Origin of the sequence: Gilliamella sp. Gris3-2 (assembly GCF_001690345.1) — a bacterium.
Taxonomy (GTDB): Bacteria; Pseudomonadota; Gammaproteobacteria; order Enterobacterales; family Orbaceae; genus Gilliamella; species Gilliamella bombi.
This window is the reverse complement of sequence record NZ_LZHB01000024.1, coordinates 1-57,671: the sequence shown is the minus strand read 5'-3', so window position 1 is coordinate 57,671 and position 57,671 is coordinate 1. Positions and strand designations below refer to the sequence as shown.

Annotated in this window: 54 protein-coding genes and 1 riboswitch (1 of these 55 running past the window's edge); of the genes, 17 read left to right on the top strand and 37 right to left on the bottom strand. The window is 35.4% G+C overall.

What is annotated here, in order from left to right:
* From plsX to pgk, 20 genes are all read right to left on the bottom strand, one after another.
* Nucleotides 1-325 carry the 5' portion of a phosphate acyltransferase PlsX gene (gene plsX / locus A9G32_RS04460; RefSeq protein WP_065589629.1) on the bottom strand. The gene continues 722 nt to the left of window position 1, outside the view, so only the first 325 of its 1,047 coding nucleotides appear in the window; the start codon lies at nt 323-325; its stop codon lies beyond the left edge, outside the window.
* Between the two features lie 33 nt (nt 326-358).
* Nucleotides 359-526 (bottom strand): 50S ribosomal protein L32, encoded by a 168-nt coding sequence (gene rpmF, locus A9G32_RS04455; protein ID WP_025316508.1) that lies wholly within the window; start codon nt 524-526, stop codon nt 359-361.
* Between the two features lie 4 nt (nt 527-530).
* Entirely contained in the window at nt 531-1,040 is a 510-nt protein-coding gene (yceD, locus tag A9G32_RS04450; protein ID WP_065561382.1) for a 23S rRNA accumulation protein YceD, read from the bottom strand.
* A gap of 242 nt (nt 1,041-1,282) precedes the next feature.
* Entirely contained in the window at nt 1,283-3,202 is a 1,920-nt protein-coding gene (locus A9G32_RS04445) for a BglG family transcription antiterminator (RefSeq protein ID WP_065589630.1), read from the bottom strand.
* Between the two features lie 3 nt (nt 3,203-3,205).
* The gene (gene dagF / locus A9G32_RS04440) at nt 3,206-3,946 is read right to left on the bottom strand and encodes a 2-dehydro-3-deoxy-phosphogluconate aldolase (protein ID WP_065589631.1); all 741 of its coding nucleotides are present in this window, start codon (nt 3,944-3,946) and stop codon (nt 3,206-3,208) included.
* Nucleotides 3,946-5,085 (bottom strand): DgaE family pyridoxal phosphate-dependent ammonia lyase, encoded by a 1,140-nt coding sequence (locus tag A9G32_RS04435; protein WP_065589632.1) that lies wholly within the window; start codon nt 5,083-5,085, stop codon nt 3,946-3,948. The genes dagF and A9G32_RS04435 overlap by 1 nt, the downstream gene beginning before the upstream one ends.
* Nucleotides 5,063-6,217 (bottom strand): amidohydrolase/deacetylase family metallohydrolase, encoded by a 1,155-nt coding sequence (locus tag A9G32_RS04430; RefSeq protein WP_065589633.1) that lies wholly within the window; start codon nt 6,215-6,217, stop codon nt 5,063-5,065. The genes A9G32_RS04435 and A9G32_RS04430 overlap by 23 nt, the downstream gene beginning before the upstream one ends.
* 58 nt (nt 6,218-6,275) lie before the next feature.
* Nucleotides 6,276-6,914: a DUF4310 family protein gene (locus A9G32_RS04425; protein ID WP_065589668.1), complete on the bottom strand. Its 639-nt coding sequence runs from the start codon at nt 6,912-6,914 to the stop codon at nt 6,276-6,278.
* A 29-nt stretch (nt 6,915-6,943) separates the two neighbouring features.
* A complete protein-coding gene (locus tag A9G32_RS04420) occupies nt 6,944-7,696 on the bottom strand; it encodes a DUF4311 domain-containing protein (protein WP_034910435.1) in 753 nt (250 codons plus the stop codon).
* Nucleotides 7,697-7,716: 20 nt separating this feature from the next.
* Nucleotides 7,717-8,013 (bottom strand): DUF4312 family protein, encoded by a 297-nt coding sequence (locus tag A9G32_RS04415; RefSeq protein ID WP_065575124.1) that lies wholly within the window; start codon nt 8,011-8,013, stop codon nt 7,717-7,719.
* A 13-nt stretch (nt 8,014-8,026) separates the two neighbouring features.
* Nucleotides 8,027-8,395, bottom strand: coding sequence for an SFCGS family glycine-rich protein (locus A9G32_RS04410; protein WP_034910428.1), 369 nt, complete (start codon nt 8,393-8,395; stop codon nt 8,027-8,029).
* Nucleotides 8,396-8,441: 46 nt separating this feature from the next.
* Nucleotides 8,442-8,771, bottom strand: a complete 330-nt coding sequence (locus tag A9G32_RS04405) for a hypothetical protein (RefSeq protein WP_051634154.1) — start codon at nt 8,769-8,771, stop codon at nt 8,442-8,444.
* A gap of 656 nt (nt 8,772-9,427) precedes the next feature.
* Nucleotides 9,428-13,645 (bottom strand): DNA-directed RNA polymerase subunit beta', encoded by a 4,218-nt coding sequence (rpoC, locus tag A9G32_RS04400; RefSeq protein ID WP_065575122.1) that lies wholly within the window; start codon nt 13,643-13,645, stop codon nt 9,428-9,430.
* Nucleotides 13,646-13,735: 90 nt separating this feature from the next.
* On the bottom strand, nt 13,736-17,764 hold the full coding sequence (gene rpoB / locus A9G32_RS04395) for a DNA-directed RNA polymerase subunit beta (protein WP_065589634.1): 4,029 nt from the start codon (nt 17,762-17,764) through the stop codon (nt 13,736-13,738).
* Between the two features lie 245 nt (nt 17,765-18,009).
* Nucleotides 18,010-18,378 carry a 50S ribosomal protein L7/L12 gene (rplL, locus tag A9G32_RS04390; RefSeq protein WP_034884317.1) on the bottom strand — a complete coding sequence of 123 codons (369 nt, stop codon included), beginning with the start codon at nt 18,376-18,378 and terminating at the stop codon, nt 18,010-18,012.
* A gap of 58 nt (nt 18,379-18,436) precedes the next feature.
* A complete protein-coding gene (rplJ, locus tag A9G32_RS04385) occupies nt 18,437-18,934 on the bottom strand; it encodes a 50S ribosomal protein L10 (RefSeq protein ID WP_065589635.1) in 498 nt (165 codons plus the stop codon).
* 231 nt (nt 18,935-19,165) lie between these two features.
* Complete coding sequence (gene rplA, locus A9G32_RS04380; protein ID WP_065589636.1) at nt 19,166-19,867, bottom strand: 50S ribosomal protein L1; 702 nt, start codon at nt 19,865-19,867, stop codon at nt 19,166-19,168.
* A gap of 3 nt (nt 19,868-19,870) precedes the next feature.
* Nucleotides 19,871-20,299, bottom strand: a complete 429-nt coding sequence (rplK, locus tag A9G32_RS04375) for a 50S ribosomal protein L11 (RefSeq protein ID WP_034884321.1) — start codon at nt 20,297-20,299, stop codon at nt 19,871-19,873.
* 187 nt (nt 20,300-20,486) lie between these two features.
* Complete coding sequence (gene fbaA / locus A9G32_RS04370) at nt 20,487-21,566, bottom strand: class II fructose-bisphosphate aldolase (protein ID WP_065589637.1); 1,080 nt, start codon at nt 21,564-21,566, stop codon at nt 20,487-20,489.
* Between the two features lie 73 nt (nt 21,567-21,639).
* Nucleotides 21,640-22,803 (bottom strand): phosphoglycerate kinase, encoded by a 1,164-nt coding sequence (gene pgk, locus A9G32_RS04365; RefSeq protein ID WP_065589638.1) that lies wholly within the window; start codon nt 22,801-22,803, stop codon nt 21,640-21,642.
* Nucleotides 22,804-23,027: 224 nt separating this feature from the next.
* Here pgk and rpsT point away from each other — a divergent pair, with 224 nt between their 5' ends.
* The 4 genes from rpsT (at nt 23,028) to dtd (ending at nt 25,331) form a co-directional block, all read left to right on the top strand.
* Nucleotides 23,028-23,291: a 30S ribosomal protein S20 gene (gene rpsT, locus A9G32_RS04360; RefSeq protein WP_025316521.1), complete on the top strand. Its 264-nt coding sequence runs from the start codon at nt 23,028-23,030 to the stop codon at nt 23,289-23,291.
* Nucleotides 23,292-23,408: 117 nt separating this feature from the next.
* The gene (locus tag A9G32_RS04355; protein WP_065589639.1) at nt 23,409-24,032 is read left to right on the top strand and encodes an SPOR domain-containing protein; all 624 of its coding nucleotides are present in this window, start codon (nt 23,409-23,411) and stop codon (nt 24,030-24,032) included.
* A 23-nt stretch (nt 24,033-24,055) separates the two neighbouring features.
* On the top strand, nt 24,056-24,889 hold the full coding sequence (locus tag A9G32_RS04350; protein WP_218055834.1) for a virulence factor BrkB family protein: 834 nt from the start codon (nt 24,056-24,058) through the stop codon (nt 24,887-24,889).
* Between the two features lie 7 nt (nt 24,890-24,896).
* A complete protein-coding gene (dtd, locus tag A9G32_RS04345; protein ID WP_065589641.1) occupies nt 24,897-25,331 on the top strand; it encodes a D-aminoacyl-tRNA deacylase in 435 nt (144 codons plus the stop codon).
* Between the two features lie 155 nt (nt 25,332-25,486).
* Here dtd and metA read toward each other — a convergent pair whose 3' ends face one another.
* The 6 genes from metA to rne form a co-directional block, all read right to left on the bottom strand.
* Nucleotides 25,487-26,419 (bottom strand): homoserine O-acetyltransferase MetA, encoded by a 933-nt coding sequence (gene metA / locus A9G32_RS04340; protein ID WP_065589642.1) that lies wholly within the window; start codon nt 26,417-26,419, stop codon nt 25,487-25,489.
* Between the two features lie 211 nt (nt 26,420-26,630).
* Nucleotides 26,631-27,443 carry a peptide ABC transporter ATP-binding protein gene (locus tag A9G32_RS04335; protein WP_065589643.1) on the bottom strand — a complete coding sequence of 271 codons (813 nt, stop codon included), beginning with the start codon at nt 27,441-27,443 and terminating at the stop codon, nt 26,631-26,633.
* A 22-nt stretch (nt 27,444-27,465) separates the two neighbouring features.
* The gene (locus A9G32_RS04330; protein ID WP_065589644.1) at nt 27,466-28,455 is read right to left on the bottom strand and encodes a peptide ABC transporter ATP-binding protein; all 990 of its coding nucleotides are present in this window, start codon (nt 28,453-28,455) and stop codon (nt 27,466-27,468) included.
* A gap of 2 nt (nt 28,456-28,457) precedes the next feature.
* On the bottom strand, nt 28,458-29,318 hold the full coding sequence (locus A9G32_RS04325) for an ABC transporter permease subunit (protein ID WP_065589645.1): 861 nt from the start codon (nt 29,316-29,318) through the stop codon (nt 28,458-28,460).
* A complete protein-coding gene (locus A9G32_RS04320) occupies nt 29,311-30,051 on the bottom strand; it encodes an ABC transporter permease subunit (protein ID WP_176701316.1) in 741 nt (246 codons plus the stop codon). The genes A9G32_RS04325 and A9G32_RS04320 overlap by 8 nt, the downstream gene beginning before the upstream one ends.
* A gap of 266 nt (nt 30,052-30,317) precedes the next feature.
* Nucleotides 30,318-33,008 carry a ribonuclease E gene (gene rne / locus A9G32_RS04315; protein WP_065589647.1) on the bottom strand — a complete coding sequence of 897 codons (2,691 nt, stop codon included), beginning with the start codon at nt 33,006-33,008 and terminating at the stop codon, nt 30,318-30,320.
* Nucleotides 33,009-33,750: 742 nt separating this feature from the next.
* Here rne and syd point away from each other — a divergent pair.
* The 7 genes from syd (at nt 33,751) to A9G32_RS04280 (ending at nt 39,962) form a co-directional block, all read left to right on the top strand.
* Nucleotides 33,751-34,284: a SecY-interacting protein gene (gene syd / locus A9G32_RS04310; RefSeq protein WP_065589648.1), complete on the top strand. Its 534-nt coding sequence runs from the start codon at nt 33,751-33,753 to the stop codon at nt 34,282-34,284.
* Nucleotides 34,285-34,402: 118 nt separating this feature from the next.
* Nucleotides 34,403-35,578, top strand: a complete 1,176-nt coding sequence (locus tag A9G32_RS04305; RefSeq protein WP_065589649.1) for an amino acid aminotransferase — start codon at nt 34,403-34,405, stop codon at nt 35,576-35,578.
* Nucleotides 35,579-35,868: 290 nt separating this feature from the next.
* Nucleotides 35,869-37,230 carry an adenylosuccinate lyase gene (gene purB / locus A9G32_RS04300; protein ID WP_065589650.1) on the top strand — a complete coding sequence of 454 codons (1,362 nt, stop codon included), beginning with the start codon at nt 35,869-35,871 and terminating at the stop codon, nt 37,228-37,230.
* Nucleotides 37,227-37,751 carry a GNAT family N-acetyltransferase gene (locus tag A9G32_RS04295; RefSeq protein WP_081296750.1) on the top strand — a complete coding sequence of 175 codons (525 nt, stop codon included), beginning with the start codon at nt 37,227-37,229 and terminating at the stop codon, nt 37,749-37,751. Before purB ends, A9G32_RS04295 begins: the two co-directional genes overlap by 4 nt.
* Entirely contained in the window at nt 37,748-38,530 is a 783-nt protein-coding gene (locus tag A9G32_RS04290; protein WP_065589651.1) for an amino acid ABC transporter substrate-binding protein, read from the top strand. Before A9G32_RS04295 ends, A9G32_RS04290 begins: the two co-directional genes overlap by 4 nt.
* Nucleotides 38,527-39,198, top strand: coding sequence for an amino acid ABC transporter permease (locus tag A9G32_RS04285; RefSeq protein WP_034910372.1), 672 nt, complete (start codon nt 38,527-38,529; stop codon nt 39,196-39,198). The genes A9G32_RS04290 and A9G32_RS04285 overlap by 4 nt, the downstream gene beginning before the upstream one ends.
* Before the next feature lie 11 nt (nt 39,199-39,209).
* Nucleotides 39,210-39,962, top strand: a complete 753-nt coding sequence (locus tag A9G32_RS04280; RefSeq protein ID WP_065568694.1) for an amino acid ABC transporter ATP-binding protein — start codon at nt 39,210-39,212, stop codon at nt 39,960-39,962.
* Nucleotides 39,963-39,999: 37 nt separating this feature from the next.
* On the opposite strand, the gene A9G32_RS04275 is transcribed toward A9G32_RS04280, so the two are convergent.
* Nucleotides 40,000-41,358: an MmgE/PrpD family protein gene (locus A9G32_RS04275; RefSeq protein ID WP_065589652.1), complete on the bottom strand. Its 1,359-nt coding sequence runs from the start codon at nt 41,356-41,358 to the stop codon at nt 40,000-40,002.
* 234 nt (nt 41,359-41,592) lie between these two features.
* On the opposite strand from A9G32_RS04275, the gene folK reads away from it, so the two are divergent.
* The 3 genes from folK (at nt 41,593) to gluQRS (ending at nt 43,593) form a co-directional block, all read left to right on the top strand.
* Nucleotides 41,593-42,078 (top strand): 2-amino-4-hydroxy-6-hydroxymethyldihydropteridine diphosphokinase, encoded by a 486-nt coding sequence (gene folK, locus A9G32_RS04270; RefSeq protein ID WP_065589653.1) that lies wholly within the window; start codon nt 41,593-41,595, stop codon nt 42,076-42,078.
* 135 nt (nt 42,079-42,213) lie between these two features.
* Nucleotides 42,214-42,669, top strand: coding sequence for an RNA polymerase-binding protein DksA (dksA, locus tag A9G32_RS04265; protein ID WP_034910366.1), 456 nt, complete (start codon nt 42,214-42,216; stop codon nt 42,667-42,669).
* A 33-nt stretch (nt 42,670-42,702) separates the two neighbouring features.
* A complete protein-coding gene (gluQRS, locus tag A9G32_RS04260; protein ID WP_065589654.1) occupies nt 42,703-43,593 on the top strand; it encodes a tRNA glutamyl-Q(34) synthetase GluQRS in 891 nt (296 codons plus the stop codon).
* On the opposite strand, the gene moaA is transcribed toward gluQRS, so the two are convergent.
* From moaA to nirB, 5 genes are all read right to left on the bottom strand, one after another.
* On the bottom strand, nt 43,573-44,547 hold the full coding sequence (gene moaA, locus A9G32_RS04255; RefSeq protein WP_065589655.1) for a GTP 3',8-cyclase MoaA: 975 nt from the start codon (nt 44,545-44,547) through the stop codon (nt 43,573-43,575). The genes gluQRS and moaA overlap by 21 nt on opposite strands.
* Nucleotides 44,544-44,665: riboswitch (molybdenum cofactor riboswitch) on the bottom strand. Its footprint overlaps the gene before it by 4 nt.
* 400 nt (nt 44,666-45,065) lie before the next feature.
* Nucleotides 45,066-46,439 carry a siroheme synthase CysG gene (gene cysG / locus A9G32_RS04250; protein WP_065589656.1) on the bottom strand — a complete coding sequence of 458 codons (1,374 nt, stop codon included), beginning with the start codon at nt 46,437-46,439 and terminating at the stop codon, nt 45,066-45,068.
* A 228-nt stretch (nt 46,440-46,667) separates the two neighbouring features.
* Complete coding sequence (gene nirC / locus A9G32_RS04245; RefSeq protein ID WP_065589657.1) at nt 46,668-47,435, bottom strand: nitrite transporter NirC; 768 nt, start codon at nt 47,433-47,435, stop codon at nt 46,668-46,670.
* 27 nt (nt 47,436-47,462) lie between these two features.
* Nucleotides 47,463-47,795, bottom strand: coding sequence for a nitrite reductase small subunit NirD (gene nirD / locus A9G32_RS04240; RefSeq protein WP_065589658.1), 333 nt, complete (start codon nt 47,793-47,795; stop codon nt 47,463-47,465).
* Between the two features lies 1 nt (nt 47,796).
* The gene (nirB, locus tag A9G32_RS04235; RefSeq protein ID WP_065589659.1) at nt 47,797-50,319 is read right to left on the bottom strand and encodes a nitrite reductase large subunit NirB; all 2,523 of its coding nucleotides are present in this window, start codon (nt 50,317-50,319) and stop codon (nt 47,797-47,799) included.
* A 206-nt stretch (nt 50,320-50,525) separates the two neighbouring features.
* Here nirB and A9G32_RS04230 point away from each other — a divergent pair, with 206 nt between their 5' ends.
* The 3 genes from A9G32_RS04230 (at nt 50,526) to A9G32_RS04220 (ending at nt 53,364) form a co-directional block, all read left to right on the top strand.
* On the top strand, nt 50,526-51,023 hold the full coding sequence (locus A9G32_RS04230) for a MarR family winged helix-turn-helix transcriptional regulator (protein WP_065589660.1): 498 nt from the start codon (nt 50,526-50,528) through the stop codon (nt 51,021-51,023).
* A gap of 74 nt (nt 51,024-51,097) precedes the next feature.
* Entirely contained in the window at nt 51,098-52,210 is a 1,113-nt protein-coding gene (locus A9G32_RS04225) for an HlyD family secretion protein (protein WP_081296749.1), read from the top strand.
* Complete coding sequence (locus A9G32_RS04220) at nt 52,207-53,364, top strand: ABC transporter permease (protein ID WP_218055832.1); 1,158 nt, start codon at nt 52,207-52,209, stop codon at nt 53,362-53,364. The genes A9G32_RS04225 and A9G32_RS04220 overlap by 4 nt, the downstream gene beginning before the upstream one ends.
* A gap of 272 nt (nt 53,365-53,636) precedes the next feature.
* Here A9G32_RS04220 and A9G32_RS04215 read toward each other — a convergent pair whose 3' ends face one another.
* The 5 genes from A9G32_RS04215 to A9G32_RS12975 form a co-directional block, all read right to left on the bottom strand.
* A complete protein-coding gene (locus tag A9G32_RS04215; protein ID WP_065589661.1) occupies nt 53,637-55,025 on the bottom strand; it encodes a hypothetical protein in 1,389 nt (462 codons plus the stop codon).
* Entirely contained in the window at nt 55,022-55,285 is a 264-nt protein-coding gene (locus A9G32_RS04210; protein WP_065589662.1) for a PAAR domain-containing protein, read from the bottom strand. The genes A9G32_RS04215 and A9G32_RS04210 overlap by 4 nt, the downstream gene beginning before the upstream one ends.
* Nucleotides 55,286-55,317: 32 nt before the next feature.
* Nucleotides 55,318-56,187 (bottom strand): T6SS immunity protein Tli3 family protein, encoded by an 870-nt coding sequence (locus A9G32_RS04205; protein ID WP_065609359.1) that lies wholly within the window; start codon nt 56,185-56,187, stop codon nt 55,318-55,320.
* Between the two features lie 11 nt (nt 56,188-56,198).
* On the bottom strand, nt 56,199-56,945 hold the full coding sequence (locus A9G32_RS04200) for a T6SS immunity protein Tli3 family protein (protein WP_141672876.1): 747 nt from the start codon (nt 56,943-56,945) through the stop codon (nt 56,199-56,201).
* A partial coding sequence (locus A9G32_RS12975) for a T6SS immunity protein Tli3 family protein (RefSeq protein ID WP_065640644.1) occupies nt 56,945-57,671 on the bottom strand: 727 nt, incomplete at its 5' end. The genes A9G32_RS04200 and A9G32_RS12975, both read right to left, overlap by 1 nt.

The window sequence follows — 57,671 nt, the reverse complement described above, 5'->3', positions numbered from 1 at the left end:
CACATGCTTGGGCCTTATTATCTTTAACTAGTTCAAGCGCAATTCTCATAGAAGATCCTTGACTATGACGAATTGCATAAGAAGGTTTCATATCATTAGCTATTACTGATGTCGATTCTATCAACATTAATCGACCTTCTTGTTGGTATTGAGTAATTAACTTTGCTTTTTCTTTAGGCAAAAAAAGATTGATTTCTGTTAGACACCCTACCAGAAAAATTGAAAGAGTTGGATAATTATTTAGTGCTTGTATTGCAGCAGGAACAACAATACGAGGACCGAAGTCCCCGCTCATAGCATCTAACGCAATGGTTAGATTATCCAAAATGTCACCTGAGGATTTCTAATTACTAAATAATTATTTAGAAATCACTTTACGACCACGATAATAACCATCAGCGGTTACGTGATGACGCAAATGTGTTTTACCTGATTCATCAACTGAGATATTAGCAACAGTTAATGCATCATGAGAACGACGCATACCACGTTTTGCACGAGTTTTACGATTCTGTTGAACAGCCATGGATTTACCCCTTATTCTTTAAACTAACTAAAATTGCAAATGGATTTGTTTTTTCATTCTCAGTAGGAATTTCACCAAATACCATATCTGCCTCTGACACTTCGCAGTGTTTACTATCATGTACCGGCGCAATTGGTAACGAGAGAATAATTTCGTCCTCAAGTAACGCTAATATATCTACTTCACCAAACTCGTTCATCAAAACGGGTTCATAATGTTCCGGTAGCGTCTCTGCTTGAGCATCGCTCTTAACAGGACTAAATTTATTCGTCACATGAACTTCAGTGACAAAAGGTTTAAAACAACGTTGACAAGTTTGTTCTAACGTTAATTTTGCATCAATATTAATAATGCAGAGTTTTTGTTCATCATAATAAAAAGACAAACTACACTCAATATCACTTTTTGGGCTATCAACCCTATTTACCGCTTGAAGTGGATAATATCCAATATAATCAAGTCGTTTTTGTGCCGATTTAATCGGGTCAATAGTAAATGGTAATTTATTTTGCATAAGATATGCATACTACCTTAAAAAAATTTTTTTAGTGTAGTTAAAAACTACACAATGCCATAAGGCGCGCATATTACCTTTAAATCAAGGTTTCGTCAATGGGATCACACAATATAATTTGTTTTAGTTGTTGATTATTACTTTAATATTCATTTTGTTAATGATTATTTTTTTCTTGTAAAGTTTTTTCAGAAAACACCCATATTTCAGTATAAAAGTTGTCATTTTGGTCTTTTCATTTATTATGATAATCGACACAAACTATCTTTCATAATCGCTCGAAAATCATCAAAAGTTCTGCTATCTAATAAACGTTTGGTAGACTTTTCTTTGACAAAGTTTACAAACAAATTATATATTCGCATAGCATCTTCATATTCATCTTTGCTAATTGCTAATAAAAAAATAACATGCGCAACTTCATTTTTATCCCAAACAATACCTTGCGGCGCTAAAATAGTCGTAACTACAGTTTTTTTTGCCAACAATCCAACTGAATGAGGAATAGCAATATTTTCACCTAATAATGTAGAGACTATTTCTTCCCGCTCAACAAGTGATGGATAAAAATCACCACCAACATATCCTGATTGTTCAAGCCTTACACAAATACTTTTAAAAATTTCTTTTTGTGTCATTGGCTTATCAATAATAATAAAGAACTTTTCATCAAAAAAACGTTCAATAATATAAGGCATTTTTCGATCAACCATTGCCAATCGCCCTAATTGTTCAAGCTGATAAGCTGTCGGAAATGGTGCTATTTTGACAATTTGTTTGTCTTTTTCGGTTAAGCGAACAGTTGATACAACAAAATCCTCTTCTATTTGTGTTAATTGCTCATACTCTCGATAGGAAAGTGTACGATTAATTTGGATATGCGGAAAATCTCTCTTAATTTTTGATTCAACCATACGCAAAGTTGAGTTACTGAGCTCACTAACTAATAGAATTTGTGCAAATCTTTCATGCCCTGCACTATAATTTCGCTCCAATGCTACACCAATATGTAAGGCTAAATAACTTATTTCATCCTCTGTCATTTTTGATTCAGTGTACTTTTCTGTATTAGTTAACGCAGAAAGCGTAATATCATAAGCAAATGGATAATATTGTTTAATTTCATGCAATAAAGGATTGGTTGTTCTTATTTGATATTTTATCCTAGATAACATTGATGACGTATGAATCAGCATATCTTGGCGTAATTTAGTATCATCCCATAAATTATAGTGATATGTATCATTAATATAAGATAATATATGCTCAACTAACGCCAAACTTTTTGCTTGATTTGGGGATTCTGTTATTATTCGAGAAATAATTTGTACACATAGATAATTAAATTCCGCATCACAAAGTACACTGCCTAAAAAATATGAAAACTCTTCTGAAATTTCACGTGCAGCACTAATAACTGTTGTATTAATTTGATCAACTTGATATTCAAGCAGCTCATAACCTTGAGTAATACGAGTAATAGATACAGCGCAACTGTAAAGCAAATATCCCTGTCCTTCAGCATTTAACTTTAGTTCAAAACGTTCAAGTTGATTTTGTAAAATCTTTTCAAGATAATCTAAATCAATATCATTTAATATTGTCTGACGAAGCCTGTTTACGTTTATAGTATCTTCTGCCATATGACGTTGCCACAATATATCAGTTAAACATGCTCGAATTGATGACTCCTCTCCAACTAAGTACATCCCATAATAAGGACGATTTTCAAGAGATAAATTGTACTTATCTAAATATTGTTTAACCTCGATAACATCATTTTGTAAAGTACTGCGACTTAAAAACCACTCATCAGCTATATCATCCAATTTCACAGAATTGGACTGTGTTAAAAAAGCAATCAATAAAGCCGAAACCCTTTCTTTACTAGTTCTTGGTACTTGCTCAATTGCTTGAGTAATAGGCAATTGAGCATAACTGACTGGATCGGTTACTACAAGTTGATATCCTACATTTTTAGTATAATCAACTTGAGCACCATAACTACGTAAAACATCGTTAAGTGCTGAAACATCAGTACGAATTGTGCGAGTAGATACTGAAAAGCGATTAGCTAACTCTTGCTGAGGTAGTGTCTCTTTTTTTATAGTATCAAATAAATACGCTAATCGCTGATAAGAGAAAAGCACTTTAGATGACATCATTTATCCTACTAGTTTTTGTGTGATAGCTAAAAGTTGTTTGACATCATTGGTTCGCGTTGCACCAGTCGCTTTGTCAATAATAGAACTATAGATGTGTGGAATAATTTTTTTTACACCTGCATCTAAGGCAATTTTTAAAATTGCTTCATAATTATCTAAATCAATTCCACCTGTCGGCTCAAGATAGAAATCGTACTCAGCACAACACTTAGCCACATACTCAAATTCATCTTTATGTTTTAGACCTCCCATAGGAAAATATTTTATTGAACTGCCGCCCATATCTTTCAGTAAAGCGATAGCTGTTTCCACTGGAATAACTCCTGCTGGCGAATTTGAGCTTAAAGGTCCAGTTGCAATATTAACTAAACCAACTTTACCTGTCGGCGAAACTAAACCATTAATGATTGTTTGTTTTTGTCCTAACAATGCTCGGCTAGTCGCAACACCCGTGAAAACTTGGTTAATATGCTGTGGTTGAAGTACCGCTGAAATTTCAGACACCATAGTTGACTGATTTGGATCACCTGCACCAAGCCCCACAGAAATAGCATTATCGATAGCTGCAGCGTATTTTTGCATATCCTCAATCGCCGATTCATTATCTGAATAGTTTTTAGATAAGATACCAACAACTACATGACTTTGTGCCGCTTCATAAATCTCTTTTGCATTATCGATTGAATTTGCTAAAACATTTAAACAAACACGATCATTATAATAATTTGGAGTCAGTTGCATTATTTTGCTCCTTGAATAATATTTTTGATTTTGTTGTAAATAATATCGAGTTGGGCTGATGTTACACTACGCACATCGGCATCAACTTTACCTTCATTGGCTTTATATTCTCTGAAATACACTGCTATTTCGCCTTTTTTCATCAGGTCAACTATCTCAATTGCAGATTTACCTATTACACTTGCATCAAACGTTATTTCTGCACGCGCAATATCACGTCCTGCGCCATCCCAAACGACTCTGGCTGATACTCCATCAAGTGTATTTAGGCTTTCAATAAATGGCGTCATTTTAGTCACCATTTGCTGTCCTGTTTCAGTCTTTTTATCAGTAATATAAAGTTCAATAGCTTTTGTTAATCCTAAAATACCTTCTTTTCCTACTTTCATTGGTCGGCCAATACCTTGTGATTGTAGTTTTAACCATTCCACCGCCTGATGACGACCAATAACCAAACCACTAGTTGGCCCTTCGATTGCTTTAGCACCACTATAAACAACCAAATCTGCGCCTTGCTGATAATAAGTTTGTAAATCTTCTTCTGCCGCTGCATCAACAATTAATGGGACATTATGTTTTTTTGCAATTGCTGCTGTTTGTGCAACCGACAACATACTTTTTTGTACACAATGATGTGACTTAATATATAAAATTGCGGCAGTATCTGGATTAATTAGTGATTCAATATGCTCAGGCTTACACTCGTTGGCATAACCAGCTTCAACAATAATCCCTCCACCTAAAGAAACCATTGTGCCAATTGGTGCACCAAAATTAACATTATGACCTTTAGGAACAATGATTTCACGGGGGACATATTTGTCAGATGAATGTAAATTAAATAATAAATCGCGATCATCCTTAATAATTAATCCAGCAACAGCTTGGGCAATACCAGCAGAAGCACATGATACTACCACCGCATTTTCAACATTAAGCAATTTAGCAATATATTGACCGGTTTTATCAACCAAATCTTTAATTTCAAAATATTCATTTAGCCCATGGGATACAGTATCGACCACTTCAGGCCTTGGCGTTGAAACACCTAAAATTGTCATTCGTCCTGATGCATTAATTACCTTTTTTAGGTTATATTTACTGTAAACATCTTTTTCAGTTTGAGATTCTGAGCTCATTTTTACTACCTTCTTCTGTTATTTCAATTCGTATCAAATGGTTTTTCTCATCAGCAACAATAGAGGCTAGAGGAACAAATTGCTCATCACTTTGTCTAACTTCACCTTCTGAATCTAATAATGAAACTGTTTGCTGTCTAATATCAAAAATAGTCAAATCTGCATCATAACCAACCGATAAAACACCTTTATTTTTAAGTTGCAAAACTTGTGCCACATTTTTCGTCACACTATCAATGATTCTTTTTCGACTATAACCAAGACAGATAAACTTTGTCATCACATTAGCCAGACTAAAAACTGGTCCCTGTAAACGGTTTTTAGAATAAATATCAGAGCTAATAGTATTAGGATAAATATCTAAGCATTTAGCTCGTTCTGCTACTGAAAAACTAAAACTTTCACCACCATGACCGACATCCAATATCACACCACGTTCAATTGCTCGTTTAATTGAACCACGCAGTTTATTTTGTTTATCAAAGATTTGATTGGGTTTACCATTAAAACAATGTGTAATAATGTCACCTTTTGTTAACAAATCAGCAATTTCATCAAGCTCTGGAGGATTATTGCCAACATGGATCATTAAAGGTAAACCACTCTTTTTTTGCATTTCTTTAGCTTTAATTAAGGGTAAAATGCCATTTCCACCTACTACACTACGGCTCATTCGCACTTTGATCCCAATAATAAAATCGGGATACTTAGCTAATGCCGTATCAAATAATGATAAATCAATATCTTGTAAATCGGCCAGTTCACTTTGCCTTAATAACCCGATTTTAGAAATATTTAAGAAAGAGTAAACATGTGTACTTGCTTGCTGAGCTAATTGATAAAACTCATCTACATCGATAGCTCCAATGCTACCAGCATCAACAACCGCGGTAACACCAGCTTTAACGCCGATCAAATCAGGCTCATCATGATAAATAGGTGAACGAGCAAAACAATGGGTGTGTGAATCAATCCATCCGGCACTGACATAGTGCTTATTTTGTAGATCTAAGACACGCTCAGATTGGTCTGTAATAGAACTAGCAATCGCAACAATCTTTCCATGATGAATAGCAATATCTGTTACTGATTCATCAATTTGTTTGGCATTTTTTATAATTAAATCATACATAATTTATTCCGAATCCCCTCTTTGCAATTTAATAAATTACAGAGGGGAATAACTAATATTATAAAATTGGAAATATACCACCAAAAATCATAGCACCTAAAATAGCTCCACCTGTGATTGGTTTTTTCCATACATAAAAAAGTAGCGCCCCCAATAATGAACCGGTACCAATAGGAATTGAAGCAACCATCGCAGATAAAATAATCATAGGACCAAGAAATCGTCCTGATGCATTACCTGCCCCCATCATGACATCAGCACCAAAAGTCGAACCACCACCACTATTGACAGTGAATTTACGGATAATAATAATAATTAAGCCTATAAGCACACCTAATATCAATCCAGTTGCTAACGCTGCAAAAAAATTTTCAATAGGTAAAGTATAGCCGCCAGCTAGCAGTAACGCAGGTACACCAAGCCCAATACCTGTTTGCAATGCACCACCGATATCTAAAATGCCGACCAAGGAACCTTCAATAACACGAGCAAATAAAAAACTAGCACCAAAAGCCGCAACAGCGCCATAATCGCCAGTGGTCATTCCTGATTTGAGCATAGCAACAAATGCAATTTCATTAAATGCACCAATACCGTACACATAGAATGTATGCGTTCCAGCAAAAATACCGGCAGATAATAGCCCACAAATGATAGGGAAAGACCAATCGGCATACCAAAAACTTTTATTGACCATTGTTTGTGTATTCATAATGTGTCCCTATATTATTTAAACCAATAAGATAAACCATCTCTAAACGAGTTAATCATCTTCAAATCAAAACCACGGAAATATCCACTCATAACAAATAAAATAATGACAGCAACTAACATGATTTTCATCACACGGTTCCAGCCACTATCATCTACACCTTTACCAATCAATATACCCAACACCAACCCAGGTACTGCATTGCCCATAATTAACTGTGCAAGCCCACCAAATAACGTTCCCCAAAATCCACTACGACGCCCTGCATCTAGAGCGGCTAACCAGAAAATAACGGGCATAACAGTTGCAACTAGCAAGTTAGCTGCAGGAACAAGAACCTTCGTTGCAGTAATTTTTAGCGAATCAGGAATAACCGAAGTAGTTGTATTTAAAAATAGCACCACAATCATCCCAATAAATGCACAAGCAAATGCCATTTTTTTAGGATCATGTAAGGTTTCTGCAAGATTACGATTTTTTATCATCAATAAAGCTCCACCCCAGTTAGGGATGATGCGATGATCGACGTCTTGAGTAAAAGAACCAGCAGCAACCGATGAAGCCCACGCATTAAAAAAGAACCCTAAACCAAATGAAAAGTGCGCAGCAGGATCACCTTCACAAGAATTAAGTTCGCCTAATGTCCGAAACGCTCCCATCCCTTGATAAGTTGGTGCATGAAACATTCGAGCAGCTCCCGCACCAACCCCAAAACCACAAAGTCCACCGATAATAATAGACTTGAATGCAATAATTAAAATTTCCATAACTTCCCTTTTACGTTATGTTATTTTGATGTACATTTAATATCATTTAAATCAATAAAAATTAAGTTAACAGATACATCAAGCGTGATTTCATAAAATGTCTTTTTCCTTGGTAAAAAGATAAACAAAAAACGTTCTGTTGTTATCTTTTCTATTGCTGATACAACTTGAATGTCAATTGGTTCTATTCGCAACATAATATTATTAGTGTTTTTGAGTACTTCTTTCTGAACCTGACTTAAAGCTATAGCAAAAGCTCGCTGCTTAGAATCACCATGACCTTTTACTCTAACAAGTATCTGTTCTGTTTTTTTCATTCTCATTTACCGTTTATGAACGTGGATATTTTTTTAGAAATGCTTTTGCTACACGTTGCCCTAATTCTTCCGTGTCCATAAAACCAAAACCAAGAACTTTACAGCCGTCATTAATAGCTGTTTCACCTTCTTCAATTGATCGCATACCATGGCGTTGTGAATAGCCATATTTATTTTGTGCAGTAATAGCACCAGCTCCACCACTACCACAAAATGAAAGGCCCAAATCGGCATTTTCTTTATTCATTACATCACCTAATTTCATATCTGCTGCCATACCTGGAATGACGATTGCACGACAACCTTCTACTGAGTTAATTCCCTCCGCAATTTTTTGCCCTTTTCCCATTCTATCGCCGATAACAATGACTACTTCTGCCATAATATTTCTCCTATTAATTATTGTTTTTTACTTGTCTAGTAATCGTTTAATTTGCTTTAGCTACTTCATAATGAACTGCCAATAAATATGCTTCTTCTATCGGTAAATTATCAAATAAGTTTATTGTTTTTCTTGCCAGTTCTAAAGATTCTTCTGAAAGTTCATCAAATAACCCAGGGTCGACTTCAGGTAATGTTTCTAATGTTTTGGCCCTTTCAACCATAGCTTTTACATGTGAAAATAACATCGCTTTTTGAACATCATTTTGTATGATTTGATGCTGTACTAACCAACTATTAATGATCGTAATGGTTTGTTCAGTAACTAACTCTGGTTCTAAATTATCCTCGATCATTCGAAATTTTATTGGGTTCATAGCTAATACATATCTCTTATTGTTTTTTGAATTGGATAGAATAAGCGTAAATCAATCAAGGCTTAATGTGGATAGAGAATTTTTCCGTCTGCAAGAGGAAATTTATTATAAAGTTTGCTAAATACAGCAATAAGCAAGAATTGTTACTCTTGATACAACTATTTATTGATTAAATCTATGTTCAATTTTGTGATTTAGATCATAAAACCCGACCTTCACAAATACATTTAAAAATACAATTTCTATAATTTGATTAATTAGATAATACTGTCATTTATACATTGAGGATAATATTCAAACATTGTAAAAAATAGGTAAAAATTAAAAAATTAGTTTATTTTTCCAAAAACGCTCAGGTGTGCTATTGATTTTATTTGATTTTTTTAATATTTAAAAAATTAATCTTTTTATACTTAGCTATTTATATTATGAAGACTATGAGCAAATTGTGCAAAATTAACTTAAGCTTTAAAATCCACTTTAGACATCCACTCTGTAGAAAACAGCGCATAGCTTTCTTCTATTTTCTCTTGTGAAAGGTAAAGACGATTCATTACAACATACATGCCTATACTTTTTATATTTATGACTTTTAGTCATCATATAAAAAAATAGCACGCTATGCGTGCTATTTATGAATCAAATCTATAATGAGACTATTGATTTTCTTCAGCTGAATTTAGTAACTCAGCTAAATTAGCTGTAGCTTCTTCAGCTGAAATTGTTGTTTGAATCTCATCAGTCGATGGCATTGCTCGTTTACGTAAACGTTCCTTATGGTAAGCATAACCTGTACCAGCTGGAATTAATCGACCAACAATTACGTTTTCTTTTAAGCCACGTAATTCGTCATTTTTACCAGCTACCGCTGCCTCTGTTAAGACGCGAGTCGTTTCTTGGAACGAAGCTGCAGAAATAAACGATTCAGTCGTTAATGATGCTTTGGTAATACCAAGTAGATCGTGTAAATAAACAATTGGTTCTTTACCTTGAGCCTCAAGTTCACGGTTGATAATCTTCAAGCGTGAAACTTCAAGTTGTTCGCCTTCAAGCAAGCGAGAGCCACCAGGATGGATAACTGTTGCTTTACGTAACATTTGGCGCACAATAACTTCAATGTGTTTATCGTTAATTTTTACACCTTGTAGACGATAAACTTCTTGAACCTCGTTTACAATATAGCGTGTTACAGCATTAACACCACGTAGACGTAAAATGTCATGAGCCGATTCAGGTCCATCAGAAATTACATCTCCACGACCAACTTGTTCACCTTCAAATACGTTAAGTTGACGCCATTTTGGAATCATTTCCTCATATGGTTCACTACCATCTAACGGAGTGATAATTAAACGACGTTTACCTTTCGTTTCTTTACCAAATGAAATGATACCATCAATTTCAGCTAAAATAGCAGGCTCTTTTGGTTTACGAGCTTCAAATAGGTCAGCAACACGTGGTAAACCACCGGTGATATCTTTGGTACCAACAGATGCTTGTGGAATACGAGCAAGTGTGTCACCAATATTGATTTCTGCACCATCCTCTAACTGTACTAGCGCTTTACCTGGTAAAAAGTATTGTGCAAGCATTTCTGTACCAGAAAGATAGATATCTTTGCCTTTAGCATCAACAATTTTAATTGCTGGACGTAAATCTTTACCCACACCAGTACGTTCGGCTACGTCTAATATCACAATAGATGATAAACCAGTTAATTCGTCAGTTTGGCGAGTAATAGTTTGCCCATCAACCATATCAACAAAACGAACAAAACCTTTTGCTTCAGAAATAACTGGCATTGTATGCGGATCCCAGTTAGCAACAGTTTCACCCGCATCAACTGTTACACCATTACCTTTACTTAAAATCGAACCGTAAGGAACTTTATAAGTTTCTTTCATTCGACCTAATTCATCAATAATAGTTAATTCAGCATTACGCGAAGTAATAACCAATTTCTTATCTGGGTTAGTTACAAATTTAGCATTAGTTAATTTAATACTACCTTTGTTTTTAACTTGTACGCTTGATTCAGCAGCAGCTCGCGATGCCGCACCACCAATATGGAACGTACGCATGGTTAACTGAGTACCTGGTTCACCAATTGATTGCGCAGCAATAACGCCGATGGCTTCACCTTTATTAACCAAGTGACCTCGAGCTAAATCTCGTCCATAACATTTTGCACAAACACCAAAATCAGTATCACACGAAACAACCGAACGTACTTTAACGCTATCTACCGATTCAGCTTCAAGTAAGTCACATTTATTTTCATCGAGCAAAGTATTACGTTGAATTAAGATATCTGCACTACCAGGTTTTAATACATCTTCAGCTGTGACTCGACCTAATACACGCTCACGAAGTGGTTCTTTAACATCACCACCTTCAATAACTGGTGTCATGACCACACCTTCTAAGGTGCCACAGTCGTCTTCGATTACCACTAGATCTTGTGCAACGTCAACTAAACGTCGAGTTAAGTAACCTGAGTTTGCGGTTTTTAATGCAGTATCGGCAAGACCTTTACGCGCACCATGAGTAGAAATAAAGTACTGAAGTACGTTTAATCCTTCTCGGAAGTTCGCTGTGATAGGTGTTTCGATAATCGAACCATCTGGTTTTGCCATCAAACCACGCATACCAGCTAGCTGCCGAATCTGTGCAGCAGAACCACGTGCACCTGAGTCGGCCATCATGTAAATACTATTGAAAGAAGATTGAACTTCTTCCTCACCTTCACGGTTAATGACTTTTTCAGTTGATAAGTTATCCATCATGGCTTTAGCAACACGTTCATTAGCTGCTGCCCAAATATCGATAACTTTGTTATAACGTTCACCAGCAGTTACTAAGCCTGATTGGAATTGCTCTTGAATTTCAGCAACTTCAATTTCAGCTTCATTGATGATTTGTGATTTCTTAGCTGGAATCTCCATATCATCAATACCAACAGATACCCCTGAACGCGCTGCATAAGCAAATCCAGTGTACATAATTTGGTCAGCTAAAATTACCGTATCTTTCATACCTAATTGGCGATAACAAATATTTAAAATCTTAGAGATCGCTTTTTTACCAAGAGGCTGATTAATAACAGAGAAATTCATTCCTTTTGGCATAATTAACCATAGAATTGCACGACCGACAGTTGTATCAACAATCGAGGTAGTATCTTCCCACTCACCTACACTATTTCGTTGACTTTCAGTAATACGAACTTTAACCTTAGCATGCAATTCAACTAGGCCTAAACGGTATAGCTTTTCAGCTTCTTTAGGACCAGTTAATACCATGCCTTCACCTTTGGCATTAACTTTATCTCGAGTCATATAGTAAAGGCCTAAAACCACATCCTGAGAAGGAACGATAATAGGTTCTCCACTTGCCGGTGAAAGAATATTGTTGGTTGACATCATTAACGCACGTGCTTCTAACTGAGCTTCTAACGTTAATGGAACGTGAACCGCCATTTGGTCACCATCAAAGTCAGCATTAAATGCCGCACAAACTAGTGGGTGTAATTGAATCGCTTTACCTTCAATTAGGATAGGTTCAAACGCCTGAATACCTAATCTATGCAACGTTGGAGCACGGTTTAATAATACTGGATGTTCACGAATAACTTCATCTAAGATATCCCAAACAATTGCATCTTCACGCTCAACCATTTTCTTCGCAGCTTTAATGGTTGTTGCATAACCGCGACGTTCTAATTTTCCGTAAATAAATGGTTTGAATAATTCAAGTGCCATTTTCTTCGGTAAACCACACTGATGCAAATGCAAGTATGGACCTACAGTAATTACAGAACGACCCGAATAGTCAACACGTTTACCTAACAAGTTTTGACGGAAACGACCTTGCTTACCTTTGATCATATCGGCAAGGGATTTTAATGGGCGTTTGTTAGAACCTGTAATCGCACGACCTCGGCGACCATTATCTAATAATGCGTCAACAGATTCTTGTAACATACGTTTTTCATTACGGACAATAATATCTGGTGCAGCTAAATCCAATAAACGCTTTAAACGGTTATTACGGTTAATAACTCTACGGTAAAGATCATTTAGATCTGATGTTGCAAAACGCCCACCATCTAGTGGAACCAATGGACGTAAATCTGGTGGCAACACAGGTAATACATTTAAGATCATCCATTCAGGTTTGTTTTCTGATTGAATAAATGCTTCAATAATCTTAATACGTTTAGTTAGTTTTTTACGCTTAGTTTCAGAATTAGTAGTTGCTAGCTCATCGCGTAGAGCTTCACATTCTGCTTGCACATCAATATTACGCAATAATTCTTGGATAGCTTCAGCACCCATACGAGCATCAAACTCATCACCAAACTCTTCTAACGCGTCAAGATATTGCTCTTCAGTTAAAATCTGACCTCGCTCTAAATTAGTCATGCCACCATCAAGAACCATAAATGACTCAAAATAAAGCACTCGTTCAATATCGCGAAGTGGCATATCAAGTAATAAGCCGATGCGAGAAGGTAATGATTTTAAAAACCAGATATGAGCAGTTGGAGATGCAAGTTCAATGTGCCCCATACGTTCACGACGTACTTTAGCTTGAGTTACTTCAACTCCACATTTTTCACAAATAACACCACGGTGTTTTAGACGTTTATATTTTCCACATAAACATTCATAATCTTTTACTGGTCCGAAAATACGTGCACAAAACAACCCATCACGTTCAGGTTTGAACGTACGATAATTGATTGTTTCAGGTTTTTTGACTTCACCAAAAGACCATGAACGAATCATATCAGGAGAAGCAAGGCCTATCTTGATAGCATCAAAGTCTTCAGTTTTTGTTTGTGCTTTTAGAAACTTTAATAAGTCTTTCACAATTGACTCCTATGGAGTTAAACCAATTAGATAACTTATTATTACTAATAAGTTATCCCTATAAATAGAAATCATTTAAGTTAGAGAAAATTACTCTTCATCTAACTCTATATTTATACCTAGCGAACGAATCTCTTTTAATAGTACATTAAATGATTCTGGAATCGCAGGCTCCATACGATGATCACCATCTACAATATTTTTATACATCTTAGTTCGACCGTTTACGTCATCTGATTTAACAGTTAACATTTCTTGTAAGGTATAAGCTGCACCATATGCTTCAAGTGCCCACACTTCCATCTCACCAAAACGTTGACCACCAAATTGAGCTTTACCACCCAATGGTTGTTGAGTAACCAGACTGTATGAACCAGTAGAACGAGCATGCATTTTGTCATCAACTAAGTGATTCAATTTGAGCATATACATATAACCTACAGTAACTGGACGTTCAAATTTTTCACCTGTACGACCATCATACAAAGTAATTTGACCAGAAGTTGGTAAGTCACCCAGTTCAAGTAATGCCTTAATTTCTTGCTCTTTAGCACCATCAAATACAGGTGTTGCTAATGGCATACCATTACGTAAATTTTGTGCTAAAGTCATCACTTCTTGATCAGTGAATTGTGCAACATTAACTTTTTGCGCAGCACCTAAACCAAGATCATACGCTTTTTGAATAAATTCACGTAATTTAGCTAATTCTTGCTGTTCTTTTAGCATAGCATCGATCTTCTGACCAATACCTTTAGCAGCCATACCCAAATGAGTTTCTAATATCTGTCCAATATTCATACGGGACGGAACACCTAGCGGATTCAATACGATATCAACTGGACGACCTTTTTCATCATATGGCATATCTTCAATTGGATTAATTTTTGAAATAACCCCTTTGTTACCATGACGACCAGCCATCTTATCACCAGGCTGAATTTGACGTTTAACTGCCAAGTAAACTTTAACGATTTTAAGAACGCCAGGCTGTAGATCATCGCCTTGAGTAATCTTCATACGTTTAGCTTCAAGTTTTTTGTTAAACTCTGTTTTTATTTCGTCGTACTGTTCAGCCAACTGTTCTAATTGAGCTTGTTTATCTTCGTCTGCGATACCAATTGTTAGCCATTTTTGATGTGGTAAAGCATCTAATTTATCCGCTTTGATTCCACCTGAAATTAATACATCACGAATTCGAGCAAACAATGCAGCTTCTAAGATTTTAAGTTCTTCAGTTAAATCTTTTCTCGCCTGCTTGAGTTGCATCTCTTCGATTTCAATTGCACGTTTATCTTTTTCTACGCCATCACGAGTAAACACTTGAACATCAATAACAGTACCTGAAACACCATTTGGCACACGTAATGAGGTATCTTTAACGTCAGATGCCTTTTCACCAAAAATAGCACGTAGTAATTTTTCTTCTGGCGTTAATTGAGTTTCACCTTTAGGTGTCACTTTACCAACCAGAATATCGCCACCTTTTACTTCAGCACCGATGTATACAATACCTGATTCATCAAGTTTAGACAGTGCTGCTTCACCTACGTTTGGAATATCCGCCGTAATTTCTTCTGCACCTAATTTTGTATCACGAGAAATACAAGATAACTCTTGAATATGAATCGAGGTAAAACGGTCGTCTTGTACCACTTTTTCAGAAACTAAAATAGAATCCTCAAAGTTATAACCATTCCATGGCATAAATGCCACTCGCATATTTTGCCCTAGTGCCAATTCACCTAAGTCAGTAGATGGACCATCTGCAAGTACATCACCACGCTCAACTTTTTCTCCCAATTCCACACATGGAATTTGGTTAATACAAGTATTTTGGTTAGACCGTGTATATTTAGTTAAGTTATAAATATCAATACCTGTTTCACCAGCATATATTTCATCTGAATTAACATTAACCACAATACGCGATGCATCAACATATTGAACTGTACCACCACGACGAGCAACCGCTGTTACACCCGAGTCAACAGCTACTGCACGTTCCATACCAGTCCCAACAAACGGCTTTTCAGCTTTTAAGGTTGGTACTGCTTGACGTTGCATGTTCGCACCCATTAAGGCACGGTTCGCATCATCATGTTCAAGGAACGGAATTAATGAAGCACCAACTGATACGATTTGTTGAGTTGATACATCCATATAATGAATTTGTTCAGGACTATATAAACCCGATTCACCACTTAAACGACAAGTTACTAAATCTTCTTTAAAACGACCATTTTCATCAAGATTTGAGTTTGCCTGAGCAATTACAAATTCACTTTCATCAATCGCTGATAAATAGGTAATTTCATCAGTTACAATACCATCAATAACACGACGGTATGGTGTTTCTAAAAAGCCATACTCATTGGTACGAGCATAAACTGCTAATGAATTAATCAAACCAATGTTTGGACCTTCAGGCGTTTCGATTGGACAGACACGTCCATAGTGCGTTGGATGTACGTCACGCACTTCAAATCCTGCTCGTTCACGCGTTAAACCACCTGGTCCTAAAGCTGAAATACGACGTTTATGCGTAATTTCGGATAGTGGATTGTTTTGATCCATAAACTGAGATAACTGACTTGAACCAAAGAATTCACGAATCGCTGCTGAAATTGGTTTAGCATTAATCATATCTTGTGGCATTAGTGAATCAAGATCACCTAGAGATAAGCGTTCTTTCACTGCTCGTTCAACACGAACTAAACCAATACGGAATTGGTTTTCTGCCATTTCACCAACACTACGAATACGTCTATTACCTAAATGGTCGATATCATCAACTTCACCGTGACCATTACGAATAGCGATTAATTTCTTCATTACGTCAACGATATCATCTTTCGTTAAAACGCTTTCACCTTCAATGTCATCACGCCCTAATGAACGGTTAAACTTCATTCGACCAACAGCAGATAAATCATAACGTTCTTCAGAAAAGAATAAATTATCAAATAACGCTTCAGCTGCTTCTTTTGTAGGTGGCTCACCTGGACGCATCATGCGATAAATTTCAACTAATGCTCCAAGTCGATCACGAGTTGAATCAACATTTAATGTCTCAGAAATAAATGCACCATGATCTAAATCATTAGTGAATAATGTTTCTATCTTTTTATAGCCAGCATTCGTTAATTGAAGTAATAGTTCTAATGAAATCGGTGTATTGGCAAAAGCAATTACCTCACCTGTTTCTTCATCAACATAATTTTTAGCAAGAACTTTGTTAACAATATATTCAACTGGTACATCAATTTTGCTAACTTTATCTTTTTCTAACTCACGAATGTGACGAGCTGTAATACGTCGACCTTTTTCAGCGTAAACTTTACCTTTTGACTCAATATCAAATAGTGCTGTATCACCACGTAAACGCTCTGGAATAAGATCCATTTTTAACTTGGATTTGCTAACTTCAAAAATAGTTTTTTCAAAGAAAATATCTAAAATTTCTTCTGTTTCATAACCTAATGCACGTAAAATAATTGTTGCTGGAAGTTTACGACGACGGTCAATACGAGCAAAAAGATTATCTTTTGGATCAAATTCAAAATCAAGCCAAGAACCACGATAAGGAATAATCCGAGCATTATATAAAACTTTACCAGAAGAGTGCGTTTTACCTTTATCACTATCAAAGAACACACCTGGACTACGATGTAATTGCGATACGATTACACGCTCTGTACCGTTTATCACAAATGTACCATTGTCTGTCATTAAAGGAATTTCGCCCATATAGACGTCTTGCTCTTTAATATCTTTAACTGTTCCCTCTGGCGCATCTTTATCATAAATAACTAAACGTAATTTTACGCGCAACGGTGCTGAGTAAGTGATCCCTCTAATTTGACATTCTTTAACATCAAACACAGGTTCGCCCATCATAAAGCTCACGTACTGTAACTCAGCGTTACCACTATAACTTTTTATCGGAAATATTGAACGGAATGCAGCTTCTAAGCCATATTGTCCTTCTGGATCTTGCTCAATAAATTTCTGGAACGAATCAAGTTGAATAGAAAGAAGATACGGTATATCCAAGACTTGTGGACGCTTACCAAAATTCTTACGAATTCGTTTTTTCTCGGTATAAGAGTAAACCATTAGTTCCTCAACTTGCTTATCTGCTATTTTAGCATGATTAAATATTCATCAGGGTGTTATCGCCAACTGATACACCTGACACCTCATCGAAAATATCTATAAATATCAATTGATTAGGTTTAATAAATATACTATTTCTTTATTATTTTTTATTGATAATCTTCAAATAAAATTCTTTAACTTATTATAGCGCAAAAAGGCTGGAGGTATAAAACCCCCAGCCATTTATCGGAATATCGATAAACTTATTTAAGCTCGACAACTGCACCAGATTCTTCAAGTGCTTTCTTAAGTTCATCAGCATCGGCTTTGCTAACGCCTTCTTTAACTGTTGCTGGAGCTGATTCAACAAGGTCTTTAGCTTCTTTTAAGCCTAAACCAGTTGCACCACGAACTGCTTTGATAACAGCTACTTTATTAGCACCAACATCTTTTAAGATTACATCAAATTCAGTTTTCTCTTCTGCTGCTTCAGCTGGACCTGCTGCGGCTACGGCTACAGCTGCTGCTGCAGAAACACCAAATTTTTCTTCCATCATTGATACAAGTTCAACAACATCCATAACAGACATTTCAGCAACTGCATCTAAAATTTGTTCTTTAGTGATAGACATAATATAGTTTCCCAAATTTACATTTTTTAATTAATAAAATTCACAATCAAACCGCCAATTAAGCAGCTTCTTTTTGATCGCGAACCGCTGCAAGAGTACGAACCAATTTGCCAGCTGCGGCTTCTTTCATGGTTGACATCAAGCGAGCTAATGCTTCTTCATATGTAGGTAATGTTGCTAAGCGATCAATATTCGCTGCAGTAATCAACTCACCTTCAAAGGCTGCGGCTTTAATCTCAAATTTTTCATTTTCTTTCGCAAACGCCTTAAAAATACGCGCTGCAGCACCTGGGTGCTCATTTGAAAATGCAATTAGAGTTGGACCAACAAACGTATCTTTTAAACACTCATATTGAGTGCCCTCAACAACACGGCGTAATAGCGTATTACGAACAACACGCATATAAACACCCGCTTCACGAGCAGATTTACGTAATGCAGTCATTTTTTCTACAGTTATGCCTCGAGAATCAGCAACAACTGCAGATAGCGCACCTTTGGCGATTTCATTGACTTCAGCAACAATTTCTTGTTTATTTTGAAGATTTAGTGCCATTGGTATTGCTCCTGGATTATACTAGGCAAAAGCCTAGACTTATTCAAGCTAGCTACAAATATAGCTAGCACAACCACGATGAGCAGAATCCTTCTATTATATCTTATCAGGTTCTGTCACCGTCTACGTAGGAAAATTAAGTAGTCACACAACAACCACACCTACGGTCTTGGACGGGGTCTGGTTAAGGCCAGACACCAACCGATTCCTCTATTTAATTATAAATAATAATTAAACAGTTGCATTTAATGTTGCTTGATCAATAGCAACACCAGCACCCATTGTAGTAGAAAGGCTAACTTTCTTAATAAATACACCTTTAGAAGAGGCTGGTTTTGCACGTTTCAACGCAACAAGTAATGCTTCTAAATTTTCTTTAAGCTTATCTGCATCAAAATCAGCTTTACCAATAGTAGTATGGATAATACCATTCTTATCATTACGGTAACGGATCTGACCAGCTTTAGCGTTTTTTACAGCTTCTGCAACGTTAGGAGTTACAGTTCCAACTTTAGGATTTGGCATTAAACCACGTGGTCCTAAAATTTGACCTAATTGACCAACAACGCGCATAGCGTCAGGTGATGCAATTACGACATCAAAATCCATTTCGCCTTTTTTGATTTGATCTGCAAGATCGTCCATACCCACTAATTCAGCACCAGCTTCTTTTGCAGCCTCTGCATTTGCACCCTGAGTAAAGACAGCAACACGCACGCTACGTCCAGTACCATGAGGAAGAACGATCGCACCACGAACATTTTGATCTGATTTACGTGAATCAATACCTAAATTAACAGCAACATCAACACTTTCTGTAAATTTAGCTGTAGCTAATTCTTTTAATAAAGTAATTGCTTCATTGATATCATATTGTTTAGTTGCGTTTACTTTTTCGCGGATAAGTTTAGCCTTCTTAGATAATTTAGCCATGAATTAACCCTCCACTTCCAAGCCCATTGAACGAGCTGTCCCTTCAATAGAACGCATCATCGTTTCAATGGTAGCACCATTCATATCTGCAGCCTTCAATTCAGCGATTTCGCGAATTTGTGCACTCGTTACTTTACCTACTTTTTTCTTATTAGGTTCACCTGAACCAGACTTGATTTTAGCCGCTTTCTTTAACAAAACAGCTGCTGGAGGTGTTTTAGTTACGAATGTAAATGAACGGTCAGAATAGACTGTAATTACAACAGGAATTGGTAAGCCTTTTTCCATGCTTTCTGTTTTTGCATTAAATGCTTTACAGAATTCCATGATATTCACACCATGTTGGCCAAGTGCTGGACCAACTGGCGGACTAGGATTTGCTGCACCAGCTGCAACTTGCAACTTGATGTAAGCTTGTACTTTTTTTGCCATTTTTAGTTTCCTTTGCTTGGGTGCAAACGCCTCTATTAATAATAATTATTAATAAATAGACAGCTCCCCTAAGTTAAATGAGGGCAGAATTATCCTATAACTTAATTGAAAATGCAAGATTTAATTTAAGTATAGATAAATCAAAAGCAAGGCAAATACCTTGCTTTAATCCTAAATAACATAAAAATTAAAGAACACCTACAGCATTAAGCTCTTTAAATGCAAGTTCTAAACGAGCAACTAAAGAATCTTGTCCCTTACGTAACCATACGCGAGGATCGTAGTATTTTTTATTTGGAGCATCAACGCCTTCAGGGTTACCTAATTGCCCCTGTAAGTAAGCTTCATTTGCTTTGTAATAATCTAAGATACCAGACCAGTTAGCCCATTGCGTATCTGTGTCAATATTCATTTTAATTACACCATAACTAACTGCTTCAGCTATTTCTTCCGGTGTAGAGCCTGATCCACCATGGAATACAAAGTTTAATGATTTAGCTGGTAGATTATATTTTTCAGATACATATTTTTGTGAGTTATCTAAAATTTTTGGCGTTAATTTAACATTACCTGGTTTATAAACTCCATGCACATTACCAAATGAAGCTGCAATAGTAAAACGAGGACTGATAGCACTTAAACGTTCATAAGCATAAGCTACATCTTCCGGTTGAGTATAAAGTGCTGAGCTATCCATATGACTATTATCAACACCATCTTCTTCACCACCAGTGCATCCTAGCTCTAACTCTAAAGTCATTTTCATTGCTGACATACGAGCAAGATATTGACAACAAATATCAATATTATCTTTTAATGACTCTTCTGAAAGATCAATCATATGAGATGAAAATAATGGTTTACCTGTTTTAGCAAAATGAGTTTCGCCTGCATCCAGTAACCCATCAACCCATGGAAGTAATTTTTTAGCGCAGTGATCAGTATGAACTATAACAGGGACTCCATATTTTTCAGCCATAAGATGAACATGTTTTGCGCCAGAAATAGCACCCAACACAGCACATTCTTGACCTTCTAATTTTAGGCCTTTACCAGCAATAAATTGAGCTCCACCGTTAGAAAACTGAACAATAACAGGAGAACCTACTTTTGCGGCTGTTTCAATAACGGCATTGATAGTATTTGTGTCAACACAGTTAACCGCAGGTAATGCAAAGTTATTTTCGCGAGCGATTTGAAATACTTTTTGAACATCATCACCAGTGACAACACCAGGTTTAACAACATCAGAAATCTTAGTAACCATTTTATTACCTATAAATTTATTTATAAAAATTAAAGGATGAGTAATTATCTCATCCTTTTACTGAACTCAAATACTAGGCCTTTGCTCTAGCTTCTAACATCGCAACAGCGGGTAGTTTTTTACCTTCAACAAATTCAAGAAAAGCCCCGCCACCAGTTGAAATATAAGAGATTTTATCTTCAATACCAAATAGATCGATTGCAGCTAATGTATCCCCACCACCAGCAATTGAAAAACCTTCGCTATCGGCAATTGCTTTGGCTACAATTTCAGTACCACGACGGAAATTAGGAAATTCAAAAACACCCACTGGACCATTCCATAAAATGGTTTTAGCATTTTTGATAATATTTGCTAATACTTCTGCTGATTTATCACCTAAATCAAGAATTTGTTCATTTTCTTTAACGTCTTTAACTGATTTTTCAGTCGCTGTTGCTGTTTCACTAAATTCTGTTGCAACACGAACATCAGTTGGAACTGGGATTTCACAGTTAGCCATTAATTTTTTAGCTTCTGGAATTAAGTCTGCTTCATAAAGAGACTTACCTACATTATAACCTTCAGCGGCAATAAAAGTATTAGCAATACCGCCACCAACAATAATTTGGTCAGCAATTTTTGATAAAGAATCAAGTACGGTTAATTTTGTTGATACCTTAGAACCGGCAACGATAGCAACCATTGGCCTTGCTGGATTATCTAATGCTTTACCTAACGCATCAAGTTCAGCTGCTAACAATGGCCCAGCACAAGCCACTGGCGCAAATTTACCAGCACCATGAGTCGAAGCTTGAGCTCGGTGAGCTGTACCAAATGCATCCATTACATAAATATCACAAAGAGCAGCGTATTTTTTAGACAAAGTTTCATCATCTTTACCTTCGCCTACATTGAAACGAACGTTTTCAAGTACAACTAATTCGCCTTCTTTTACATCTACACCATTGAGGTAATCTTTTACTAAACGAACAGGGAATGACACGTGTTCTTTTAAATAATCAACAACAGGTTGTAAAGAGAACTCTGGATTATACTCACCTTCTGTTGGACGGCCAATATGAGAGGTAACCATTACTTTAGCACCTTTTTTGATGGCTTCTTCAATAGTAGGTAGTGATGCTTTAATACGCGCATCGGAAGTTACCTTACCATTTTTGACCGGCACATTAAGATCTGAGCGAATAAATAAGCGTTTTCCTTTTAGATCAAGATCTTGCATTCTAATAATAGACATGATACTTCCCCTTGTAAAATATAAATAAAATAAAACTTACGCCATTCTAACATAAAAATTCTTTTTAGGTTATAGGGATTGCTGTGCAAATAATAAACATTAATAATAAATACAAAAACTACCAACATATTTTTTTATGTAACGCCATTGACAATAGGAAGAAATTAAGGCATATTTTGCCACCTTATTAATATGTAATTTTTATCTAAACTTGGGAGTTGACTTTGGCTAATATCAAATCAGCTAAGAAGCGTGCGGTTCAATCCGAAAAACGCCGTAAACATAATGCTAGTAACCGTTCAATGATGCGTACTTATATTAAGAAAGTTTACGCAGCTGTTGCAGCTGGTGATAAACAAACAGCTGAAGTGGCATTCAAAGACATGCAAGCAGTTGTTGACCGTCAAGCGGCTCGTGGCTTAATTCACAAAAATAAAGCTGCACGTCATAAAGCAAATTTAATCAAACAAATTAAAGCGTTGGCTTAATACATTAATTTTTTAACTAACATAGTTAAAGAAATACGAAAAAAAGTGGTGTAAGCCACTTTTTTTATTTATATACTAGTTTTATTTTACACAATATTATTAAAAAGAGAGTTTATTGTGGTTCAGCGTGATTATGTCAGAAAAAAGAGCCAATCAAAAAAAAGTAAGTCACGAAATAAGCCTAATTTTATGATATTTTTGGCTATTATAATCATTATTTTATTTTCTGCTATTCTCTATTTTGTTGCAAATAATACACCTAAAAAAACCGCTGAACCGCCAAAAACAAAAACTCAACCTCCTTCAATAACTTTACCTGAACAACCTCAAGAGCGTTGGACATACCTTAAGGAATTAGAAACTCCTAATGCTAATTATGGTTCCGCGTCAAGTTCAATTGCTAGTGAAAGAGAGCAAATCCTAAATAGCTTTGTTAATAATTCACGCAGTGTGACGTCTTCTAAAAAAGAAGCAACAACGCAAAACCAAACATCAAATGTAACATCACAACCAACACAAGCTATTACAAACAAATGGCTATTGCAATGTGGAGCATTTAAAGATAAATCTAATGCTGATAAACTAAAAGCTAAGCTTGCAATGACTGGGGTTAGTGGCAATATTTCTTCAGGCCAATTATATCGAGTCACAGTAGGACCTTATACCAGTAAAAAAGAAGCCGATATCACATTAAACTTATTAAATAGTAATGGGATTAATAATTGTGTTATTTCTAACTAGAATATAAAAAGCCGATGAGATCAATGACGCAAATACAGATTTTTATAAAAATGTTATGGAATCGTATCAACCATGACCGGCTAACAACATCTTCTGCGGGACTTGCTTATACCACTATACTAGCACTAGTTCCACTTATTACCGTTATTTTTTCTTTACTTTCAGCTTTTCCTATGTTTGATGAAATTAGCCATTTATTGAAACAATTAATCTATAACAATCTTGTTCCAACGGCGAGTGACACCATTCAAAATTATTTAGAACAATTCATCTCCAATACAAAAAAAATGACCTTTGTTGGTGTAATTGGTCTGATTGTTACATCACTGTTGCTTATCAACTCAATTAATACAGCACTTAATCATATTTGGCAAACTAAACGCAAACGTTCCTTCATGTACAATCTAACCATGTATTGGACAATACTAACCTTAGGCCCAATTTTAATTGGTTCTAGTATAGCGATTAGCTCTTATATTTTTTCATTGAAATGGCTATCTACCGCAACAACGGGTAATATACTACTTAATTGCTTACCATTTATTATTTCTATGATTGGATTTTGGCTACTTTATAGCATTATCCCGACCGAGTCTGTACCTTTAAAAGAATCGATGATTGGAGCGTTTGTCGCTGCAGCATTATTTGAAATAGGTAAACGCGCATTTGCACTATATGTTACTTCGTTTCCAACATATCAACTTATTTACGGAGTAGTATCATCAATCCCCATTATGTTAGTTTGGATCTATTTTTCTTGGTGCATTGTCTTGTTTGGGGCCGAATTTGCAGCAACCTTAACTGACTATAATCGACAAAAAAAACATATTGTTAACAACCCTTCTTTACCAGAGTAATTAAATTATGATCGCCTTAATCCAACGAGTAAAACAAGCTAGTGTGACAATAGACAATAATATCATTGGGCAGATTAATCAGGGTTTACTGATTTTCCTGGGAGTTGAGCAAGATGATGACGAACAAAAAGCAATTCGTTTATGTGATAAAGTTTTAGGTTATCGTATTTTCAGCGATAATGAAGGAAAAATGAATTTAAATGTTAACCAAGCTAATGGCGAAATATTAGTTGTTTCTCAATTCACCCTAGCTGCAGACACTAAAAAAGGAATGCGACCAAGCTTTACAAAAGGCGCTAAACCCGATGAAGCAAATAGGCTTTACCAGTTTTTTGTAGAACAATGCCAACAAAAAATAACAACTCAAACAGGCCAATTTGCAGCTGACATGCAAGTATCATTGATTAATGATGGTCCTGTAACATTCTGGTTACAAGTCTAGTTATATAACTAAAATTACATTTAGATAATATTTCGCAAGTTTTACCAATTATTATTTAATATTTGGCATTGTAAGATCCAATTTAAATAGGTTATTGTTAAATAAATCTAGCAACAACCTAACAAAATTTGATTATAAGATACGGCTAACCTTTATTAGTCATCAATCGTTAAATTTCGAGTAGTTAAATCAAATGGAGTTAACTGGTAAACATAATAGTTGAGCCAATTACTAAATAATAGGTAAGCGTGGCTACGCCATGTGGCTTTTGGTGTTAAATGAGGATTATTATCAGGAAAATAATTATATGGCATATCAGGATGAATACCTGCATTTAAATCTCGATAATATTCATTTGCCAACGTTGAAGAATCATATTCAGGATGGCCTGTTACAAACACCATTCGCTTATCAGCTGTAGCCATTAAATAAGGACCGGTAATATCAGACTCAGCTAAAATAGTTAAATCGGTATATGTTTTTATTTTATCAATTGGAAAATCAGCATAACGAGAATGAGGAGCCCAAAAGGTATCATCAAAACCACGTGTTAAAATCGCATTAGTTTGCACAATATGATGCTGAAAAACACCCGATAACTTTTGCGTGCGAGTAAATTTTGGTAAATCATATAAGACATTCAAAGCAGCTTGAACACCCCAACAAACAAACATAGTTGAAGTAACATGATCCTTTGCCCAAGTAATAATTTTGGCTAACTTAGACCAATACACAACATCGGAAAAAGCCACTTTCCCTAGTGGGGCACCTGTTATAATTAACCCATCAAAATTTTGCTCACAAATATCATCAAAATCACAATAAAAACTATTTAAATGTTCAATAGGCGTATTTTTAGACTCTCGCTGATCAATACGTAATAACTGAATATCAACTTGTAAAGACGAATTAGAAAGTAAGCGTAAAAATTGGTTTTCTGTTTCGATTTTTTTAGGCATTAAATTTAAAAAAAGAAGCTTAAGAGGTCGAATTTCTTGGGTATTAGCACGCGATGAAGTCATAACAAATACATTCTCATTACGTAATACATCAACCGCAGGTAATGAGTCAGGAATACAAATAGGCATAACAAAAACTCCTAAATCGGTAAGTAATTTTTAAACATCAAAATAGACGTCTAGAAATCTATATAGCTAAATATAGTATCTTTTAATTTATTTGTCGAGATTTTTTATTTAACAAAATCATCAGAATAATCAAATTACAAATTAACAAACATTCTAAAGAAATGTGTATTACTTCATGCAAAAATCAAAATCACTCCGATAGATTTGTTAATTAAAAAGTACGAGTATCGGTACGCCAAGTATCTGCAGTAAGCGCTTCACCAAAATAGCTATTAATTAATTTTTGGGTAATATCACTCAGCGGTGAAGCTAATACTTCAGCAGTATTACCATATTCAACCAATTCGCCATTATGCATAACTAAAATTTCATCGCTGATATGTTTCATCATCCCAATATCTTGAGTAACATATACATAAGAGATATTTTGTTCAGCTTGTAACATCAGCATTAAATTAACAATTTGTGAACGCATCGAAATATCAAGTGCAGCTAATGCTTCATCTAAAATTATCACTTTAGGTTTTAAAATCAATGCTCGAGCTAATGCTACTCGCTGTTTTTGCCCCGCAGCCATCACTGAAGGATAATAAGAGGCATGTTCAGGTAACAATCCAACTTGCTTCAATACATCTCTAATTAACTTTTCACGTTCATGAGCATCATAATTAGCATTACACTTTAATGGGATTTCAAGCAATTGCCCAATACGTAATCGTGGATCAAATGAACTTTCTACATGCTGAAATATCATACGAATTAGTTGACAACGATAGCTATAATCGCCGTATTGAACTTTATTACCGTCAATCCAGATATCTCCACTATCAGGCTTTATCATACCAACTAACATTTTTGCGAGTGTCGATTTGCCAGAGCCATTTTGTCCGATAATTGCAAGCGTTTTACCTTCATTAAGAGAAAACGATAATGGCTTCACCGCATTAATGTATAAATGTCCCAGAAATCCTTTAGGAATTTTAAATTGCTTAGATAAGTTACGCACTCTTAATATTGGATTCATCGTATATTCCTATTATTTATGGCTACTCATCAGTATTTAACGGAAAATGACAGGCTACGAAATGATCTTTTATCGGTATCAATTCTGGCGCCAAAATACATTTTTTCTGGGCATATGGACAACGAGGACCTAATCGACAACCTATTGGTAGGTGTTCTAATGATGGGATCACTCCAGGCAAAGTATTTAAAGGACTTTTATGCGGCATCGCTTTACCAAAGTCAGGAATTGCATAAATTAGCGCCTGAGTATAAGGATGATAAGGCGATTTAATTAAATCTTTACTATCAGCAACTTCAACTGTCTGTCCACAATATAAAACATTGATACGATCAGTCCATCTGGTAACCATTTGCAGATCATGACTAATAAATAAGATAGTGGTACCCACATTTTGATTCATACTAGCTAGCAACCTAAAAATTTGTGCTTCTGTAGTTGCTTCCATCGCATTTGTCGGCTCATCAGCAATAAGTAGCTTAGGCTGATTAGCCAACGCAATTGCAATCATGACTTTTTGACATTCACCTTCAGTCAATTCAAACGGATAAGATTTTAATATCTCCTTATGATTCTTAATTCCTACCCGATGCAATAACTCAATCGCTCGATGTTTACGCCAAAATAACCTTTGCCACCAATGCCCTTTAAATGTCCTTCTTGGAATTGCACTAATTAACTGTTGTCCTACTTTCATGGAAGGATCTAAGCAAGATTGTGGTTCTTGGAATATCATCGATATATTGGCACTAATGACTTTTCGGCGCTGTCTAGGAGTGAGTTTAAGTAAATCAATGTCATTAAAATAAAATCGATCAGCTGAAATCTTCCAATTATGATTAGTCACACCTAAAATAGCTTTAGCGATAAGGCTTTTTCCAGATCCTGACTCACCAACTAAACCTCGAATTTCACCTTCTGACAACTTTAAATTTACACGATCAATTGCACGTAAAAGACCATCTGGTGTAATAAACTCAATGGTTAAATTCCGAATATCTAACAATGCCATAATTAAGTTCCTGCTCGACGGCCATATAATCCAAAATTGAATAAATAAACCAAAATAATTGTAGCAGAAACCGCAATTCCCGGAGATAAAAAGGCTAAATAATTAGTTGCAATGATATCTTTCATTTGAAACATCATCATACCTAAATCTGGTCGAGAAACATCATTAGCAAAACCTAAAAAAGTTATAGTAGTAATAGTTAAAATAATCGAACCAAATAGCGAAACAATTTCAGTCAAATAAATAGGTAAAATATTAGGTAAAATATAATGATTAAAAATTGTAAAGGAAGATAATCCATCAAGTCTATAGGCCGTAATATATGTTTTATTCCATTCATTGATGGCACGCTGATGAATATTATAAATAAAGCGTGGCGTATAAGATAACCCTATTACCAATAAAATATTAGTAATGTCATCTTCTAATAATAAGCTAATAACAATCACACCAAGTAACGGTGGTACTACCATACAAAATTTAAAAACAAATAATATAAAAGGGCGTATAAATGATATAAAAAACATTAAATAATTGATTAACCCACCAATGACTACCACATAAAAAACCGCCTTTAAGGTCATTGACATAGTTGAGCGATAACCAATTAACAAATAATCAAAAATATCTTGTCCTTTAGCGTTAGTACCTAATACATGATTAATATCACCATTAGACCACCAAGCAGGTGGTAATGAAGTTGGGTAAATAGGGTTTAAATGAGCATGAAAGAACCATTTGGTTGATAATGCCACAAAGGCAAGCGCCAATATGCCATAAAGGCCAACAACTAAGTAGAAATTACTATGCAACCGATTAAAGCTTAAATTGACATTTTGAAGCAATCTTGCTCGCCTAGACATAATGTTCCTTATGACGTAAAGGATAAATAACTACCGCCGAAATTTCGCCCAATAACGTTAACAAACTGATGACAGTGCCACAGGCTAAAATGGCAATAGAAATAACAAAATAATTATGATGATGATAAGCAAGCATCCCCCATTGCCCCAATCCTACTCGATTAAATAAAATTTCAATTACCATAGTTGAAAAAAGTAGTGTTGTCGTATTATAAGTCAGCTGTGGAATAGTTGCAGGAATGGAATTAGGTAATAAATGGCGGCGTAAAATTTTAAACGGTGATCGTTCACGAATAATCGCCATTTTAATAAAATTCTGTCGTGATGTATTTCTTACATTCTGGCTAACGAGTTGAATAGTCATAATGCTTGGTTGAATAGCTAAAATAATGATCGGCAAAAACAAATAGTGAAGTTGGCCCAATATCATATGCCATTTATCTGTTTTTGATGAAATTAAAAGATCCAATAACGAAGTTCCAGCTACTGATGGCGATACATTAAAATTCATCGATATCGACCAAGTTGGCGATAACCAATACATAACAATAATAACAACCATAACTATAGGGCAAGAATACAAAGATAAAGATCCTAAACGGATAATATTATTTAACCAATGAATATTACTAAGTCCAAGAAAAATTCCCAATGGCAATCCAATCAGTAAAGCAACGAATAAAGCAAGAATGCACAGTTCAAATGTAGCCAATAGTGTATGGAGAAACGGCACTGTTTCTCCAGTTAACAATCTGAATTGCCCCTGCAGCAACTGTTTAAAAAAAGCACTGTAGGCATCCAAAAAGCTTAAATTATTAATGTTAAATGTTGAGTGAGGGCTAAAATAAACTAAACAAAAACTAATCTGAGCTAATACGCAGATAATAAACAAAAACGTTACTATTTTCTTGAAAATATAGATAATCATTATTTATCTTTATCGCTATTATAATTAATTAAAACACGGCAACATAACCACGCCACCGTGTTTTAATCTATTTATTGATTATCCAGTATTACTGGTTTACTTGCTGCGGCATAAGCATGATCCTGAGCACTTAAACCACCAGCATTACCTTTACCTTCAAAATGATAATCTGATTCTTCACGCAATTTTATTTCAACATCATAAGTCACATATTCTGGTGCAGGTGCTTTAGTCATTGCTGATGAGGAATAACCTATTGAGTGTGAATCATTAATTACAAGATCATTATCATTTTTCTCACTAACGTTAAAATCCTCTTGAGCACTTACAAATATGGGAGCTTTTGATACCTCATCAACACTAGCAGTTCTATTTACATCTTCCTCATTTTTAACAATAACAGGAAGTAAAAGCGATGGAATGACAGGTACCACATTATGTGGTTCATAATTAGCTATTTGACTGTAATCAACAACAACACGACCTAAAGCTAATTCCAATGATGCTGCAGCAAACGGCAATGGTATTGGAGACTGTTTTAGTTCTACATTACGAACACGGCGTTTATTACGTTGGCCATTCATTCGTAAATGTCTTGAAGTACGACGCTGACGTTTCGGTTGAATTTCCGATACAATATTGCCCTCAGCTGATTCTGAGACAATAACAGGTAATAATAAAGAAGGGATAATTACTCGTTCTTGTTCAGTCTGCACCGTGGCAGTAGTATTACTATTTTTCACACGAACACTTTTAGTTAATGCTCGTTGTTGGCGTCTTGGCTTAGCCTCACGCAGTTTTGGTTGTACCACTTCCTCGACAACTCTATCTGCCTTAAGATTGTTTTCAGAGTCTGACAAATTAGCATTTGAATTACTATTTTGTTTAGCTCTGCGATTATTATTTCGACTTGATTCTTTAACCTCGTCAATATTGCCTGCTGCAACAAAATTACCATTATTAGCAGCATTGTTATTTCGGTGATTACGTTGACGTCGATTGTTTGAACGTTGATTATCCCGTCTTTTAGTCGGTCTTGTTTTAACTTCTGGCTGTGGTTCTACTTTTTCAGTAACAAACAGTTTACGTAATTTACCAAATAATCCACTAAACAGACCGCCTGATTTTATAGTTTTTGACTCTACCTTTTCTTTTGGTGTTGCACAAGCTTCAACTTTAGGTCCAGATAATACAGCTTGTTCAACAATAACTTCAACAGCTTGTTGCTCTTCTTCCTCTTCCTCAAGTTCACGAATCAATTTTGGAAGATTATAACTCAGTACATCTGTTTCTTCGCCTCTACGCTTACGAATCACCTTATACAATGGTGTTTCCATCTCTTCATCGCCAGCAATCACAATTTTGACATCAGGATGCATACTTTCAATATTGGTGATAGCACGACGTTTTTCGTTGAGTAAGTAGCTCGCTATTGGCACAGGAACAATGACATCGATTTGTACTGTATTATCTTTCATTGCTTCTTCTTGAATCAATCGAAGAATAGATAAAGACAATGAATTATTGTCCCTAACTGTGCCTGTACCTTGACAACGAGGGCAAATGTGATGCGTTGCTTCGCGTAATGAAGGGCTTAAACGTTGGCGCGACATTTCAAGTAAACCAAAGCGTGAAATTCGCGTAGTTTGAATTCGTGCACGATCGGTTTTCATCGCTTCTTTTAAGCGGTTTTCTACCTCACGTTGATTACGGACTGGTGTCATATCAATAAAATCGATAACAATCAAACCACCTAAATCGCGTAAACGTAGTTGACGAGCTATTTCTTCGGCTGCCTCAAGGTTAGTATTAAATGCTGTTTCTTCAATATCACTACCACGAATGGATTTAGCCGAGTTAATATCGATTGCTGTAAGCGCTTCTGTGGCATCAATAACAATTGAACCACCAGAAGGTAAGCGAACTTCTCGCTGAAATGCCGATTCAATCTGCCCCTCAATTTGGAAATGATTAAATAATGGCACATCACCCTCATAAAGCTTTAAGCGACCGATATACTCAACTCGTCCCAAATCAGCTAAACGTTTTTTAGCAATCTCAAGTACTTTAGGATTATCAATTAAAATATCACCAACATCATCACGCAAATAATCACGAAACGCACGAGTAATGATATCACTTTCTTTATGAATCAAGCTTGGTGCAGGATGTTTTTTGGCTTCGTTTTGAATTGCTGTCCAATAGTTAACTAATGCATCTAAATCTTGTTGCAACTCCTCTTGGCTTTTACCAACTCCTGCCGTTCGAGCTATAACACCCATGCCTTTTGGCTTTTCAATTGCATCAATAATACGCTTAAGATCTGCTCTTTCTTCACCTTCTATACGGCGCGAAACACCGCCAGCACGAGGATCATTAGGCATCAACACCAAGTAGCTACCAGCTAAACTAATATAGGTGGTTAAAGCCGCACCTTTTTTGCCACGAATCTCTTTTTCAATTTGGATAAGGACTTCTTGACCTTCCTGTAGATGTTTAATACTACGACGACCAGAAATATTAGATGGGAAATAGCTTTCAGCAATCTCTTTTAAAGGTAAAAAACCATCACGCTCACCACCATACGAAACAAAAGCGGCTTCTAAACTTGGATTGATTTTAGTGATTTTACCTTTATAAATATTCGCTTTTTTTTGTTCATGTCCAAGGCTTTCGATATCTAAATCATACAATCGTTGACCATCAACAAGCGCAACTCGCAGCTCTTCTTGCTGGGTTGCATTGATTAGCATTCTTTTCATTATTCTACACTCTTGATTAATCTTAATTAACAGTAGGTAGAATCTTATTATTGATAAGTGATTATTTTAACAATGATGAATAATGGTACTTAACTAAATATTGGTATACAGCATTCATTATTTTATTTATGTTATTTTTGTTATTATTTTATGTGAACCTGATACCGCTTACACAACATCAATATCATACATTAAGTAACATGCTAAATTAAAAAGCACTAAATATTTAAAAAAACCTAATTGTATAATTTATTGACACTATTAATATGGCTAATTTGCAAACCTATGTTTCTTAACGGCTTTAGCAAATAAACTAAATCTTTATGCAATTGTTTAAAATAAACATATTATCTAATTATAATGATTCTACTTACGCTATTTTATTTTGAAAAACTGTAATGTCTAACGCCATTGCTGCATTACAAGGATAAAATTATCCGTCACTATTATTAACGTTTCAGTCAAGGATAGCAAGCAAATTAAACTGGCTGTTTTACAAACAGTTAAGAATTCATTTTTAGCTATATTCAACTTGCTTTAATCACACAATAAATAACTTATTTAATTTGCTTAAATTTTTTACTGAAACACATAGTTACCTGAAACTTTTTTACAAAATTTTTTCTTACTAATTATCCCATTAACTAAAAATAAAACACCGATGCAATTATGCATAACGAATCCTAATCAGTATAATTACAATAAAATGACATTATAATTTAAATATGAGATATATCTATTTATGAACTCTGCCAATAAAACTGCCTTACTTAATTTTACTACTCGTTGGATTGAGCAATTCAAATACGCACCACAAAGCGAAGAACTACATGCCATCCCCTCGCCTTGTATTTTAAAAACTGACCATCTCACGGTATTTTGGCAACCATTTTTATTAGAACCACCAAGAGATCTCTCGATTGTTGAACAAGTTATTGGTATCATTTTACATCCCTCTGCTCACATTTTTTATGGTACACAATATGCTGGCAATATGACGGCTAAATTTACCGACACACATTTAACCTTAATTCAAGCATGGAACGATGATGACTTTTCAACTTTAGAACAAAATTTAATAGCTCATTTATCCCAACAAAAAAGATTAAAACGAACACCAACCATTTTTATAGCTACGACGGATGACAGCACAAAAATAATTTCATTAAACAATTTAACGGGCGAAATAGTAAAAGAGGACTTAATTACAGGAGAACTAACGACATTAACTAATGATTTGATTTCATTTTTTAATCAACTTACAGTTTTTCAGTAACTATAAGAACGTTAAAAATTTTACAAAAATCTATTTTATCGTATACCTATTTGAAATTGTAACTTACAAAATAATGTGTATATAATGCAGTAATAATAATCAATTAAATAGGTGGATTATGTTTGAAAATTTGACAGCAGCACCAGCCGATCCCATTTTAGGGCTAGCAGACCTTTATAATAAAGATGAACGCACCAATAAAATTAATTTAAGTGTCGGTATTTATAAAGATGAAACGACCAAAACCCCTATTTTAGAAAGTGTCAGAAAAGCAGGGCATTTGTTACTAAATGACGAAACCACAAAAAGTTACTTTCCTATTGACGGCCTCAAATCCTTCAATATTGCAACGCAAACTTTGCTTTTTGGTAGTGAAAATGAACGAGCAAGAACTGCACAAGCACCTGGAGGAACAGGGGCTTTACGCATTATGGCAGACTTTTTAGCTCGTCGAACCAAAATAAAACGAGTTTGGGTTAGTAATCCAACTTGGCCAAATCATCGTAGTGTATTCCAAATGGCAGGCCTTGAAGTACGCGAATACCATTATTACAGTGCACAAACGCACACTCTTGATTTTGATGCCATGATGAGTAGCTTAAACCAAGTTACCGCTGGCGAAGCGGTATTATTCCATGGATGCTGTCATAACCCAACGGGTATCGATCCAACTCCAGAACAATGGCAAGCTATATCGGATCTTGCCTTAAAAAATGGTTGGTTACCACTGTTTGATTTAGCTTATCAAGGCTTTGGACAAGGTATAGAAGAAGACGTTTATGGGTTACGGTTATTTGCCAATAATCATCCAGAACTACTTATTGCAAGTTCATATTCTAAAAATTTCGGTTTATATAACGAACGAGTGGGAGCATTTACATTAATTGCGGCAAATGCTGAAATTGCCGATCGAGCCTTTAGTCAAGTCAAAACAATTATTCGAGCTAATTACTCAAACCCTCCTGCCCATGGTGCTAAAATCGTCTCTTATATATTAAACAATGAAGAATTAAAAGAAGAGTGGATTGATGAATTAACAAGCATGCGTCAACGCATTCACCGCATGCGACAACTATTTGTAAAAACCTTACAAGACAAAGGTGCAAATCAGGATTTTAGTTTTATTGCCAAACAAAATGGCATGTTTTCGTTCAGTGGCTTGAACGAAGAACAAGTGCTAAAATTACGTAATGATTATGGCATTTACATCGTAAACTCAGGACGTATCAACGTGGCTGGTATGACATTAGATAACATGTCCAGACTTTGCGAATCAATTGTTGAAGTACTATAGAAATTTTAATAATAAACAGTCATAACAATAGAAGCGCTCAAATAAAGGGTGTTTCTATTTACTTTCCCCTTTAAATTAATATGTTTTTTTACTATAAAAAACAGGTTTAACTTTGGCATACATATCCTTATTAATCAAAAATTATTCTAATGATTACTTACAGCTCCCCCCTTCTCATTAGTATTTTATTCCATTTGGTTATATCAATAGAAAAACAGATTATTAGACGATACTGCAATAATTACTAATAATTATTGAGTAAGATAGTAACAATTATTGAGGATAGTTTGGTGGCGTCACATATTTTAGATTTTTTAATTTTGGGCAATAACTTTGGTACTAACGAAATGAGAGCAATTTGGTCTGAGACAAATCGCTTGCAAAAACAGGTTGATGTCGAAGTTGCTTTAGCTAAAGCGGAAGGCGAGTTAGGCGTTATTCCAATTGAAGCAGCCAATTCAATCATATCCAAAGCCGATGCATCTAAATTATCAATTGAACAAATTGCCGAAGAAGCAGCTAAAGCCAAACATTCGTTAATGTCAACAATTAATGCACTGCAAAAACAAGTCGGTGATGCGGGTCAATATATTCATTACGGCGCAACTACACAAGATATCGTCGATACTGCAACTGTTTTACAATTAAAACAATCTTTTACTGTAATTGAACGCGATAGCAAACTAGTGGCACTAGAACTAAAACGTTTAGCTAAAAAGTATCAGTATTTACCCATGGTTGGACGAACCCATGGCATGCAAGCACTCCCTACAACCTATGGTTTTAAACTTGCCGTATGGTTAGATGAATTTATTCGGCACTTACAACGTTTAAGTGAAATCAAACAGCGAGTATTAGTCGGTAATATTAGTGGTGCAATTTGTACTTATGCCTCAATGGGCAAGTTAGGACCACAAGTTGAAACGCGTGCTTTAACAATACTGGGACTAAATACCCCTAATATCGGTTGGCAAGCAGCTCGTGACCGTTTTTCTGAATATGCATCAGTCATTGCGCTAATTAGTGGCACATTAGGTAAAATGGGCAATGAATTTTACAACTTAATGCGTACCGAAATTAACGAAGTTGAAGAACCGTTCTCGGAAGGAAAAATAGGTTCAACTACCATGCCGCATAAACGCAACCCAGCGGCATTAGAAGGTTTAGCCAGTTTGACAGCTCCACTTTTAAAAAGTGTCGCATTAATTCACGAATCAATGAAAGTTGAACATGAACGCGATGCCATGAGTTGGCGAGCAGAATGGATCGCACTACCAGAAATTAACCTTTATATTTCAGCGCAATTACAGACAGCCCTTGCCGTACTTAAAGGACTTAAAGTCAATGCTGACAAAATGTTGATCAATTTATCACTACAAAATGGTTTACTACTATCTGAAAAAGTGATGTTTGAAATCGGCAAACGATTAGGCAAACAAACTGCACATAATTTAGTTTACCAAAGCGCCATGAAAGCATTTGAACAAAATCGACCATTTAAAAATATATTATTAGAAGAACCACGTTTAAATAAAGAATTCACCGAATCCGAACTTGATGCTTGGTTAGATCCAATTAGCTATATTGGCTCTGCACCTGAAAAAGTAGCACAAGTTATTCAATATGCTGAACAGTGTGGAGTATTAGCATGAGCTTTCGCTTAATCACTCATAAAGACATTCCTGCTTATCAGGCGCTATTGCATAATGCTTATCAATCCACCACTCAATTAGGCATCCATTTTGTCGCAGCAACAGTCACGCAATCGCAAATTGCTGACCATATTAATTCCAATGCCGTGTATCTATTTGAAAAAGAAGGTGATCTACTATCAACCTTAAGTATTCGCTTTCCATGGGGTAATAACCCAGGACCTTATGGGTTACCGCATTTAGGTTGGTTTGCAACAGCGCCACAATATAAAGGCAAAGGTTATGGTAATGCATTATGGGATTTTGTTGAACAGCAAATTCTAATTAACCAACTAAAATTACCTGCTGTCACGTTAGGCACTGCTGCAAATCATCCATGGCTTGCCCAAACTTATATTAATAGAGGCTATAAAAAAATAGGGCAAGCTAATTTAACACTCGATCATACCACACTTTATTTTGAAAAAATCTTAAATCATAAAAACTATACCGAATGGAAAAAAAGGAGTAATAAACAATGAAAAAAATAAGCAAGTTACTGTCCGCTCTTTTATTAACTAGCCTAGCCTTAATTGGTTGTGATAATAAATCCAATCACCAAGTAACAGAGCAAAATGTCATTAAAGTGGGCTCCACAGGACAAAGCTATCCAAACGGTTATAAACAAGATGGCAATTTAGTCGGATTTGATGTTGAAGTTACTGAAGCAATTGCTAACGAATTAGGCTATAAAGTCGAATGGATCATTGCTGAATTTGGTGGCTTAATGGGGCAATTTGATTCAGGGCGTTTAGATACTATTGCCAATGCAGTTGCGGTTACAGATGCTCGTCAAGCCAAATATGATTTTTCCAATACCTATAGCCTTTACGGTAGCCAAGTTGTTACCCACAAAGATAACAACGATATTAAGCAATTATCTGATTTTAAAGGTAAAACCATTGCCGGTGTGCTAGGCTCAAATCATATAAACAATCTAAAAAAAGCCTTTCCTAACAACGAAATAACAATCAAGACCTATGAAACACGAGATGGTGCAATGTATGACACGGAGTATCGACGAGTTGATGGTTATGTCAATTCTAAGCCAATATTACTGGCTGAAATTAAGCGTAAAAACCTACCGTTTAAATTAGTGGGTGAGCCAATTACTATTGAGCCCGTTGCTTTTCCATTTAGTAAAGATGAAAAAGGCCAAGCACTACGTGAAAAATTCAATCAAGCCATCGAAAAGTTACGCACCAATGGCACATTGAAAAACCTTGCAATTAAATATTTTGGTGAAGATATTACCCTATGAATTTTAATGTAAACTATTTTTTAAGTGTATTTCCGCAGATATTACCTTATCTGCCTGTTACACTTTTTATTACCATCATATCGATTATGTTTGCCATTATATTTGGACTTGCGATTGCACTATTACGTAGCAATAAAATAATCATTATCGATTCGTTTTTTGCACTGTTTATTTCACTGTTTCGAGGAATACCTTCTGTTGTTTTACTGTTTATTATTTATTATGGATTACCACAAATTTTTCCTGTTTTAAAACAAATGGGCGCTACAACAGCAGCCATTATCTGCTTCAGTTTAAAATATTCGTCCTATTTAGCTGAAATTTTCCGAGCAAGTTTAAAGTCCGTTGATCAGGGGCAGAAAGAGGCAGGAATAACCGTTGGTTTAAGTAAAATACAAGTTTATCGAGGTATTATACTACCACAAGCTATGGTCAATGCTCTACCAAACGCCGGCAATATGTTCATTTCATTACTTAAAGATTCATCTGTTGCCTTTTTTGTTGGCGTGCAAGAACTATTAGCATCGGGGAAAATGTTAACTGCTAACTCATTCCTCTACTTCGAAACCTATTTAGCTGTAGGTATTGTTTACTGGCTAACTGTTGTTGCCTATTCTTGGATACAAAAACAATTAGAGCAAAAGCTCAGTATACCTTATCATCGTTAAGGAGTAAGGTTATGATTTCTGTTTCGCATTTATCTAAACGTTTTGCAAATAATGAAGTATTAAAAGACATCAACTTAAATATAAAACAAGGTGAAGTTGTTGCCATTATTGGCCCATCAGGCTCAGGAAAATCAACTCTGTTACGTTGTTTAAATTTACTAGAAAAACCAAATACAGGCACTATCAAAATAGGAACTGTATCACTTAATAGTAAGCATTATAGTATTAAAGAAGAAAGCAACTTACGAAAACAGTCCGCTATGGTTTTTCAACACTATAATTTATTTAAAAATAAAACAGCATTAGAAAATATAACTTATCCATTAATTGTTGGTCAAAAAATGGATAAAACCAAAGCAAAACAACAAGGATTATCATTATTAGAACGAGTCGGTATGTTGCCATACGCAACACAATATCCCATCACTTTATCGGGTGGTCAACAACAACGTGTTGCAATTGCAAGAGCTTTAGCTGTTAAACCAAATGTATTATTATTTGATGAACCGACTTCTGCACTCGATCCTGAGCGAGTACACGAAGTATTGCAAGTCATGCTACAGCTAGCAAAAGAACATATTACTATGATTATAGTAACGCATGAAATGGAGTTTGCTAAGTACGTTGCAGATCGAATTATCTTTATGGCAGAAGGAATGATTATCGAAGAGGGACCAGCAAAATCAGTCATCGATAATCCTCAAAATGAAATTACGCAACGATTTTTACGCCAGCTAACTGACGAAATTGATTTTGAAATTTAGTTAAAAACTATACTAACTAATGATAATAATTTAACATTTAAAGAGTAAATAAATAAGATAATAGAAATTGACGAATATCTAAACCTTTTGCTAGTTTATGAATATCTGTTAATAATTGCTCTGTTTTAGCTTGATCTTTAATCGCTGAATGCAATTTTAACGACATTTCAGTTTGGCTATATGGGTTTTTAGGAGAACCTTTGGGAATATCAATACGCTGACTTATCTTTTTACCATTTTTAAGAAAAATATCAATAATTACATAACGCCCATTATAAGCTTCTGGATGTGGCGTAAGATGCGTTTGATAACTTCGTTTCATCTTCTGCATTAATTGTTTTATTGCATTTGAAATAGGTTGTGATGAAAACTGCTCAAAACCAAGTGGCAATCCTAAAAGAGTTAATGCTAAAACATATTCAGCCGAAAAACGTCCTTGCTGCGCCAATGAAGGGGTTTTATATATCAGTGCAGCATCACTATTTGGCGGTGCAAAATAAATAACAATATTATTAATATTATCAATTTCAAAGCTAGGATTTTGGTAAAGTAATTGACCTGCATCAGCAACATAAGCAGCAGCTGAACAATAAGAATAATTTTTAAACCATAATCCGGGATCCACAATCTTCCAAGTTTTACCCCAATGACTTAAATCAAAATGTGTATTACCTTGCCCATAAATAGCCAAAAAACCTAATTTATCATCTAAAAAATCCTGAGCGGCATGTATACCAACTCTTAACCATTCAACGGATTGTACAGCATGCTGTGCTGCTAATCCTGCATGTAAAAATTTGATCGGAGTACCCATTAACAAACGCATTCCTGATGCTTGTGTAGCTGCTAATGTTAATGCCTGTGATAAAAAAGGTTCATCATAGAGGTAACAAATAGCAGCAGTGGCAGCAATTCCACCCAAAGTAATAGTTGCATGCCAACCTTTTTCATAATGCTGTGGATTAACACTTTTACCCAACAAAGCCATCACTTCGATACCAATAACATAAGCCGTTAAAAAACGTCGACTATCAACCTTTTGTTCAATACTATCTAATCGAACACTAGCAATAAGAGCGGATAAAATAACGGCTGAAGGGTGGCCTCTAACATCTGAATGTACATCATCATAATCTAAACAATGCGCTTGGAAGCCATTAAAAAGTGCTGCTTGCCTTGCCGTAGCTAACTTTTTTTGACCAATCAGCAAAGCTCTAGTATTTCCACCCTCATCTGCTATCCATGCTAGTAATTTATGAACATCATCTTCCTGACAAGCTTGTAAACTACAGGCAAAATAATCGGTTATCCCCTTGATAGCACAATCAATAACTTGAGGATCACTGATTATTGAAGTATTTTTTATTAAAATACTTAATTGTTGACCTAAATTCATTTTATATTCTCAATAAATACAATAATTAATAAAAATAACCATTTAATAAAATAATTTGCTTTACCATAAGTAACATAGTGAAAAATAAATAAAAAGTTAAAGATTATATGGTTATATTTTTATAACACAAAGTCATAAGCATGAATCTATTTATATAATCATTCTTGGCAATTGTTTTATGTGCTAAGATATTGCCATCAATTGTATTTAACATCACAAAAAATAAGTCTAATTATGTCAATTTGTTATGTTGCTTTAGGGAGCAACCTTGAAGATCCGCTTGCACAAGCTAATCGTGCTATTGAATCATTACGCTGTTTACCTAGCACAAAAGTGGTAGATATTTCACCATTTTACCGAAGTAAGCCCTTAGGGCCACAAGATCAAAATGATTATCTTAATGCAGTAATTAAACTGACGACAAGCTTATCACCTATAGCATTGCTTGATGAACTACAAGCAATTGAAAAAGCACAAGGACGCGTACGCAAAGATAATCGTTGGGGTGCTAGAACCCTAGATTTAGATATTTTACTTTATGATGACTTAGTCATTAATAATGAAAGACTTACTATCCCTCATTATCATATGAAAAATAGAGAATTTGTCCTCTATCCACTATTTGATATCAGTCCTGAACTTATTTTCCCCGATAACGACAAATTGTACGATTTAGTAGCTAAATGCCCTGAAAATGGATTAAAAAAGTGGAATAATTAATTATCTTTATTAATAACATATAGTTGTACTATTTTTTTATTTTTTAATTATAAAAATGATAAAAAAAATTTGCCAAAGGCTGAATTATTGCTATAGTTTAGCGCTTTCAAATAATCTTTACTTAAGGGGATTGCAGTGAAAAAGGAACAAAAAGTAAATACATCTTCTCTTAGCCTGCTTTCAATTGCTGGGCTTGAGCCTTATAAAGAGGCAAAAGGCGAGGAGTACATGAACCCTAAGCAATTGAAACATTTCAAACTTATTTTAGAAGCTTGGCTAACACAGCTACAAGGTGAAATGGGAAAAACAGTTACACATATGCAAGATGAAGCAGCGAACTTTCCAGATCCGGCTGACCGAGCAACACAAGAAGAAGAATTCAGCCTTGAATTACGCGCTCGAGATAGAGAAAGAAGACTCATCAAAAAAATTGAAAAAACGTTAAAGAAAATCGAATCAGACGATTTTGGTTATTGTGAATCTTGTGGTGTTGAAATTGGAATTCGCCGTTTAGAAGCAAGACCAACAGCCGATTTATGTATTGATTGTAAAACGCTTGCTGAACTTCGCGAAAAACAAATGGGTATGTGATCCCAGTTTTATCTATCATTCCAAATCAGACCTATGCATTATATCGGTCGTTTTGCCCCTTCGCCATCTGGACCATTACATTTCGGTTCGTTGGTAACGGCTCTTGGTAGTTATCTCCAAGCTAAATCTTGTCGTGGTAAATGGCTTGTCCGTATCGAAGATATCGACCCACCACGAGAAGTCAAAGGGGCATCATCACTTATATTAAAAACGCTTGAAGCGCTTAATTTATATTGGGATGATACAGTCTTGTATCAATCATCTTGCAGTGAGCGTTACCGCACTGTTTTAAAAACACTAATAGATAAACAACAAGCCTATTATTGTGACTGTACTAGACAACGAATTCAAAACCTAACAAATGGTATTTACGATAACTTTTGTCGTGAACGACATTTATCTATCAATAATAAGCAACAAGTTGCTATACGTTTAAAACAAAATCATCCTATTTTTCAATTTAAAGATCAGATTCGTGGCTTACAAACAGTTGAAAAAGCAAGTGCGCAAGAAGATTTTATTATTCACCGCAAAGACGGCTTATTTGCCTATAACTTAGTGGTAGTTTTAGACGATCATGAACAAGGAATTACCGAAATTGTTCGTGGCGCGGATCTTTTACCTGTTACTGCAAAACAAATCTCACTATATCAACTGCTTGGTTTTTCTGTGCCAAGTTACTGCCATTTACCACTAGTATTAGATAAAAATGGCAATAAACTATCAAAACAAAATCATGCTAGCCCGATTGATTTAAACAATTTTAAAGCGTTAACCGTCCAGGCTTTACAGTTTCTAGGACAATATGTGCCAGAAGATTGGCAAGACGCCACTCAAAAACAGTTACTAGATTGGGCTATACAACATTGGCAAATTGACAATGTCCCAAAACAGAACAGCCAATTATCCACCGATATAAGATAAATTAGGGATGAGCCCTACACGATGATCATGTAACAAATGCTTTTCTGGTTTAATCATTAATGAAGCAAGAATTCTTGCTTTTAATTGTTGTTTCTGTTCTGAGCTTTCCAACAAATCACGTAAATCAACCGCCGCATCACCAAATAGGCAGTAATGTAATTTACCGATAGATGATACACGTAATCGATTGCAACTTTTACAAAAATCTTTTGAATAGGGCATAATCAAACCAATTTTTCCTTGATAATCGCTGTGCACATAAATCTTAGCAGGACCTGATAATGGTTTTTTGGGTTGTAACTCCCACCCCTGCGCAATTAATTGTGTTTCAATAAAACTACCAGACAAGTGATAACGATTAAATATATCATTGCTTTCGCCTGTTTCCATAAGTTCAATAAAACGCAACTCTACTGGAATATTTTTAATCCATAACAAATAATCATTTAAATTATCATTCATGTTTTTCATCAAAACAGTGTTAATTTTGACTTTTTTTATACCTACTTCTAACGATTTATCAACACACTGCAGTAATTCTTTAAGCTTATCTTGACCAGTAATTAATTTAAATAAATGGGGAGTAAAACTATCGATACTAATATTAATCGCATTTAAACCAGCTTGATGCCAATGGTGAATATTTTTTAATAAACGCGAACCATTGGTCGTAATAGCGAGTTCTTTCACGCTGGGATAGGAAGATATGAGCGATAAGATATCAATAAAATCGCGACGCAAAGTGGGCTCACCACCCGTTAACCGAATTTTACGCACACCAAGTTCAGTAAATGTTGCAACAACATTATTAATCTCACTGAGCGACAAAAATTTATGTTCCTTGTTAGGCTGATAACCACTTGGTAAACAGTACTGACACTGAAAATTACACAGCTCGGTAATCGACAAACGTAGATATTGAAATCGACGCTGATAATTATCAACTAATTGCATATATACATTAAACACCTTATCCAAATCGGGAAGCATAACCATTTCTGCGTTATACCGCGGCTAATCCACCATATGAAAATATCACTTAGGTAAAAAAGCTTCAGAGTTTGATTCAGTCTAGCATAGGCTTTATTTTTTGACTATGAGCAAAGTGATTTTTATAACGTGTCTTCTTATTGAACAATTAAAACAGTAACGCTTTCCTAAAATAACACCGCCAAAACAAGAAAATTTTTATAAAAAATCCTCAGATAGATAATTGATTTTATTTTTTCGTTTTAAATTAAAATGAAACACTTACTGGGCGGTGTTTCATTTTGTTAGTAGCGAATTTTGTTCTTTATTTTAGAAAAAAGCGCTTTTACTATCTAACTGCAATAGTGCGTATTTGCGATCTCCCTAGGCTTAGAGTCACATTATACTATGAACTGTTAATCGTATTTTATGCTTATATTAAACTCTTTTACACATTAAAAAAGCTCCATTAAAATATGGACAGATCAAACCTTTAGTACCCACTAACACTCAGAAAACCAATTTAGTTTTTCCCGTAATGCAACAACAGGCCCAATAATAATTAAACTAGGACTACAGGCTTGCAAAGATAATTGTGCTAAATCACATAACTGGCCTGATATTACTTTTTGTTTCGTTGTTGTGCCTTCTTCAACAATTACAATTGGCGTATTTGCATTCATACCGTATTTAATTAATTGTTTTTCGATGTTACTGGCTTGAGATAATCCCATATAAAAAACTAATGTTTGCTTTTCAGCGGCTAAACTCTTCCAGTCAAGGTGACTACCATCTTTCAAATGACCAGTAATTAAACGTACGCTATGAGCATAATCCCGATGCGTTAATGGGATCCCACTATATGCAGAACAACCTGAAGCTGCTGTAATTCCTGGTACTACAGAAAATGGAATATCGGCGTTAAATAATGTTTCGAGCTCTTCACCACCTCGACCAAAAATAAAAGGATCTCCACCTTTTAAACGTACAACACGCTTACCTTTTTTAGCTTGTTGTAAAAGAATCTGATTTATTTGTTCTTGAGGTACACAATGAAAACCTGCTCGTTTACCAACAAAAATACGTTGAGCATCGCGACGAGTTAGATTCATAATTTCATCCGATACTAATCTATCATAGACAATAATATCTGCTTGTTGGATTTGCTGTAATCCCTTTAAAGTCAACAAGCCCGCATCACCTGGGCCAGCACCAACTAACACAACCTCACCACGGGAATCAAGTGAAGTATCAAATAACTCATTAGTGAGTTTTTCAACATGATCTGAATCGCTATTAGCAATCGCTTGAGCTAACCTATCATGAGAAAATAACCTTTCCCAAAACCGACGACGTTCCGTCGCTGTTTGATAGGTTGTTTTAACTTTATTACGTAAATAACCGGCATATTTAGCTAATTTGCCTAAATGTTGAGGTAAAATGGACTCTAGTTTTTCACGCAATAATCGAGCCAAAACAGGAGCATGCCCTTCTGAAGAGACAGCAACCATAATAGGGGAACGATCAATAATTGAGGGCATAATAAAACTCGCATCTTTTGGAGAATCAACCACATTACAAAAAATACGCCTTTTTTCCGTCTCAATACTCACTCTTTGATTAGTTTCCTGACAGTCTGTTGCCGCAATAACTAACCATTTATCATCCAGTAATTCAGCATTAAACTCCCCTTGAACTAAAACTAGTTGTTTTTGTTCATTCCAGCATATGAATTGCTCGTTAAATTCATGCGCATTGACAGTTAAGCGGGCACCAGCTTCAAGTAATAATCGAGCTTTACGTTCAGCAACTTCACCGCCACCGACTAATAAGCAATCACGGTTTTCTAGCTTACAAAATAAGGGGAAATAATCCATAACACCTCAAAATAAAACATTATCTGTTTAAAAATTTATTAACAACTAACCTTTAATAATAGAAATTTATTAATTATCCTATTGTTAATTGCTTTGTTATTTTTTTATCACTAATTATGATTAAAACCAAATGTAATCCTAATTAATTTAACGTCTTTGGGGGATTGCTTACCATGCTTTCCCCCTTATATTGGTTATTTTAACCACATTTCCTGAATTAAACAGTTATTAAGGTCGATCTTCTTTGGGTGTTGAATACCAGTATCCCAGTCCCATAAATAATGCGCCAGAAACAATATTTCCTAATGAAACCCATAATAGATTATGACCAATTCCAGCTAATGTGTAAGCATCACTATGATGACCAAACCATGAAAGTGAAAAAAGTGTCATGTTCGCGACGGAGTGTTCATAACCACAAGCAATAAATGCTAACAAACACCACCAAATAGCGATAAACTTTGCCGAACCTTCAACTCGATTAGCCATCCAAATCGCTAAACAAACTAACCAGTTACATAAAATACCTCTAAAAAATAATGCCGAAGCTGAAGCAGATGTTTTTGCTAAAGCCGCTGCATGAACCAAACTAGTATCCGTTGATAATAGAGGTGTTGAAGCATAAAAATACAATGCAGCAACAAAAATTGAACCTAATAAATTTCCTAACCATGTTTGTGGCAATACTGTCCACATTTGGGTATGAGTAATTTTTTTGCATTTTACTCCTAGGGTTAAAAACATGGTATGCCCTGTAAATAATTCAGAGCCAGCAATTACAACCAATGTTAAAGCAATACCAAACGTTGCTCCCATAAGTAAAGGTCTTATTGATGGTTCAACAAGGTTTCCTAAAGTAAAAATCAAAATAATACCTATTCCTACATAAGCCCCAGCCATAGCAGAACTTAGCCAAAAACCAAATGGGTTCGTTTTTGACAAACGAACAATACGCGCAGCATTTGCTGCACATTTATTAATTGTCTCTGTATACATAATTAATTTATCCTTTTAAAAATACATTTAGCGCGACTTTACTTGTACGATCCCATCGTCATTAACATCTACTTCATAATGGGGGATTGAATATTGTTCATCTTCAAAACAATAACCATCTTTTAAACGAAAGCGTTGCTTTTTAAGCGGACTTGCCACCCATAACTCATTTTCATGTTCTGCTATAATGCCTCGGGATAAAACACTTGCCTTAGCAAATGGATCAATATTACTAATCGCATAAAGCTCAGCATTATTATAAGGGCGAAAAATAGCCACATGATCATTACCAACAAGTGCACAAACTCCTGTGCCAGGTAAAATCTCATCAAGTTTACAAATAGTTATCCATTGACTCATATTATTCCCCTAACATTACTTTACGTTCTTCTGCTGTTGCTGGGCGATGCTGAGCACGCTCAGGTACGATTTGGACATTCTCATCACGTTTGTTACTATTAATAAAATGAGAAAATCGAATTTGACCTTCTGTATTTTCAACAGCTTCCTTCCATTCACATACCATTAATTTACGTAAGCGTGTCATTTCACTTTCTAACTCAGCATTTATGCCTAATTTATCGTCAATAATAACACTACGTAAATAATCAATACCGCCATCTAAATTTTCAAGCCAGACTGACGTCCGTTGTAATTTATCTGCGGTACGAATATAAAACATAAGGAAACGATCAATATATCGAATTAGTGTATTTTTATCGAGATCAGCAGCAAGTAAATCAGCATGACGAGGCTTCATACCACCATTACCACACACATAAAGATTCCATCCCTTTTCAGTAGCAATAACACCAATATCTTTACCTTGAGCTTCGGCACATTCACGCGTACAACCTGATACGCCTAGTTTAAATTTATGTGGTGCACGAATGCCTTTATAACGGTTTTCTAGCTCAACGCCCAAACCAACACTATCTCCGACACCGAATCGACACCAAGTACTACCTACACAGGTTTTTGCCATTCTTAATGCTTTGGCATAAGCATGACCACTCTCAAAACCAGCCTCAATAAGCTCCTTCCAAATAGCTGGAAGATCGTCTTTTTGTGCTCCAAATAAGCCAATGCGCTGTGAACCAGTAATTTTAGAATAGAGCTGATATTTTTTAGCTATTTGACCAACAGCAATTAATCCTTCTGGAGTAATTTCACCACCAGCACTACGCGGAATTATCGAATAAGTACCATTTTTTTGAATATTACCTAAGAAAATATCATTACTATCTTGTAGAGGAATCAAATTATCTTTAAGAATATAATCATTCCAACATGAAGCTAATAAAGATCCGACGGTAGGTTTACAAATTTCACAGCCATAACCTTTACCATGTTTTTTAATCACTTGCTCAAAAGACGTTAGGCCCTCAACACGGATAAGATGATATAACTCCTGACGAGAGTATTTAAAATGTCCGCATAATGCATGGCTGACCTCAATGCCTTGTTTAGCTAACTCTAAATTAAGAATTTGTGTAACAAGTGGAATGCAGCCTCCACACCCAGTCCCAGCTTTAGTTTCAGCTTTTATTGCTGCAACCGTATGACAACCAGCATTAATGGCATTAATAATTTTTTCTTTAGTCACATCAAAACAAGAGCAAATCTGTGCTGAATCGGGAAGCGCATCAACACCCATAGCTGGTTTTGCTCCTGCATGTGCAGGCAGTATCAGCGTATCTGGATGTTCAGGTAGATCCATATCATTAAGCATTAATTGCAATAAATTACTATAATCTGACGTATCGCCAACCAATACCGCACCCAAGAGTTTTTTATTATCATTCGAAACAACCAATTTTTTATAAACTGGCGTTGTTTCATCTAAATAAACATAACTATGACACCCTATTGTTTTTGCTTTAGCATCGCCAATGCTACCGACATCGACTCCCATCAGCTTTAGCTTAGCGCTCATATCGGCGCCTTCAAATTTATCTGTTTGTCCCATTAAATGCGCTAAGGCTATCTGAGCCATTTTGTAGCCCGGTGCAACTAAACCAAAAACCTTGTTTTGCCAACAAGCACATTCACCAATAGCATAAATATCAGGATCCGAAGTTTGGCAATAATCATTAATAACAATTCCCCCACGAGGACCAATTTCTAACTCGCATTCTTGAGCTAATTTATCGTTTGCTCTAATGCCAGTTGAAAAAACAATAAAATCGACTTCAAGTGCAGAGCCATCCGCAAATTGCATGATTTTCCCAGCAGGTGTATGAATAATTTCTTGAGTATTTTTACTGGTGTGAACACCTACCCCCATCTCCTCAATTTTACGACGCAGTTGTTCTCCACCCTGAACATCCAACTGTTCGGCCATAAGCACTGGAGCAAACTCAACCACATGCGTTTCCATACCTAAGTTTTTTAAAGCTCCAGCTGCCTCAAGTCCAAGCAATCCACCACCTACAACAGCGCCTTTTTGACAACGCTTTGCACATTCCTGAATAGCATCAAGATCTTCAATCGTACGATAAACAAAACAATCCGAACCATTAGCACCTTTAATCGGTGGTACCCAAGGATAAGATCCTGTCGCAATAATCAATTTATCATAAGCAACAATTCGCCCTTGTTGAGAATGAATCTCCTTACGCTGACGATTAATTAAAATAGCCCGTTCATTAAGTAAGACTTTAATATTATTCTCTTCGTATAAACCTTCACGAACTAGAGAAAGCGCTTCTGCTGTGTGACCAGAAAAATAAGAAGAAAGATGTACCCGATCATAGGCAAGACGAGGTTCTTCACAAAAAATAGTAATATTGAATTGATTGGGCTGCATTTTATCAATTAACTCTTCAATAAAACGATGCCCAACCATCCCATTACCAATAATAACGAGGTTGGTTTTACTCATACATAACTCCAATTTTAATTTAATTAAATTGCTAAAAAATTTTAATTTAATAACATTGTATGAAACTGTACATAGAATATAATTACCCTCAAGGATTACTACTTTAGTAGTATTTAAATATCAACTTGCTAAAACGCACTTAAAATAATTGCCAATTTTAACTAAACCAGTATAATTAGCCGACTAAATAAATTGAGTAATAAAAATTGAATTACAATTCAAGAAAGCTGCCTTCACGTGAAACCTTAGCTCGAGCGCAAAGATTTAACGATGAAATCGTTGATGTTTCTGGTGTTGATCTGGTTTTGAGCTTAATAACAACGGCCGATCTAATTCGTGCTAATATCTATGCGCAATTAGATAAAGATTACGGCGTTTCTGAAGGTAAGTTTGCCTTATTGATGTCATTGTTTTCAGAAGGTGAAACCTGTGCCAGTGATCTTGCTTTGCGCATTGGTGTCACACCTGCGACAGTATCAGTAATGGTTAAACGAATGCTGGCAGCGCCAGAGCCTTTAATCTCGATGTCAAAAAGTGGTGATGATGGTCGTTCTCGATTAATCACTTTAACACATACAGGCGAAAAGCTGATTCAAAATGCATTACCCAATCACCTAAAATCAATTCGCGCTTTTGCACAAGTACTCAATTCGCAAGAACAAGAGTCTTTAATATTGATGTTACGTAAATTATTACGAAAATAACGGACTTTAATCATTAAAGTTCTTCATTTCACTTAAATAGTTAGCTGACTAAATAAATGGAAAATAAGCTATATATGAAAAAAAATGTCAAAATTCCTGTTATCTTTTTACTCCTGCTAATCTTTGGCTCATTTTTAATCTTTTTAGGTTCAAGAAATGATGCGGTCTCGGTTGCCAAAAGCATCAAATCTGGTGTATTAACTGCCGATGAGATTAATATTGCCTTTCAAAATGTCGGCGGAAAAGTCACCAAGCGATTTGTAGAAGAATCACAAATAGTAAAAAAAGGTGATCCTTTAATGCAATTAGAAGATATCGATACCAAACTAGCTATCGATCGACTGCAAGCTTTAGTTGATAGCCAAAAGGCGGCAGTAAACCAAGAACAAAAAAATATTGAAATCACTGAAAGTGAAACCAACCTTTCAGAATTATCAACTTGGCGAAAAATAGAAGAAGTGCAAGCCAATTTAGAAGCAGCGAAATCGGCTCGATACCTAGCTAATACTGAATTTGATCGCCAAACCCAATTACGTAAATCGGGGGGAAACTCGCAGTCACAACTTGATAATGCTCGCAATGTTTTTATTAATGCAAAAATGCAAGTTATTCAAATTGAAAGCCAACTTTCTACCTTAATGATTGGTGCGACGCCTGAACAAATTAGCCAATTTGAACAAACAAAAAATGCAACAGGAATGACAATACAATCAATCTTAATTGCACGACAAAAACTGCAAAACCGCCAAAATCAATTAACACAGCTTCAATCACAACTCGCGCAAGGCGAAGCTGAATTAAAACAACTACAGCTTAATTATGATCGACTAACATTAAGAGCACCCGAAGATGGAAAAGTATTAAAACTTATGTTTGAAGATGGTGAAATGGTACCAAACGGTGCGCCAGCAGTCTTATTAGAAACCGATCGTAAATATATCGACATTTATGTGAATGAAAAAATGGTTAATGATTATCAACCAGGCACAACGGTTACAGCAAATGTAATTGCACTTAACAAAGAAGTAAAAGGAAAAGTTCGCTTTGCCACCGCTGCGCCATCATTTGCTGATTTACGCATGACACGAGAACGAGGTCAAGCTGATTTAACCTCTTATCAAGTTAGAATTTACATAGAATCAATTCCTAAACTATTAACTGGAATGACACTTGAGGTTGAAAAATGATGCAAAACATCATTAAATCCATGCTTGAAGAGCTTGACGCCATGTTGTCTGGCCATTTTATACCTTATTATAAAGTTTCGCTTGGCTTAGCTGCTATTGTTTCGCTTGTTTTTTCAATTGTATTAAGTCATGGAGCTGTGTTTGAAGGAAAAATTGCGGTTATTGATCTTGATGGTTCTCATTATTCGACTGAATTAATTAGCAAAGTCAATACATCGCCTTATATTGAAGTGACAGAAGTAATAAGATCGCCAGTAAATCCAATAACATTGGTTTCACACGACCGTAATTTAGGTGTTTTATATATTCCTAAAGGTCTAGAAAAAAGCTTAAAAAAAGGCGATCAAACCGTACGCCTAGGCTATTTTGCTGATGATACAAACGATGCACAAAATGCCAAAGTACTACAAAGCCTTAATGAATATATTCCAGAATTGGGGGCTGAACTTAGTGTTGGTAAAGTTGCAGCATTAGGACTTGGTAAAGAAGGCATTGAAGCAACTTTATCACCAATGCAACTTAAAACACGATATATGTTTAATCCAGCAAGCTCGTCCACCATATCGACGATTATATATTTTGTCTACTTTTTCTCGTCACTGACTTACGGCCTAACCTCATTAATGATTATTGGCCGCTTGAAAGTAACTGGCATGTGGGAACAAACAATAGAAAGAGGACTCTTACCTTTATTAGCAAAAACAATCCCTTATGCACTATTTTTTACAACAGCATTAACGCTTATCACAGCCATACTTGTTATATTTGGACAACTGCGTTTTGACGGTAACTATTTTGCTTTTGTACCGAGCATATTTATGACAGGATTAGCATTTGGTTGGCTAGGATTGTTACTGTCTTGGAAAACTAACAACCCAGGAGAAGGCGCTGGTCGAATGATTTTCTTAGTACCTCCAGGGTTTATCATGGGCGGTTCAACAATGGCTGTGGGAATAATGCCAATTTGGACTTACTATGTCAGCCATGCTTTCCCATTAGTTTGGTTATTTAAATTTTTCCGCGATTTTGCCATGCGAGGGCGTTCACTGATTGATATGTTAGCAACTTATGGGGCTTTCATCATCTATTTAACGATTATTGCTTTTGTCGTGATGATATTTGTTGAGCGAGCAAAAAAGACAGAAAAGAACTAATTTTTGTCAAAAACTTTCAGGTAACACCTACGTTTAAGTAAAAATTTGATACAACATCACATCTTTTTTACCCCCCTAGGTGAATTTTCACCTAGGGTGAAATTTATTATTGATACCTCCTTTTGTTTTGGAGTATCACAACAATAACTTTATAAAGCTGATGCTCACTAAAGCAACTTTTCCAATCACAAAATTTAGATAACCGTGCCAAATAAAATACTATTCACACAATAACTCAAATCACTTCCCCTATAAAAACTACCTTTAAGTTATCATCTAAACGATTCAAACCAAATTTCATCAAACTCTTCTTGATAACGCTGTAGTTTAAAATAAAGCGGAATACAAACTGCAATCACCGATAAAAAAGTACTCAAAACAATTATTGATAATATTTCCTTTAATTCAATATAATTAACAGCCAATAAAGCAACAATAGAATACAGGCAAAAAACAAGACTAAAAAAATAAACCGTTGGGAAAATCAATAATTCATCATTTTCTTCGATACGTTGGATGGTTCTATCCGATAATTGCATAATATAAATTTCATTACTTCCTTGCGCAGCAATCATTTGCCCCTTTTGTCCCTGATTTACCCCATCAGCAGCCAGTGCTAATGCAAGCCATGCATGGCTTTCGCTTAATTTACCTAAATTAAGATCTAATGGATAAACTTTATTTGGCGCAATTATAATTTCGCCATTAATATCAAAAAATGTCTCCTTTAAAATATTTAATGCAGAAGAAGATAAAGATGTCGTCCATAATTGATTAACTCGTTTCTTTTCAACCTGCTCGGCTTTAATTAAATAACCAATATCATCACTTAAATCAGTAAGTTCAGTTTTAAGAGGTCGAAACACTCTTAATTTGGATAGATTTAATGCTTTTTTAACATTAGAAAATAATAATGCACAGCAATATTCACTAAAAGATAATTGGTTCTTAACATCGTATACCAAATTAATCATTAAAATAGATTCATCATATTTTGTATCTATCCATTCATGGATGATTTCAGGCGAAGGTATGCAATCGGATAACACAATATCAGACTCGTTAATATTAATATGATTTGAACGACAATAATTAGCTAAAATCATAACCGCAGCCTCTGAACTTTGAGTCATATTTAATAGCACTTTGATTTTTGACAAGCTATTAATTTTAGCTTTCATTGGCATAATAATTTTTTCAAACACATAAAATAGTGGTGAGCTGCTCATTTCATGTATAACTGAAATCGGCATTACTTTATCGGGATTCATTGGTTGACTGCCTTCTAGCCCCATAACTTTTAAAGCAAGATTATCGATTTCTGTTAAATAACAATAATCAACTAACCCAATTGATTTTCTTGCCCATATCTGCCATCTTGCTAGTTTATTTTTAATATTTAAATTAAAAAATAGAGCTTCAATTAATTGTGAATGGTAATAACTATAAATAAACCCCGTTATAGATAAACTAAAAAATAGCGGTACGATAACAAGATAAAAGCCCCCTAATAATAAATTAGATAGCACACTATTTTCATTAATGAGTAACACTATAAATTCAAAAAAAATGGCGCTCAACACAAAAACCAATAAATAAACCCAGATAGAAAAATTCTTAGGTAGTGCTTTTTCTGGTATGTTAGGTACTCTCCATTTCATGCTTCACTCCCTACAACAGATAATGTTGAAATAAGCTCACAGCCGCAAGCGGCTTTACAACCATTAATGGCAACAGATCGATTATACATTTTCCAAGTCGGATGCCCGTCAACAATATTATTTACACCATGCCCCTTTATCGGACACGATACCTGATCGCCAACTAATGCAACTGGCTTACCGTCAAAAATAGCACCAGATGCACTTATCACACATCCTCCATGGGTATGCGGATCGCCTAATCGAATTACACCTTTCATAAAGTCATTCCTAAAATTAGCCTAAAATATTTTTACCTTTCCGCCCCAACCTCACAACGTATTTTGTCCCAACCTTGATAAGGTTCAGGTTTTAGATTTTTTATTGAATTTACCCGTAATTGATATTCTTTATTATCAATAAGGCTATCATAGGCTCCAAATCTAGAGCTATCCCTAACCCTTTCATCAAAAAATGCCGCTGATGGGTAAAAAATTTGATAGTTGCTTAATCCATGTTCATAATCAATTCGATTATATCTATAAGAAGCCCCAAATATCACCTCATGATTTTTTAAGACAAAATAGCCGGTATTACCCGAAATAGTAATCGGTGTATTTGGTTTTCCCGGTTCATAATAAGTATCCTCAATTGGCGAATCATCCACCCCAATAAAATAATCAACTTCTTCTCCTGGTACTGCTGCCATTGGGGAAACCATCGCTTTTATAAAATGTCTGCCACCATCGACTGAAAAAACAAAATCGGACAGATCATTGGTGGGAATAGCAATATACTGTTTGCCAGGGTTATAGTAGTTAAATTTCGGTAAATGATAAGCTGTATAAAATCGTTTGGTAATTAAGGTATGAATATTATTTTTATCATCATGATACCAAATCAATCCACTGCAATTTTCGCCTTGTAACTCTAAATAACGATCAGCGTCATAACGATAAATCACCTGCCGCTTTTTACTGACATAATAAAAGGAATAATCTAGCAAATCACCATTTCTGGCAATACTATGGAATAATTGATAACCTTCTTTGGGTAATGGTTTAGGCCACATAAGTGGCATTGGCTCGGTGGAGGGGAATGGCGCAAAAGTCGATAAAATCACGACCAAAACCACGGGTACAACAAATAACATTATCAACAATTTAGTTATTTTCTGTTTCATGCCTTAATTCCTTATTTAGCTGTGCCTAACAAGTGTTGATAGACCTCTAACACGGTATGGTTATCGGGCAATTTAGTTCCTTTGGCATTATAATCGCAGCGCATTTTATCCCAACCAGTATAGTCACTTGGAATTGGGGGAATACTTTCAGGGATAATTTGGCTTCTGCCTAAAATAGCTTCTTGTTCAAGCTGTTCTTTTTTCGATAACATATACCAACCTTTGGTGCCAAATGGCGCTTCTGATGCATAAAGCTGACCATCTTTGCCTAAAATAAAAGCCTGATCATTCACCACATCGTATTGCGGTGAATCATGATTACCTAAATAATGCCCAACCCCTAAATGGGTACTTCTAAATGAACGCCCCCCATCAATTGAGGTTTCAAAGCCTGCAAGATCAGAATAAGGAATAGAAATATAATTTTTAGCTGGATGCCGATAGGGTTCAGTGTAAATACGCCAAGAATGAGGTGCTATACTGAAATAAACTTGTTCTTTATCGTCAATAAAATAAGCTTGCCCTTCACATCGATAGCCTGTCAATAAAATATAACGGTTTTCATCAAAACGGTACACAATTTGCGAAGGAGGAACAATGGTAGGCTTTCGTATATTATTAACTGGCGAAAGTGCCAATATCCCCAAGATAAAGAACAGATAACTCACCATTTGCCATCGCTCACGATATTGCTTAATTAGCATAATAATAAATAATGCTCCCCCTATAAGGGTCGATAGTATTGCTAACATCATCATTACCTTTCCGCCCCAACCTCACAACGTATTTTGTCCCAACCTTGATAAGGTTCAGGTTTTAGATTTTTTATTGAATTTACCCGTAATTGATATTCTTTATTATTGAGCATTTTTTTATAAGCACCAAACTTAGAGCCATCTCTAACTCTTTTATCAGAAAATGCCGCTGATGGGTAAAAAATCTGAAAATTCCAAAGACCATTTTCATAATCAAAATCACGATAATTATGTGAAGCCCCAAATATTACCTCACCATTTTTTAAAACAAAATAGCCGGTATTACCTGAAACACTAATAGGCTCATTAGACTTAGTAATTGAATCATAAATTGCTTGAATTGGCGAATCATCCACCCCAATAAAATAATCAACTTCTTCTCCTGGTACAGCTGCCATTGGGGAAACCATCGCTTTTATAAAATGTCTGCCACCATCGACTGAAAAAACAAAATCGGACAGATCATTGGTGGGAATAGCAATATACTGTTTGCCAGGGTTATAGTAGTTAAATTTCGGTAAATGATAAGCTGTATAAAATCGTTTGGTAATTAAGGTATGAATATTATTTTTATCATCATGATACCAAATCAATCCACTGCAGTTTTCGCCTTGTAACTCTAAATAACGATCAGCGTCATAACGATAAATCACCTGCCGCTTTTTACTGACATAATAAAAGGAATTTTTAACAACAAATCCATTATTGGTTACATAATAAAAGAGTTGA

What these genes read in the sequence shown, in the direction of transcription:
- rpmF (WP_025316508.1), bottom strand. Translation starts at nt 526, where the DNA reads ATGGCTGTTCAACAGAATCGTAAAACTCGTGCAAAACGTGGTATGCGT.
- yceD (WP_065561382.1), bottom strand. Translation starts at nt 1,040, where the DNA reads ATGCAAAATAAATTACCATTTACTATTGACCCGATTAAATCGGCACAA.
- A9G32_RS04445 (WP_065589630.1), bottom strand. Translation starts at nt 3,202, where the DNA reads ATGTCATCTAAAGTGCTTTTCTCTTATCAGCGATTAGCGTATTTATTT.
- dagF (WP_065589631.1), bottom strand. Translation starts at nt 3,946, where the DNA reads ATGCAACTGACTCCAAATTATTATAATGATCGTGTTTGTTTAAATGTT.
- A9G32_RS04435 (WP_065589632.1), bottom strand. Translation starts at nt 5,085, where the DNA reads ATGAGCTCAGAATCTCAAACTGAAAAAGATGTTTACAGTAAATATAAC.
- A9G32_RS04430 (WP_065589633.1), bottom strand. Translation starts at nt 6,217, where the DNA reads ATGTATGATTTAATTATAAAAAATGCCAAACAAATTGATGAATCAGTA.
- A9G32_RS04425 (WP_065589668.1), bottom strand. Translation starts at nt 6,914, where the DNA reads ATGGTCAATAAAAGTTTTTGGTATGCCGATTGGTCTTTCCCTATCATT.
- A9G32_RS04420 (WP_034910435.1), bottom strand. Translation starts at nt 7,696, where the DNA reads ATGGAAATTTTAATTATTGCATTCAAGTCTATTATTATCGGTGGACTT.
- A9G32_RS04415 (WP_065575124.1), bottom strand. Translation starts at nt 8,013, where the DNA reads ATGAAAAAAACAGAACAGATACTTGTTAGAGTAAAAGGTCATGGTGAT.
- A9G32_RS04410 (WP_034910428.1), bottom strand. Translation starts at nt 8,395, where the DNA reads ATGGCAGAAGTAGTCATTGTTATCGGCGATAGAATGGGAAAAGGGCAA.
- A9G32_RS04405 (WP_051634154.1), bottom strand. Translation starts at nt 8,771, where the DNA reads ATGAACCCAATAAAATTTCGAATGATCGAGGATAATTTAGAACCAGAG.
- rpoB (WP_065589634.1), bottom strand. Translation starts at nt 17,764, where the DNA reads ATGGTTTACTCTTATACCGAGAAAAAACGAATTCGTAAGAATTTTGGT.
- rplL (WP_034884317.1), bottom strand. Translation starts at nt 18,378, where the DNA reads ATGTCTATCACTAAAGAACAAATTTTAGATGCAGTTGCTGAAATGTCT.
- rplJ (WP_065589635.1), bottom strand. Translation starts at nt 18,934, where the DNA reads ATGGCACTAAATCTTCAAAATAAACAAGAAATTGTTGCTGAAGTCAAT.
- rplA (WP_065589636.1), bottom strand. Translation starts at nt 19,867, where the DNA reads ATGGCTAAATTATCTAAGAAGGCTAAACTTATCCGCGAAAAAGTAAAC.
- rplK (WP_034884321.1), bottom strand. Translation starts at nt 20,299, where the DNA reads ATGGCAAAAAAAGTACAAGCTTACATCAAGTTGCAAGTTGCAGCTGGT.
- fbaA (WP_065589637.1), bottom strand. Translation starts at nt 21,566, where the DNA reads ATGGTTACTAAGATTTCTGATGTTGTTAAACCTGGTGTTGTCACTGGT.
- pgk (WP_065589638.1), bottom strand. Translation starts at nt 22,803, where the DNA reads ATGTCTATTATTAGAATGCAAGATCTTGATCTAAAAGGAAAACGCTTA.
- A9G32_RS04350 (WP_218055834.1), top strand. Translation starts at nt 24,056, where the DNA reads ATGACGCAAATACAGATTTTTATAAAAATGTTATGGAATCGTATCAAC.
- dtd (WP_065589641.1), top strand. Translation starts at nt 24,897, where the DNA reads ATGATCGCCTTAATCCAACGAGTAAAACAAGCTAGTGTGACAATAGAC.
- metA (WP_065589642.1), bottom strand. Translation starts at nt 26,419, where the DNA reads ATGCCTATTTGTATTCCTGACTCATTACCTGCGGTTGATGTATTACGT.
- A9G32_RS04335 (WP_065589643.1), bottom strand. Translation starts at nt 27,443, where the DNA reads ATGAATCCAATATTAAGAGTGCGTAACTTATCTAAGCAATTTAAAATT.
- A9G32_RS04330 (WP_065589644.1), bottom strand. Translation starts at nt 28,455, where the DNA reads ATGGCATTGTTAGATATTCGGAATTTAACCATTGAGTTTATTACACCA.
- A9G32_RS04325 (WP_065589645.1), bottom strand. Translation starts at nt 29,318, where the DNA reads ATGTCTAGGCGAGCAAGATTGCTTCAAAATGTCAATTTAAGCTTTAAT.
- rne (WP_065589647.1), bottom strand. Translation starts at nt 33,008, where the DNA reads ATGAAAAGAATGCTAATCAATGCAACCCAGCAAGAAGAGCTGCGAGTT.
- syd (WP_065589648.1), top strand. Translation starts at nt 33,751, where the DNA reads ATGAACTCTGCCAATAAAACTGCCTTACTTAATTTTACTACTCGTTGG.
- A9G32_RS04305 (WP_065589649.1), top strand. Translation starts at nt 34,403, where the DNA reads ATGTTTGAAAATTTGACAGCAGCACCAGCCGATCCCATTTTAGGGCTA.
- A9G32_RS04295 (WP_081296750.1), top strand. Translation starts at nt 37,227, where the DNA reads ATGAGCTTTCGCTTAATCACTCATAAAGACATTCCTGCTTATCAGGCG.
- A9G32_RS04290 (WP_065589651.1), top strand. Translation starts at nt 37,748, where the DNA reads ATGAAAAAAATAAGCAAGTTACTGTCCGCTCTTTTATTAACTAGCCTA.
- A9G32_RS04285 (WP_034910372.1), top strand. Translation starts at nt 38,527, where the DNA reads ATGAATTTTAATGTAAACTATTTTTTAAGTGTATTTCCGCAGATATTA.
- A9G32_RS04280 (WP_065568694.1), top strand. Translation starts at nt 39,210, where the DNA reads ATGATTTCTGTTTCGCATTTATCTAAACGTTTTGCAAATAATGAAGTA.
- A9G32_RS04275 (WP_065589652.1), bottom strand. Translation starts at nt 41,358, where the DNA reads ATGAATTTAGGTCAACAATTAAGTATTTTAATAAAAAATACTTCAATA.
- folK (WP_065589653.1), top strand. Translation starts at nt 41,593, where the DNA reads ATGTCAATTTGTTATGTTGCTTTAGGGAGCAACCTTGAAGATCCGCTT.
- gluQRS (WP_065589654.1), top strand. Translation starts at nt 42,703, where the DNA reads ATGCATTATATCGGTCGTTTTGCCCCTTCGCCATCTGGACCATTACAT.
- moaA (WP_065589655.1), bottom strand. Translation starts at nt 44,547, where the DNA reads ATGCAATTAGTTGATAATTATCAGCGTCGATTTCAATATCTACGTTTG.
- cysG (WP_065589656.1), bottom strand. Translation starts at nt 46,439, where the DNA reads ATGGATTATTTCCCCTTATTTTGTAAGCTAGAAAACCGTGATTGCTTA.
- nirC (WP_065589657.1), bottom strand. Translation starts at nt 47,435, where the DNA reads ATGTATACAGAGACAATTAATAAATGTGCAGCAAATGCTGCGCGTATT.
- nirD (WP_065589658.1), bottom strand. Translation starts at nt 47,795, where the DNA reads ATGAGTCAATGGATAACTATTTGTAAACTTGATGAGATTTTACCTGGC.
- nirB (WP_065589659.1), bottom strand. Translation starts at nt 50,319, where the DNA reads ATGAGTAAAACCAACCTCGTTATTATTGGTAATGGGATGGTTGGGCAT.
- A9G32_RS04225 (WP_081296749.1), top strand. Translation starts at nt 51,098, where the DNA reads ATGAAAAAAAATGTCAAAATTCCTGTTATCTTTTTACTCCTGCTAATC.
- A9G32_RS04220 (WP_218055832.1), top strand. Translation starts at nt 52,207, where the DNA reads ATGATGCAAAACATCATTAAATCCATGCTTGAAGAGCTTGACGCCATG.
- A9G32_RS04215 (WP_065589661.1), bottom strand. Translation starts at nt 55,025, where the DNA reads ATGAAATGGAGAGTACCTAACATACCAGAAAAAGCACTACCTAAGAAT.
- A9G32_RS04210 (WP_065589662.1), bottom strand. Translation starts at nt 55,285, where the DNA reads ATGAAAGGTGTAATTCGATTAGGCGATCCGCATACCCATGGAGGATGT.
- A9G32_RS04205 (WP_065609359.1), bottom strand. Translation starts at nt 56,187, where the DNA reads ATGAAACAGAAAATAACTAAATTGTTGATAATGTTATTTGTTGTACCC.
- A9G32_RS04200 (WP_141672876.1), bottom strand. Translation starts at nt 56,945, where the DNA reads ATGATGATGTTAGCAATACTATCGACCCTTATAGGGGGAGCATTATTT.